The sequence below is a fragment of the Mesorhizobium sp. 43Arga genome, from assembly GCF_053714255.1.
Window position 1 is genome coordinate 1 of sequence record NZ_JBSKBO010000014.1, and the last position, 55888, is coordinate 55888.

A 55888-nucleotide genomic window follows, 5' to 3' on the forward strand; every position below is an offset into this window, starting at 1 on the left:
CCAAATCTGATAGCTTGCATGACGGACGGTCTCCTCCGCTGGGGTTCAACAACACGACCAGCTTGGCACATTCGATGCCGCAAGGGGCCGTCCACCCATCATTCTAGGGCGGAGCAAGAAGCGAAGCGACGCGACGCAGACCCTAGAATCCATGCCGGGGCTCGGAAGCGCTGCGACGGTGCGGAATCCTGCTCCGCTGCGCTCTTCAACCAAGGTCACGGAATGGATCCTAGGGTCTCCGCGACGGAGCTTCGCTCCTGCTCCGCCCGTGGATGACGAAGTTGGGAGCGCGTCGGCCAATCTCAAAATGTTGGGGGATGGTCCACTGAAACGATTTTGGCGGAACAATATTGGCCGGCAACAAGACCGCCCAGGCGCGTGCACACCTAGCCGTCGTCACCGCCGCTGCGCCGGCGGCAGCGCCAGTTCCAGTCGCGCTCGGGGCCGACGTCGACATGGACCGATTCGGTGTGGCAATAGGTGCCGACGCCACCGCGGCCGGGCATGGTCCTGATGTAGTTCGCCAGCTCCCATTTGGAGACGCCGGGCACCTGGATGTCGGCGGCAGCGCAGTACATGTGCAGCGAATTCTTGGCGCCGTTGGCGCGGCGGTTGCGGGCAGGGTCGCGGTAGCCTGACGTGACCATCATCTTGCGACCGTAATGGCCTTCGATCGTCTTCAGCACGCGCACCAGCGACGGCTTCAGGCAGGCGACATCGACGCTTTCGTTCTGCTTCAGCAGGCCGTTGGGCGCGAGCCGGGCCATGCCGGCGGCGGACGCAACCTGATAGGAGCCGCCGATTGGACCCTCGTCCTCATTGAGGTCGACGTCGCTTTCGTCGTCGAGGCCGGATTTGCGCTTGATCTCGAACAGCGCCGTCTGGCGCACGCCAGGCAAGGCATCACTGCCGGTGATATGACCGGCGTCATCACCGGTCGAGGCCAGCTGTATCGGCTTTGCCGTGGCGTCGGCCGAGGCCAAAGTGATGATCGGCTTTGCCGCCGCCGCAGGCTTGGCCTGCACGGCCGGCTGTTCACCCGATCGCGTGTTGATCAGCGGAGCCGGTGTGGCCGAAGCGGGCGTGGCGCCGAACATCGAGGCCAGGAAGCCCCGTTTCTTCGGCGCCTCGGCTTGTGGCGGCTCACCCGCGGTCACATAGACCGGATTGTTCATCACCGGCGCCGCGGCCGGCTTTGGCGTTGTCACCGCGGCATCGGCGGCGGCGATTTTCTGGGCGACCGCGTCGGTCTGCTGCGCCGTCTGTGCCGGCTGCTGCAAGGCCTGCGGTGTTTGTCCCGCGATCGATTCAGCGCCGGCCGGCGTTATCAGCGGAAACGCGGCTTGCGGCTTGGCTATCGGCACGTAGGCGACTTTTTCGGGAAGCGCGGTATCGCCCTCGCTCATCACGGTCGTTTGCGTGGCCGTTGTCTGAGATGTCGAATCGGCGGTGGCGACGGGCTTGCCGGTGGCGGCCGCGTTGACGTCTGCGGCGGAGGCAGCGTAGCCGGGCATTCCGACTGACATTGTCGGGTCGCCGGCCGAGGTGCAGGAGGCCAGGAGCACGGAGCAGAGCGCTGCCAAAATGACGCGGCGTTCTCCCTTTGCGAGGCTCCATCCTGCTGATTTCAAAGTCAAATTCCCCCTCGATGTCCGGTCGGTATGCCCTTGGCAGCACTGGAAGTCGCTGTCCAAGGTGACCTTTGTCTCCGATCCGGAAACGAGACCTGTGTCAAATCCGCAAGCCTGGAAGTATTTTTGCAGTGATTGCCGAATTGCGGCTGCTTGATGGTTGACGACACCATTTCGCTCGCTTTTGACAAGCCGTCAACTCACCAGACATTACAGTCCGTTACACACGCACCTTCACATAGCTGCCGGGAGCATCGCCCAAGGTTTTCATATGCTTGCCGGGTTTGCGGGCAGGCACGCGGGTGTTGTCCTTGGCCTCGATCCAGCTTTGCCAGTGCGGCCACCAGGATCCCTGATGGTCGGTTGCCTTGGCCACCCACTCGCCGAAATCTCCGTTCGGCGCGCCGCCGGTCCAGTACTGGTATTTGTTGGATGCGGGCGGATTGACGACGCCGGCGATATGACCCGATCCCGCCATCACGTACTCGACCTTGCCGCCGAAATATTTCGAGCCGAGGAAGACGGACAGCGCCGGCGCGATGTGATCTTCCCGCGAGGCGAGGTTGTAGATCGGAATGGTGACATCGCCGAGCGAGACCGTATGCCCCGCCAGCTCCATCGTGCCACGCGAGAGGTTGTTCTCGAGATAGCAATTGCGCAGATAGAAGGAATGGTTGGCCGCCGCCATGCGGGTCGAGTCGGCATTCCAGTAGAGCAGGTCGAAGGGCAGGGGATCCTTGCCGCGCATGTAGTTGTTGACGACATAGGGCCAGATCAGGTCGCCGGAGCGCAGCATGTTGAAGGCGGTCGCCATCTTGGTGCCGTCGAGATAGCCCTTTTCGTTCATCGACTTTTCCACCGCCGCGACCTGTTCCTCGTCGACGAAGACTTTCAGGTCGCCGGCATAGGTAAAGTCGACTTGCGTGGTGAAAAAGGTCGCCGACTTGATGCGGTCGTCGCCTTCCCTGGCCATCAGTGCCAGGGCCGCCGCCAGCAGCGTGCCGCCGACGCAGTAGCCGATCGCGTTGACGTCGCGCTCGCCGGTGGCCTGCTCGATGGTGTCGAGGCCGTATTGCAGGCCTTCCCTGATATAGGCTTCCCAGTTCTTGGCGCCGTGGCGCTCGTCCGGATTGATCCAAGAGATGACGAAAACGGTGTGCCCTTGCTCGATCGCCCAGCGGATGAAGGATTTCTGCGGATTGAGGTCGAGTATGTAGAACTTGTTGATCCAGGGCGGGCAGATCAGCAGCGGGCGTTTCAGCACCGTCGCGGTCGCCGGATCATACTGGATGATCTCGGCGACATCGCTGCGGCCGACCACCTTGCCGGGTGTGGTGGCGATGTTCCTGCCGATCTCGAAGGGCGAATAGTCGGCCTGGCGCAGTTTCAGGTCGCCCTTGCCGGCGGCGATGTCCTCGGCCAGCATCTTCATGCCGCGCACCAGGTTCTCGCCATTGGAAGCGACGGTCTCGCGGAACAGTTCCGGGTTCGTCAGAATGAAATTCGACGGCGAGATGGCATTGGAGACCTGCTTGACGTAGAAGCTCGCCTTGTGGCGGGTGTGCTCGTCCAGACCTTCGGCGTGCTCGACCAGTTCGGACGCCCAGCGCGAGGTGACGAGATAGGCCTGCTTGAGGAAATCGAAGAAGGCGTTTCGGCCCCATTCCGGGTCCTGGAAACGCTTGTCGCCACGCTCCGGCTTGACGGCGTCGTCGGTGCCTTCGGCGTTGGGGCTGACGCGCTGGATGGCGTTCGCCCATACGGTCATATAGCCGGCGAACAGCCGCGTCTGCGCTTCGAGCGCGCGCTGCGGGTCGGCGAGCCAGTATTCGCTGAGTTTGGAAAACGTCTTGACCATGTCGACGACCGGCTCGGCGACGTGGTCACGCACTTCGCCGCGCTCGCGCGGTTCGGCCCAGGCGGACGCCGCCTTGCCGGCCTGCTCGATCATGCGCGCCATGTTCAACGCGAAGCGCTCCGGATCCTTCACCAGATATTGCTCGACGGTCGAAGGCTCGTCATCTTCCGTTTTGCCCGAATCGGGTGTTTTGGACATGGTTCGCGGGGTTCCTCCCGAAGCGTTTTCTTGACATATTAACATGGGACATCCGACAGGGTCCAATCTCGCTCTACCTCGGCTGCCAAGGAAACAATATGACGAATAATATTGGCGAGACTGTTTTTTTTGGTGCCGCACGGTTTTGCCGCATCGGCGCGGCGATCGTCCTTGTGGGGATCGCCGGGTGTTCGAGCACGAATACCAGCGCTCCGGTCCCGATGGCCGAGAATGCCGGTCCAAAGGATACCGGCACCTTTCCGAACCTCAACATCCCGCCCAAAGTGGCGAACAAGCAGCTCACGCCAGCCGAGACGAACGCCAAGCTCGCCGAACTCAAGGCTGACGGCAGCGCGCAGGGCGCAAAAAGCGGCGGCGGCGCCACGGTCGCCAATCAGGCGGCACTGGCGGACCTAGCCACGAAACATGGCCCGCAGGCGCTGAAGCAGATCGAAGGCAAATGCGATCCCGCCCTCGACCCTACCTGCAAATGAGTATATAGCGCGCGCCCAATACCCCTTTTGCTGTCTGGAACTGCCATGGAAGAGTTTCACAAGGTCCGCCGGCTTCCGCCTTACGTGTTCGAGCAGGTCAACCGGCTCAAGGCCAGCGCCCGTTCGCGCGGCGCCGACATCATCGACCTCGGCATGGGCAATCCGGACCTGCCGACGCCCAAGGCCATCGTCGACAAATTGTGCGAAGTGGTGCGCGATCCGCGCACGCATCGCTATTCCTCCTCACGCGGCATTCCCGGGCTGCGCCGCGCCCAGGCCGCCTATTATCAGCGCCGCTTCGGCGTGAAGCTCAACCCCGACACGCAAGTGGTGGCCACGCTCGGCTCGAAGGAAGGTTTCGCCAACATGGCGCAGGCGATCACCGCGCCTGGCGACGTCATCCTGTGCCCGAACCCGACCTATCCGATCCATGCCTTCGGCTTCATCATGTCCGGCGGCGTCATCCGCTCGCTGCAGGTCGAGCCGGACGACGGTTTCATCCCGGCGCTTGAGCGCGGTGTCCGTCACTCGATCCCGAAGCCGCTGGCGCTGATCCTCAACTACCCGTCGAACCCGACGGCGCTGGTCGCCTCGCTCGACTTCTACAAGGACGTGGTGGCGTTCGCGAAGAAGAACGACATCATCATCCTGTCCGACCTTGCCTATTCGGAGATCTATTTCGACGGCAACCCACCGCCTTCGGTGCTGCAGGTGCCCGGCGCCATCGATGTCTGCGTCGAGTTCACCTCGATGTCGAAGACCTTCTCCATGCCCGGCTGGCGCATGGGTTTTGCCGTCGGCAATGAGCGGCTGATCTCGGCGCTGACCCGGGTGAAGTCCTATCTCGACTACGGCGCCTTCACGCCGATCCAGGTGGCGGCGGCCCATGCGCTCAATGGCGACGGCGCCGATATCGCCGAGGTGCGCGAGGTCTACCACAAGCGCCGCGACGTGATGGTCGATTCTTTCGGGCGCGCCGGCTGGCACATCCCGGCCCCGGCCGCCTCGATGTTCGCCTGGGCGCCGATCCCCGAACCGTTCAAGCATCTCGGCTCGCTCGAATTCTCCAAGCTGCTCATCGAGCACGCCGATGTGGCGGTGGCTCCCGGTGTCGGCTTCGGCGAACATGGCGACGATTTCGTGCGCCTGGCGCTGGTGGAGAACGAGCACCGGATCCGCCAGGCGGCGCGCAACATCAAGCGCTTCCTGTCGACCAGCGCCAAGCAGCCCAACAATGTGGTGCCGCTGTCCGCCCACCGGTAAGCAAAAATTCGATCTGATTTTGAGGGACGTCGCCTTCCATGGCTGAAGCTCTGCGTGTTGGAATTGCCGGACTTGGCACGGTCGGTGCATCAGTGGCGCGGGTGCTGCGCGACAAGGCGGCGGAACTGACCCGGCAATGCGGGCGCGACATCGTCGTGTCGGCGGTTTCGGCGCGCGACCCGAAACGCGACCGTGGCGTCGACGTCAGCGCCGCACAATGGTTCGACGATCCGGTCAAGATGGCGCAGACGGCCGAGATCGACGTGTTCATCGAACTCATCGGCGGCGACGAAGGACCGGCGCGCCTGTCGGTCAAGGCGGCGCTCGAAGCCGGCCGCCACGTCGTCACCGCCAACAAGGCGCTGCTCGCCAAGCACGGCGTGGCGCTGGCCGAGATCGCCGAGAAGAAGGGCGTGCTGCTCAACTACGAGGCGGCGGTGGCGGGCGGCATTCCCGTCATCAAGACGATGCGCGAGGCGATGGCCGGCAATTCGGTCACCCGCGTGTTTGGCATTCTCAACGGCACCTGCAACTACATTTTGACCCGTATGGAGGCCGAGGGCATCTCGTTCGATGCCTGCCTGAAGGACGCGCAGCGGCTGGGCTACGCCGAGGCCGATCCGACCTTCGACATCGAGGGGCATGACACCGCGCACAAGCTGTCGATCCTGACCAGCCTTGCCTTCGGCACGAAGATCGCCGCCAACGACATCTATATGGAAGGCATTTCCAACATCACCCAGGCCGACATCCGCGCCGCCGGCGATCTCGGCTACCGGATAAAGCTGCTCGGCGTTGCCCAGCGCACCGAAAGCGGCATCGAACAGCGCGTGCACCCGACCATGGTGCCGACCGCCTCCGTCATCGCGCAAGTGCATGGCGTCACCAATGCGGTGGCGATCGAGACCGACATCCTTGGTGAATTGCTGCTCTCCGGCCCTGGCGCCGGCGGCAACGCCACCGCCTCTGCCGTCATCGGCGACGTTGCCGACATCGCCAAGAGCCGGCCCGGCTTCCAGCATGGCCCGGTCTTCGGCCGGCCGGCGAAGGAGCTCAGGCCCTACAAGAAGGCGCAGATGCGCAGCCATGCAGGTGGCTACTTCATCCGGCTGACCGTGCACGATCGCATCGGCGTCTTCGCCGCGATCGCCAAACGCATGGCCGACAACGATATTTCGCTGGAATCGATCGTCCAGCATGCGGTCAACGGCGAGGCGGCGGCGCAGAAGACGGTAATCCTCGTCACCCACGAGACCACCGAGGCCGCCGTGCGCAAGGCCGTCGACGGCATCACCAAGGACGGTCACCTGACCGACAAGCCGCAGGTCATCCGCATCGAGCGGGCAGGGTAGCTTCGTCCCGGGTAACCGCCGGTCTTGCGGTCGGCCCGATGGCGATCAGCCACAACCGGCCGGAACGAATTCGTTGCGGCGCCGTTCTCTTGTTCAGCGAGCAAGGGAACCACTTCATGGCCGATACCAACAAGTCCGACACCCCAGCCATCGACGACATCCAGAAAACGCTGGAAAAGCAGATCGCCGAACTGCGCAAGGAGATCACCAGGATCAACAAGAGCATTTCGGCGCGGGGCGCGGAAATGCTCGATGACGCCAGCGAGCAGGCTTCGGATTTCTATGAGACGGCCGCGGCGCGTGCATCGCGCACGGCACAACAGCTGCGCAGCCAGGCCCAGGCGGTTTCGGAAGTCGCGCGCGAAAACCCGGGCACGACGACCGCCCTGGTCGGCGTGATCGGCCTGCTCGGCTTCCTGGCCGGGATTGCCGTCGGCCAGTCGATGAACAACGATACGTCGCGCCGCTGGTATTGAGCGCGCCGGTAACGAGCCGGCAATGCCGGCTCGTCTTCCCGTTTCAGGAATTCATTTGAAGGAGGGCGTCATGGCTTCATCCATGTTGATCGGCATCCTGATCACATTCCTCGTCATCATTCTCGTTCTCTATCTCGTGCAGCGCCTGCCGCTCGACGCCAGGATGCGGCAGATCGTGCAGGTCATCGTTATCATCATCGGCATCATTTCGCTGCTCAGATATCTCGCGGTTTTCTAGATCGCGACGGCAAAACTCAGTGCTTCTTCAAAGCAGCCCGGTCGTTTCCGACCGGGCTGCAATTTTGTTGAGAATATGGTTCAATCGATTGATATTGCTCACCTTTCGATAAAACATCCGGCAGGTCTTGCCGTTGTCATGCTCGTTTGACAAAACAGGCTCGCCTCCGGCGGGAGGCGGTACGCCAACGAGGATTTGCCAAACATGAATGTGGCCCAGAACATCGTCGCCGGCCTTGACCGGATACTCACCATGGAACTGGTGCGCGTCACCGAAAGGGCCGCGGTCGCGGCCGCCAGGCTGCGCGGCCGCGGCGACGAGAAGGCCGCCGACCAGGTCGCTGTCGACGCCATGCGCCAGGAGCTCAACCGCCTTGCCATCAAGGGCACGGTGGTGATCGGCGAGGGCGAACGCGACGAGGCGCCCATGCTCTATATCGGCGAGGAGGTCGGCACCGGCAAAGGACCGGCGGTCGACATCGCGCTCGATCCGCTCGAAGGCACGACGATCTGCGCCAAGAACCTGCCCAACGCGCTTGCGGTCATCGCCATCGCCGAGAAGGGCAGCCTGCTGTTCGCGCCCGACGTCTATATGGACAAGATCGCCATCGGTCCAGGCTATGCCGAAGGCGTCATCGATATCGACGCTTCGCCGGCTGAGAACATCGCGAGCCTCGCCCGGGCCAAGGGCGTCGCGGTGTCCGACATCACCACCTGCATCCTCGACCGGCCGCGCCACGCCAAGCTGATTGATGCCGTGCGCGCCACGGGAGCCGCGATCCGTCTGATCGGCGATGGCGACGTCGCCGGCGTCATCCACACCACCGACCCGGAGGAAACCGGCATCGATCTCTATCTTGGCACCGGCGGCGCCCCGGAAGGCGTGCTGGCCGCGGCTGCATTGCGCTGCACCGGCGGCCAGATGCAGGGCCGGCTGATCCTCGATACGCCTGAAAAGGTCGCGCGCGCCGCCAAGATGGGCATTTCCGACCCGAAGCGGATTTATCATGCGGAAGACATGGCGCGCGGCGACGTGCTGTTCGCGGCCACCGGCGTCACCGACGGCAACATGCTGGCCGGCGTCAAATTCGGCCGCACCTATATCACCACTCACACGATCGTGCTGCGCTCCTCGTCGCGGACCGTGCGCGAGATCAAGGCGCGGCACCAGGATCTGGATAAGTTCTAGGCCTCCTTGCGAAGCCGCAGCGCAGTTGCTAGCCCTTGGCTGCATCTGAACCTGGTGGCGCAAGGATTGACGATGAATGCGTTCGACTGGCACGCGGATCTGATTTCGCGTGCCACGCCCATCACGAAATCCTATCGCAACACCCAGAATGTGCGCCGCTATTTCACGCGCGAATGCGGCGACACGTTCAGGTTCGATCGGCCTTTCATGGCCTGGCTCAAGGACGGCCGGGAAAAGACGATGGGAGACGCGGCCGACGAATGGGTCCGGCGCCAGGCTGAAAAGCGGAAAGCGTAGTTTCTCTTGAATTCTCCTGCGACGCCACCCGCCGCGAACCGCCCGGTTTTGCCTGTCTTTGGCCCTGAAGCGCGTCTCGTCCACGCGCAGCACCTTAAGCTGTCGTTTGCGCATGTCGTTACCCCAAAACCGCTGCACAATTTTGGTCGATATGCACTATCCTGCTGCCAACCATGAATTGGCAGGGCGCATGATGGGCGAAAGGCGCCTTTTCCTCGATGTCAGGCAGTCGGCGACCGGTCTCTCCTGGGAGCACCGGCTGACCGAACGGCAGGACATGGTCGCGCTTGCCATCGCGCAAGGTCATGGCGTGCCCGACATCGTCGCGCGCGTTCTGGCCGGACGCGGCGTTACCGCCGATGAGACCGAGCGCTTCCTCGACCCGACGATCCGCGACCTGTTGCCCAATCCGGCCTCGCTGACCGAAATGGACAAGGCCGCCACCCGCATCGCCGCGGCGGTGATGGCGCGGGAAAAGGTGGCAATCTTCGGCGACTATGATGTCGACGGCGCTGCCTCGTCAGCCTTGCTGAAGCGGTTTCTGGCGCATTTCTCCATACCGTCGGAAATCTATATTCCGGACCGTATCTTCGAGGGTTACGGCCCCAATCCCGACGCCATGCGCGAACTGGTCTCGCGTGGGGCTAAACTGATCGTCACCGTCGATTGCGGCACCAACAGTGCCATTTCCGTCGATGCGGCCAATGAAGCCGGCGCCGATGTCGTGGTGCTCGACCACCATCAGGTCGGCGGCGCGTTGCCGGCGGCGATTGCCGTGGTCAATCCAAACCGTGACGACGATCTTTCCGGGCAGGGGCATCTGTGCGCCGCGGGTGTCGTCTTCCTCGCCCTGGTGCAGACCGCAAAAATCCTGCGTGGCCTGAGCGATGTCGCGCCGCCCGACCTGCTTTCCCTTCTCGATCTTGTTGCGTTGGCAACCGTTTGCGATGTGGTGCCGCTCACCGGCGTCAACCGCGCCTTTGTCGTCAAGGGCCTGCAAATGGCGCGCCAGCAGAAGAATGAAGGCTTGGCCGCATTGGCGCGGGTCTCCCGCGTCGGCGAGCCTATCAGCACCTTTCATCTCGCCTATCTGATCGGGCCGCGCATCAATGCCGGGGGGCGCATCGGCGATGCGGCACTTGGCAGCCGGCTGCTCGCCACGGACGATCCGGTCGAGGCCCGGACCATCGCCGAGACGCTCGACCGGCTGAACCAGGAGCGGCAGCTTATGGAGCAGGAGATGCTGGCCGCGGCGCGTGCCGAGGCCGATGCCGAGCTTGGTGGCGGCACTGGCCCGGCGATTGTCGTCACCGCCAGCAACAACTGGCATCCCGGCATCGTCGGCCTGCTCGCCTCAAGGTTGAAGGATCATGCGCGCCGGCCGGCTTTCGCCATCGCCTTCAACGCTGTGGGCATTGGCACCGGTTCGGGCCGCTCGGTGTCGGGCTTCGACCTCGGGCGGCTGGTGCGCGAAGCCGCCGATGCCGGGCTGATCGTCAAGGGTGGCGGTCATGGCATGGCGGCCGGCATCACGGTGGAGCGCGCCAGGCTGGGTGAGCTGAGGGCGTTCTTCGAGGAGCGGGCGGCCGCCGACGTGTTTCGGCTGCAGGATGAGGAGAGCCTGGCGATCGACGGAGCGCTAGCGGCCGAAGGCGCGACGCTCAGCCTGCTCGACGCGCTGGAAAAGGCCGGCCCCTTTGGCGCCGGCCACGTCGCGCCGGTCTTCGTGCTGCCGCGCCATCGGCTGGCCGACGCCAGGCCGGTTGGCACCAACCATATACGCTGCGAATTGCAGTCGGATAGCGGCGGCCGCATCCAGGCGATCGCCTTTCGTGCCGTCGATACGGTGCTTGGCGAATTCCTGTTCAAGAACCGGGGCAAGAGCGTGCATGTCGCCGGCTCGCTGTCGGGCAATTACTGGAATGGCAACCGCACGGTGCAATTCCGCATCGTCGATGCGGCGCGGGCGTAGCTGCGTCAGTATCTATGCGGCTTGGTTTGCCGGCGCATAACGCAGCAGCGTCACGCCTTGGGGCAGGCTTTCCGTGCCAAGCGGCTCCAACGCCAGCGCCAGGCCGGACTGGAAGTATGCCTTGCCGCCTCCCAGCACGACCGGGTGCATATAGAGCCGATATTCGTCGATGAGACTGGCTCGCGCCAGGCAGGCGGCAAGATCGGCACCACCGAGGATGACGAGGCCATCCGTCTCCGTCTTGAGGGATTTCACCATGGCTTCGGCATTGCCATTCACCAACCGGGCGTTAGGCCCGACCTGGCGAAGCGTGGTCGAGAACACGATCTTCGGCGTCTCTCGCCAGGCGCGGGCAAAGTCCCGCTCGACCTCGGTGGCGCCGGTCTCGCGGTCAGGGCTGTCCCAGAAGCGCATCGTCTCGTACATCCGCCGCCCGGCAAGGATAGCTGAAGCCTGCCGCATAATGTCATTGAAATGCTGATGCAGCTCCGTCTCGGGGACCGGCAAGCCAATGTCCCCGTCCGGCCCGGCGATATAACCATCCAAAGAGGTGAGCATGGAATAGACGATTTTGGCCATCAGTATGCCTCCGTGTAAGGAGCACAGGCCAGCATAACCAATTGCATTTTACAATCAGATTTTCACAGCTGGGCAAATGACATTACCGCCACGCATCAAGGGTGCGGCATCGCCCCGTCGATGGGACGCAACGCACGGTGTTTTTCAGAGGGTGGCTGGCCTCAGGCGAGAACGGTCTGCAGCCGGGTCAGTTCGCCGATCTGCGCCATCGTCGCCTGATAGCCGAGCTGGATTGCCTCGTCGGCACGATGGAATTCGGTGAGGCCGATATGGCTGAGTTTGGGCTGCAGCGACATGTCGGGCGGATCGCCGGCCAACCTGGCGCGCGAGATGCGGTCCTGGATGATGTTGAAGGCCTCGACCATGACGCCGGTGATGCCGAGCCGCGTCTGATGCGACTGGTGCTCCGCGCCGATCTGGCCGGGCCGCGGCGCATCCTTTTCGATGACCAGCTCGCCGGCGCTGTGCTTGATGACGGCGGCGCGGCCGAACAGATCGTAGTGAAGGTTGACCGCCACGACGAGCGGCTGCTCGTAGGCGCGGCAGACCGACACCGGCACCGGATTGACCAATGCGCCATCGACCAGCACGCGGCCGTTGCAATTCACCGGCTCGAACACGCCAGGCAATGCGTAGGATGCGCGCATGGCGGTAATCAGTGAGCCGCTCGACAGCCAGATTTCGTGGCCGGTGCGGATTTCGGACGTGACTGCGACGAACGGCTTGGCTAGGTCCTCGAAGCGGACGCCCGCCACATGCTCACGCAGGCGGGCATCGAGTTTCATGCCGCCGAACAGGCCGCTGCCGCGCAGATTGAGATCGAGCAGGCCGAAAATGCGCCGCTTGGTGAGGCTGCGGGCGAACTCTTCGAGCTCATCCAGTTTGCCGGCGAGATAACAGCCGCCGACCAGTGCGCCGATGGAGGTGCCCGCGATCATCGACACCTCGATGCCGGCTTCATCGAGTGCGCGCAACACGCCGATATGAGCCCAGCCTCTTGCGCAACCGCCGCCCAAAGCGAGCGAAATGCCTGTCTTCTTGGAAGATTTCGTTTCGGATGCGCCGCCGGAAGAGGTCAGGCCGTTGGCCTCCCTGACATCCGGTCTGTTCCGCAATGACGCCCACTCGAGCATCATGATCTCCCTTGTCCCAAGACTAATATACGGACAGGCCGTATCGAAATGATGAATCTGTGTGGTCGGCGTGAGGCAGAAGGTTCAAGACGATGGTTTCCGATAGGTGATTTCCGCATCGAACAGCGGCTTGCTGCCGTCGTCAACAAGCGTCCCCTTGCCGTCGACAAGCCCCACCGTCCGATAAAAGCATGAACGCCGGCCAGTGTGACAGGTTGCGTCGTGGCCCAACACTTTGACGCGCAGCCACAATGCATCCTGATCGCAGTCGGTGCGCATCTCGACGACGTGCTGGAAATTGCCTGAGGTTTCGCCCTTCTTCCAAAGCGCGTTGCGCGAGCGCGACCAGTAATGGGCGATGCCTGTTTCCAGCGTCAGCGCAAGTGCCTGGGCATTCATATGCGCGACCATCAGGAGCATGCCGTCTTCAGCGTCGGTGACGACGACGGTGACAAGGCCAGCAGGGTCGAAGCCTGGTGAGAACACCGCGCCTTCCTCCAAGGCTTTCTTGTCTGACGGAGCTTTGGGAAATTCCAGTGCCGACATCGCCGGTGTATCTTCCTGTTTGACCATGATCTTACCCGAAAACCGGTCCGCGTTTTTCGGAATCATGGCCTAGCGATATCGGCCTAGACGTTATGCCCCACCGCCGCGAACCATGGTGACGAACCGAACCTGCTCCTCGGGCGTGTCCTTGAAAACGCCGGTGAAGGTGGAGGTGAGGGTGGCGGAGCCCTGCTTGCGGATGCCGCGCATGGCCATGCACATGTGCTCGGCCTCGATCATGACGGCGACGCCGCGCGGGTTGAGCACGTCCTGGATGACGCCGGCGATTTGCGCGGTCAGCGCTTCCTGCGTCTGCAGGCGATGGGCGAAGATATCGACGACACGCGCGATCTTCGACAGGCCGACGACCTTGCCATCCGGCAGATAGCCGACATGTGCCTTGCCGATGATCGGCACCATGTGGTGCTCGCAATGCGAATGGAAGTGAATATCCTTGACGATGACGAGATCGTCGTAGCCGGCGACCTCCTCGAAGGTGCGGCCGAGTTCCTCGGCCGGGCACATGTCGTAGCCGCCGAACATTTCGCGGAAGGCCTTGGCTACGCGCTTGGGCGTGTCGATCAGCCCCTCGCGGTCCGGGTTGTCGCCGGTCCAGCGCAGCAATGTGCGCACGGCCGCCTCGACCTCGGCTTCGCTCGGTCGGTCGGTGACCGGCTTTTCCATATAGGCGGACTGGGGCATGAATTTCTTGATGACGGCATCCATAAAAGGCGTCTCCCGTAGTTCCTCTCAGGGAGGAACGAGTTGAACGGACCACGACCTTTCGGTGTCGGAAACTCGCCCTGTTTCCAGCCCCGTAAGCGGCGTGAACTTCCCGGCCGGGACAGCGGCGCTCATCGCCTTGTCGTTACCGGACTGCCAGCATTATATAAGGTCGTAGCGAGCGAAAGGAAGACGCAGCAGCGGCAATCGCTGTTCGCTTGGCGGCGACGGATTGGAAAATAATGATCAACGATGTCTACAACGCGAAAATTCTCGGTTTTGCCGGAAACATCGCCCGCATCGGCCGGCTCGATCATCCGGACGCGACCGCCAAGGCGCATTCCAAGCTGTGCGGTTCGACCGTTACCGTCGATCTCAAGATGGAGGACGGCGTGGTCACCGACTTCGCCCATGACGTGAAGGCCTGCGCGCTCGGCCAGGCGTCGTCCTCGATCATGGCACAGCATGTCGTCGGCGCGAGCGCCGAGGAGTTGCGTACGGTGCGCGACACCATGCTGAAGATGCTGAAGGAGAACGGCGCGCCGCCGGAAGGCCGCTTCTCCGACCTGAAGTACCTCGAACCGGTGCGCGACTACAAGGCACGGCATGCCTCGACCATGCTGACCTTCGACGCCGTGGTCGACGCCATAGGCCAGATCGAGAAGAAGCGGGCCGAACAAGCAGCCTGACCTTGCCATTTCCGCTTTTCACGATGCGCGGACTTAGCGGCAACCCGCGACACAGTTCTCTCAAGGGAATGATGTTCGTTTGCAGCCTTGCCGGCGCACTCGTGTGAGCAGCGGCTCAAGCCGGGCCGACGTGGCAGTCACGTGGAATATTCACGACTATCTCATGAAGGCTATCCAGGCCTGTTGGGCAGTGCCTGCAGATGCCACAAGCGTTGCGCGCGTGCGGATCAGCTTGAACAAGGACGGTTCGCTTGCCGGTCCACCAAAGATCCTCGACCCCTTGAAACCACTACGAGACAAGGTTGTCGAAGCCGCCGTGCGGGCAATCACGCGCTGCGCGCCATTTTCCGGGCTGATGCCTTACGCGGCCCATTATCATCTGTGGCGCGAGGTCGTCCTCACATTCCGACCGGCACAGGACACAACGGACAGGCCTCCGGCGGTCAGGGTAAACGACATCGACAAGCTCCTCGAAAAATACAAAAAGGCAAGGTAGTGGGAGGCTCGGCCCGGGAACCGGCTTAGACCTTTGCTTCCAGTGTCCGTCTGCTTTCGGCAAATTCACTTCTGACCCAGTCGGCGAACGCGGTGGCCGGCTCGGAAAGCTCCTTCAAGCTCCTTGCCACCAGCCAGTAGGCGCCAGACGCGACGTCAATGTCGAACGGCTTGATCAGCGCGCCGGTTTCGAGCTCGTTGCCGATCTGCAAGATATCGCCCAGCGCCACGCCATGTCCGAGCAGGGCGGCCTGCTTTGAAAGCGATATATCCGCCAGCATCGGCCCCCGCGCGGGCACGGCATCGGCGGGCACGCCGGCGGCTTCGAACCAGCGCGTCCAGCCCTGGCGATTTTCCTCATGCAAAAGTGTGTAGCGGGCAAGGTCGATCGGCTGCTCGAGGGGAGGGCCCGAGGCGAGCAGCGCCGGCGACAGAACCGGTGAATCGACTGTGGAGGCAAGCCGCTCTGCCTGGCTGCGGGGCCAGGAGGTCGCGTTGGCGCTGAAGCGCAAGGCGAGCTCGGGTTGATCGCTGCGGAATTCGATCGGCCTGGCATCGACTTCGAGGGACACGTCGATATCGGGCCGCAACTGGCGAAACCGGTTGAGCCGGGGCACCAGCCACACGGAGGCAAGCGACGGCTCGACGCTGACACGAACCACTGACTGCGCCGGGGCTGCCACCAATTCGCCGAGCAGCCGATCGATGACGTCGAAACTTCTGACAAGCTGATCAAGCAGCCGCCGGCCGCTGTCGGTCAGTTCGACGCGGCGATGGTGACGTTCGAATAAGGGCTGGCGCAGGAAGGTTTCAAGCTCGCGGATCTGGCGGCTGATCGCCGCCTGGGAAACGAAAAGCTCCTCGGCGGCCTTGCTGAAGCTCAGGTGCCGGCCCGCCGCCTCGAAACTTCTCAATGCCGTCAACGGCAGGCGCCCGCGCTTCATTCGCATAACCCAGGATTATCCGAAGTGGAAATTATACTCGTTTGAAGGCCAAGGCCAGCGGCTGTCTAATCGCGTCAAAGGAGACCGACCATGATCCAGGTCCTGAGCATCTTTGGCGATGTCATGCGGATCGTAACATTCCAATGGCGTGACGACAGACACCATGCAAAACGCAGCGGAGAGCCGGTCCGCCCCGGCCGCTGGGCGCCTCCGGTTGACAGGCAACCGTTTCGTCGCTCCCGCCCATGACAGCACAGAGGATGGCGACGGGGATTGCGTTCTCCAGCCGGAGCTCACATCTATCGCGTGGGAAACGCGATACGGAGACAGCGGTGCGCGACCATCATGGGCATGCGCATAGCGCCAGACCACCAGGGCGTGGCCGCAACTGGCCCGGCCCATGGCGCAAGACTCCTGGCCGTCTCATCGGGACGTCGTTCGTACGTCTCTACCAGCTGACTTTATCCGGTTTCGTCGGCAATTCCTGCCGGCATCTGCCGACCTGTTCCGAATACGCGCATGAGGCGATTGCCCGCCATGGCCTATGGGCCGGCGGCTGGATAGGATTTTTCCGCGTGCTGCGCTGCGGACCCTTCGGCACGCATGGCATCGATCTGGTGCCGGAAGTGCTGGCGGACCGTTATGTCTGGTTCATGCCCTGGCGGTACTGGCGGATCGGCAGAAAGCGCGCTGGAACACAGGCATGACGGCGCCGGCCACGCAACGGCCGGCGCCGCACGTTTACGATCCGGTAGGGTTAACGCAAGCCTGCACAAAGACTGCGCATTTGAGACAAAATCGAGACAAGAGACCTCGCTAAGCCCGCTCGCGAACACCCCTCTGGAGCGAGCATCAATGCGTAACATCGACCGTCTTCCCTTTATCCTGGCTGGAGTCCTCTTCCTGCTCGCCTGGCTGCTGGGCTTCCCGATGCGCGCGCAATCTGCGCCGCTTGGGGACGTGCAGTGCACGCTGATCGCCGATGCGGCGAGCGGCAAGGTGCTTTATCAGGACGGCACCTGCGACCAGCGGTTCAGCCCGGCTTCGACGTTCAAGGTGCCGCTTTCGCTGATCGGCTATGACGCCGGCATCCTGAGCGACGAGCACACGCCGAGCTGGGACTACAAACCCGAATTCGATGCGGTGAAGCGGGATCAGAAGACTGTCGATCCGGTGATCTGGGAACGCGATTCGATTATCTGGTATTCGCGCGAGATTACGCGCCGGCTTGGAGCTGAGAATTTCGCCGGCTATGTATCAAAACTCGACTATGGCAACAAAGACGTTTCCGGCAATCTCGGCAAGAATGACGGCCTGAGCCATTCCTGGGTGAACTCCTCGCTCAGGATCACGCCGGTCGAGCAGGTCGATTTCCTGCGCAAGCTGCTGGCCCGCAAATTGCCGGTCTCGGCCAAGGCCTACGACATGACAACAGCCATCATCCCGACATTCCAGGCCGGAGGCTGGACGGTGCAAGGCAAGACCGGCAGCACAAGGCTCGCCAACGATGCCGACAAGATCAGGGATAAGCGTTCGCTTGGCTGGTTCGTCGGCTGGGCGAATAAGGATGGCCAGCAGATCGTCTTTGCCCGCCTGGTCGTCGATGCCACCCGCACCGATATGCCAAAAGGCCTCAAGACGCGGGCGGCGTTTCTGAAAGACGTGCCGCTGCTGGTGAAATGAGTTTGGTTTCTACGCAATTCCGGACGGAAAACCGCCGTACACTTTTCCTGGAATTGCTTAGGCGCTTCGACGCGCGCGGATGATATGGCCGCCGGAAGTGTTCGTCATTCCCTTCGGGGCATCGGAAAAACGGGCGGCGATATCGCCGCTCTCGATATCTTCGATCTCATCGAAGCCGAGCTCACCCAGGGATTTCGCCAGCTCGGTCGGAACAAAGAAGCTGATCCATGGCTCTCCGACAGACGCGACGCGCGCCGCATGGAAGGCCAGCGCGGCCTGTCCCGCCGCGTCGCGGTTCTCAACCGGTTCGCTGTAGTCGAACACGACCTCCGAGCCCGGAAAGCCAGCGATCCAGGTCAACGTGTTGAAGATCGCTTCCTTCGTCAGGTAGGGCACGACCCCCAGCCAGATGAAGAAGGCCGGCGCGATCGACTGCAGGCCGGCCGCGGCCAGTTCCGCGGACAGGCTTTGCCGCTCGAAATCGACCGGCACGAATCTTGTCGCGGCGGGCTCGGCAAGACCGCTATCGGCAATGCATTTGCGTTTCCAGGCTTGCGTGGCCGGGTGATCGACTTCGAACACGCTGAGGTCGCGATACGGATTGCGCAGCAAAAAGGTATCGAGGCCGGCGCCAAGTACGACGAGTTGGCGGACACCGCGACGTACCGCCGCCGCCAGCCAGTCCTCGGCGAAGCGGGCGCGCGCCGCCACGAACAGGCGCATGCGCTGGCGGCGCTCGTCTTCCTGCTCAAGCTCCTGCGCCGCGGGAGCGGCTTCACCCAGAATCGCAATCGCGTAGGGATCGCGAAACAACCCTGCCTGCGGTGAGAATTGATGCAGAGCCCTCATGCGGGCGACGCCAAGGGCGGTTCGGCTGGGTGTTGTGTTTTCCATATCGACAATTCCAGACGATTGCGGTGATGTGCGCAAGCCTGGGCGCCGGGTCTGCGACATCTCTGCCGACATTTCCTGACGGCCGGGCCAGTCAGAACTCTTTACCTGACGCGGCACTGCCTCTAAAACCCGCCCGCTGCCGTTTGCCCGTGATTGGCGCATCCGGCTTTATCTTATGCATGTCGTAACCCCAATATCGCCATACACTTTTGGGCGACAGGCATTTCAACCACCCGCGCTCGTTTGCGGGACTGGATAGGAGAACCATATGCTGAATTCCGTTTCCCTGACATTTCCCGACGGCTCCGTCCGCGAATACGACGCGGCGATGACCGGTGCCGGCCTTGCCGAATCGATCTCGAAGTCGCTGGCCAAGAAGGCCGTCGCCTATGCCATTGACGGTACGGTGCGCGACCTCTCCGACCCGCTCGGCAAGTCCGGCAAGGTCGAGATCATCACCCGCGACGATGCGCGCGCGCTTGAGCTTATCCGTCACGACACCGCGCACGTGCTGGCGGAGGCCGTGCAGGAATTGTGGCCGGGGACGCAGGTGACCATCGGACCGGTGATCGAGAACGGATTCTACTACGACTTCGCCCGCAACGAGCCGTTCACGCCGGACGACTTCCCGGTGATCGAGAAGAAGATGCGCGAGATCATCGCGCGCAACAAGCCGTTCACCAAGGAAGTCTGGTCGCGCGACAAGGCGAAAAAGGTGTTCGCCGACAAGGGCGAGCGTTACAAGCTCGAACTGATCGACGCCATTCCCGAGGATCAGGATCTCAAGATCTACGCGCAAGGCGACTGGTTCGATCTCTGCCGCGGTCCGCACATGGCCTCGACCGGCCAGATCGGCAATGCCTTCAAGCTGATGAAGGTGGCCGGTGCCTATTGGCGCGGCGACTCGAACAATCCGATGCTGACGCGCATCTACGGCACGGCCTGGGCCGACCAGGCGCAGCTTGAAGCCTACCAGACGATGCTGGAGGAGGCCGAGAAGCGCGACCACCGCAAGCTTGGCCGCGAGATGGACCTCTTCCATTTCCAGGAAGAGGGGCCGGGCGTCGTCTTCTGGCACGCCAAGGGCTGGAAGATGTTCCAGAACCTGGTCAACTACATGCGACGCCGCCTCGACGAGCAGGGCTACCAGGAGGTCAACGCGCCGCAGGTGCTCGACAAGAGCCTGTGGGAAACGTCAGGCCACTGGGGCTGGTATCGCGACGCCATGTTCAAGGTCACGGTCGCCGGCGACGACACCGATGACGACCGCGTCTTCGCGCTGAAGCCGATGAACTGCCCGGGCCATGTGCAGATTTTCAAGCATGGGTTGAAGTCCTATCGCGATCTGCCCGTAAAACTTGCAGAATTCGGCAATGTGCATCGCTATGAACCGTCGGGCGCGCTGCACGGGCTGATGCGCGTGCGCGGCTTCACGCAGGATGATGCGCATATCTTCTGTACCGAGGAACAATTGGCGTCGGAATGCCTGCGCATCAACGATCTGATCCTGTCGACCTATGCCGATTTCGGCTTCGATGAAATCAGCGTCAAGCTGTCGACGCGGCCCGACAAGCGTGTCGGCACAGACGAGGCGTGGGATCATGCCGAGGCGATCATGGGCAGCGTGCTGGAGACGATCAGGACGCGGTCCGGCAACCGAATCAAGACCTCGATCAATCCGGGCGAGGGCGCCTTCTACGGTCCGAAGTTCGAATATGTGTTGAAGGACGCCATCGGCCGCGAATGGCAGTGCGGCACCACGCAGGTCGATTTCAACCTGCCGGAACGCTTTGGCGCCTTCTACATCGGCTCCGATTCGGAGAAGAAGCAGCCGGTCATGGTGCACCGCGCCATCTGCGGTTCGATGGAGCGTTTCCTCGGCATCCTGATCGAGAATTATTCCGGCCATTTCCCGCTGTGGTTCGCGCCACTGCAGGTGGTGGTGGCAACGATCACCTCCGAGGCGGACGGCTACGCGACCGAGGTCGTGGCAAAACTGAAAGCCGCCGGTCTTTTGGCTGAAGCCGACCTGCGCAACGAGAAGATCAACTACAAGGTCCGCGAACACTCGCTGGCCAAGGTGCCGGTGATCCTCGTCTGCGGCAAACGCGAGGCGGAGGAACAGACGGTCAATATCCGCCGGCTCGGCTCGCGCGACCAGGAATCGCTTGGCCTTGCCGAGGCGATCGCGCAACTGACCGAAGAAGCGGTTACGCCGGACCGCAGGCGCAAACGCGCTGCCTGATCCGCATGGTTCCCAGGAATGGCGGTGGAGCGATCCACCGCCATTTTCATATCCCTGTCACGCCAACCTTGTAACGAGCCCTCATGCTCAAGCTGAAGACGCGCGAAAAACCGTTTCCCGAGCTTTCCTATGCCAATCCGCGACAGCCGGCGCTGACGCGCTGGGTCATCCATTCCATTGAAGGCCTGTCGGGGCGCGATCGCTATGCCGCGCTCTATGATTTCTGGCGCCGCCAGGTGGTGCCGACAGGCGAGCGCGTGTTCAGCCGCATGCTCGACCTTATCGATGTGCGGATACGGACCGCCGACCAGTGGCCGCCCACGCCATTGCCGGACACACCGCTGGTGATCGTGGCCAACCATCCGTTCGGCATCGGCGACGGCATTGCCGTGCTGTCGCTGGTGGAGCAGCTCGGGCGGCCGTTCCGGGTGATGATCCACAAGGATCTGCTCAAGATCCGCGAGATGGAGCCCTATTCGCTGCCGATCGACTTTTCCGAGACCAAGGACGCACTGAAGAACAATATGGCCGTGCGCCACGAGGCTGTGCGGCTGCTGAAGGAGGGCGTCACCATCGTGGTGTTTCCCGCCGGCGGCGTCGCCACCGCGCCGAAAGGTTTTGGCCGGGCGCGTGACCTGCCATGGAAGATGTTCCCGGCGCGTCTGGTGCAGGATGCGAAGGCGTCCGTCATTCCGATGCATTTTTCCGGACAAAACGGTCGCCTGTTCCATCTGGTTAGCGGGCCGATGAACATGGCCGAGCGCGATGGCCGCGTGGCCAAATTCGTCGGTAAGGCTTCGCTGACGCTGCGCCTCTCGATGCTCATCCACGAATTCGCGCGGCTTTCCGGCAAGGCGATCGACGTGCGCGTCGGCGATGTGCTGAGCTGGAGCGAGCTGGAGCCGCTGCGCGACCGCAAGGCATTGCTCGAGCGGCTTTACCGCGGCGTGTTCGACCTGGCGCCGCAAGTGCCGCGCCGACGGATTCCTTTCCTGCCGGCACGTACCAAGCTGGCTGCCTGAAAGTTGGAGATTCGCAGCAGGGGCTAATCCGCCCCTTCTTCGGGGTCCATGGCCGCGGCTTCGATCGCCAGAACCTCGATTTCCTGGTTCTGCCCGGCCACGACCGTGAAATCCTTCTGGTAGATGCGGTCGCGGTTCTTGGCGATGATGGTGTAGTCGCCCTCGGCAAGCACCATCGAGGCGAAGGCGCCGACGGTCTCCTTGATCGGATCGCCGGATTCGTTGAGCAGCGACCAGGACGTGTCGGCGATGGCTTCGCCACCGGCTTCGCGCACCAGCTTCATCGTGATCTCGGCGGCGTGATGCTCGACGGTGGCTTCGGTCAGCTTGCCGGCCTCGACGCGGATGTCGGAGCGAATGACTGCATTGACCGCGCCATAGGTCGACACGATGTGGTAGATGCCGGCATTGAGCCGCACGACGCTGTTGGGCTCGACATCGGGAATGATCAGCGCGCGGTCGCCATTGGCAGCGGCGGTACCCTCATAGATCGAGAAGCGCAGTTTTTTCGGGGGAATGCGCACGCCGCCTGACAGAACCGCGTCGAGCTTCAGGCCGCCGGCATCGAGCACGAGGCTTTCACGCTTGGCTTCCTTGCCGACAGTGATGCGCTTGGTGGCGCCGGCGCGGCCATAGGAGGCATGCACCAGATAGCTGCCGGGCTCGAGCTGGAACACGGCGCTGCCGCCATGCGCGGAGGCGACCATCGGCAATTTGCCGTTGACGGGTTCAGGCTTGAAGACACGCCAGACGAGGCCGCGGGTGATGTCGGTGCCCTTGTCGGTCAGCTGGGCCGACAAAGTGATAGCGCCACCGCCGCCAAGCGCTAGCGGGGTTTCGCTCTTGGGCTTCGCATAGCTCGAAATTCCGGGGAGTTTCAGGTCGCCCACGCCGTCCTTTTCCTGCGCAGCAGCCAGGGAGACCGGCAGCAGGAACAGCGCGGCACAGAGCCAGACCAGGAAAAGACGCAGTCGCCCCTCAAACATGCCTTGCGTTGAAGCCCAAGGCGGTGGCAATTTCAAGGCTTAAGAGTCCAATGCATAGACTCTTCAGCCCGGCGCTTGCGCGCCTTTGCCCGAGCCGCCCGAATTCCCGATGGTGCGCTTCAGCTCAAAACAGAGTGTTCAGGAGACCAGCGCCCATGGCGTCGCCGATCATCGACTTCCTGCTGACGCGAAATTCAGCGCCGATTCCCGACCTCAAGGAGCCGGCGCCAAGCGACGCCGATATCGCAACGATGATCGCCGCCGCCACGCGCGTACCTGACCATGGCCGGCTCGAACCCTGGCGCTTCGTCCTCTATCGCGGCGATGTCCGCATCGAGATCGGCAAAAAGCTGGCAGCGCTTGCCGAACAGCGGGAGGGGCCACTGCCCGAGGGCCGCCGCAACCAGGAACTGGCGCGCTTTTCCCGTGCGCCGCTGGTGATCGGCGTGGTGTCGGTGCCGAAAGAGAACCCCAAGATCCCGCAATGGGAGATGTTCCTGTCCGGCGGCATGGCGGCGATGAACCTGATGATCGCAGCCAATGCGCTGGGCTATGGCACAAACATGATCAGCAACTGGTATTCCGACGTTCCGGAGGGCAGGGCGCTCCTTGGGCTGGCGCCGCAGGAGCGCGTCGTCGGTTTCGTCCATATCGGCTCTTATGCCGGCCCGGCGCCGGAGCGGCCACGGCCCGATCCGGCAAGGCTCTATGCCGACTACTCGGGACCCTGGGCGGACTGAATGTTCTACGAACCGTCGAAGGGGCACGGGCTGCCGCATGATCCGTCGAAGGCGATCGTGGCGCCGCGGCCGATCGGCTGGATATCGGCGCTGAATGGGGCAGGCGAGATCAACCTGGCGCCATACTCCTTCTTCAACACCGTTTCGACGCGGCCCTTCATCGTCTGGTTCTCCTCGGAGGGCGAGAAGGACAGCGCCTCCTTTGCCCAGGAGACCGGCGAGTTCGTTGCCAATCTGGTCAGCCGCGATCTTGCGGAGAAGATGAATTATACGTCCGTCAACGCGCCGCGCGGTGTCAACGAATTCGTCTATGCCGATCTCGCCATGGCGCCTTCGCGTCTCGTCAGACCGCCGCGCGTGGCGGCCGCGCCTGCCGCGCTGGAATGCCGGGTGACGGAGGTGTTTCGCCCGAAGGCGCTGGACGGAACGCCGACGAGCGCCGTCGTTGTCGCCGGTGAGGTGGTCGGCGTGCACATTGACGACGCTTTCCTGAAGGACGAGCTGTTCGACATCACCAAGGCCGGCAATGTGGCTCGTCTCGGCTACATGGACTACGCCAGCGTGAACGAAGTCTTTTCGATGCGCCGGCCACGCTGGGGCAAGGAGTAGGTTCAGACCTGGCAGATCACCGCGCCTTGTCGGCTTTCCTCCGGGCTGTCATGACGGCCCTGATATAGCCGGGCTCTCCGATCCGAATGCTGCCGTCGGGAAGGCCGAGTATGCGGTCGAGAGCGATTTCGTAGAGCCTGACGCGTTTTTCCAGGACTTCGATCGCGACCTCCATGTCGGCGTCGCTGTCGCCGTCGATCGCCTTGGCGACGACATCATGCGTGGCCAGACCGAACTGCATGACGATGTCGGCGACACCCTCGGGATCGAAGGTCCTGAAGGTGCCATCTTCGACACCTTGCCGGATGATCCTGACCAGCAGGGGCGAAAACGACGCGTTGGCCGCCAGGTTGATGCGGTGGAAAAGCACCAGATTCTCCGGCCGAAACATCGTTTCGAAAAGAGCCCAGGCCTCCGCCGCGGTCTCGATCTTGGCCTGTCGCGACTGGCTGAGCAGGCCGTTCAGGCGGCCAAGCGGATCGAGGCCGGGATCGTCGACTACACCCTGGACGCCTGCCAGCGCCTGTCTCGCGAATCGGTCGGCCAAGGCTTCGAGAAGAGCCTCCTTGGAGGCGAAGTAGTGATAGAAGGCGCCTTTCGAGATGCCGGCGGAGGCTATCACGTCATTGAGGCTCGCTCTGTCGTAGCCCTGCGTCAGGAACAGCGTCTGGGCATGGTCCAGAATGTCTTCTCGTCTGATCTCTGGATGCTTGATGACACGGGGCATGGCGAAACTTCTGCACGCGACGGCCGTTCCCGTCCAGCACGGATATCAGATAGTCCGCTTGAAATACAGACCACTGGTCGGTATGATAGACTATTGGTCTGTTTTGGCCGATGCGGCGAGGGCCATAACGTGGAAGGCCAATCGTGATCGCGAAATTGCTTCTTCAGACGTTCATCTGGTTCGGTGCCATGGGTGCCTTGCTCTTCCTGTCGGCGGGCACCTTTGCCTGGCCAGGAGCCTGGGTCTATCTGGTGGTGATGGTGGGGCTCAGCCTCACCATGGGCGTGACGCTGGCGCGGCGCGATCCCGGCCTGATGAATGAGCGGCTGAGCCCTCCCATCCAGAAGAATCAGACCGCCGCCGACAAGGTCCTGCTCTCCATACTTCTCATCGGCATCTTCGGCTGGCTGAGCTTCATGGGATTCGACTTCCGTTTCAGATGGTCGGCGGTCCCCTTCTGGGCGCAGGCGGTCGGCGCGCTGGTCCTGCTGGTCGGAATCTGGATCTGCTACCTGACCATGCTGGAGAACAGTTTCGCCGCACCGGTGGTGAAGATCCAGGACGAGCGCGGACAGCGCGTGATCACCACGGGACCTTACAGCTACGTTCGCCACCCGATGTATGCCGGCGCCATCCTCTTCTTCGCCGGCACGGCGCTCCTGCTTGGTTCCTGGTGGGGGCTGGCATCGGTGCTCGTGTTCATCGTTCTCCTGGCCATCCGCACCTTCATCGAGGAAAAAACCCTGCGTACCGGCCTGCGCGGCTATGACGATTACGCAACCCGGGTGCGCTATCGCCTGATCCCGATGGTCTGGTAGCCGCCGCGCCAGACCGGTGCATCAGGAGAGCGGCTTCGGCGATGCGATAGGGTTGGCACATCGACCTTGGGGATAGTGCGGGGGCACCACTGGCATGAAGAAACGCGACTCGCTGGGAACCCGGCTGCGCTACGGCTTCGACAAGAGCATGGCCGCCGGCCCGATCGCGCTGATCGGCTGGCTTGCAGTCGTTTCCCTGCTGATCATCATCGCCGCCGCGGCTTTCCTTGCCGTGACCCGCATCGCACCGGAGGGCGGCGAGCCGCTGAGCTTTTTCGAAGCGTTCTGGGAATCGCTGATGCGCACGCTCGATTCCGGCACGATGGGCGGCGACACCGGTTGGGCCTTCCGCCTCGTCATGCTGGTCGTCACGCTCGCCGGCATCTTCGTCGTGTCGGCGCTTATCGGCGTGCTCAGCGCCGGCGTCGACGGCAAGCTCGATGAATTGCGCAAGGGCCGTTCTCGGGTGCTGGAGAGCGACCACACAATCATCCTCAACTGGTCGCCGTCGATCTTCGATGTGATTTCCGAACTCGTCATCGCCAATGCCAGCCGCCGCCGTCCGCGCATCGTCGTCATGGCCAATATGGACAAGGTCGCGATGGAGGACGAGATCGCGGCCAAGGTCGGCAAACTGGGCAACACGCGCATCATCTGCCGCAGCGGCGACCCGACCGATCTCTATGATCTCGCCATCGTCAATCCGCAGACCTCGCGGTCGGTCATCGTGCTGTCGCCGGACGGCGACGATCCGGATTCGCAGGTCATCAAGACGGTGCTGGCGCTGGTCAACGACCCGAGCCGGCGCGCCGATCCCTACAACATCGCCGCCGAGATCCGCGACGGCAAGAATGCCGAGGTCGCCCGCGTCGTCGGCGGGGCCGAGGTGCAGCTCGTGCTGGCCGACCAATTGATCTCGCGCATCGTCGTGCATTCGAGCCGGCAGTCGGGTCTCAGCGGCGTCTATTCGGAACTGCTCGATTTCGACGGCTGCGAGATCTACACGACAGCGCAGCCAGGACTCGCCGGCAAGACCTTCGGCGAGGCGGTGATGGCCTATGAGCACTGCGCGCTGATCGGGCTTTGTGACCAGGAGGGGCGCGTCAATCTCAACCCTCCGTCGGAACTGGTGATCGGCAAGGACATGCGCGCCATCATCATCGCCGAGGACGATGCCGCGATCAGGCTCGGAAGCGTTGGGATCAAGATCGATACGGCAGCGATTCGTGGCCCGCGGTCCGTTGAGGCGAAGCCGGAGCGCACGCTGATACTCGGCTGGAACCGGCGCGGTCCGATCATCACTTATGAACTGTCGCGCTACGTCGCTGCTGGTTCGATCCTGACCATCGCCGCCGATACGCCTGGCCTTGAGCAGGAGGTTGCCGGACTGCCGGTTGCCGGCGACAATCTGTCGGTCTCCTGCCGCATCACCGACACCTCGAGCAGCACGGCGCTGGCGAGCCTGGATGTGCCTTCCTACGACCACGTGCTCGTCCTCGGCTACAGCGAAACAATGGCGGCGCAGCCGGCCGACACGCGCACGCTGGTGACGCTGCTGCATCTGCGCAAGATCGCCGATGATGCCGGCCTGCACATCTCCATCGTCAGCGAGATGATCGACGTGCGCAACCGCGAGCTTGCGGCGGTGACCAAGGCCGATGATTTCGTCGTCAGCAACCGGCTGGTCAGCCTGATGCTGGCGCAGGCGTCCGAGAACCAGTATCTCGCCGCGATCTTCGATGATTTGCTCGACGAGCAAGGCTCCGAAATCTACATGCGTCCGGTCGCCGACTATGTCGCCATCGACCAACCCTTGAGCTTCTGGACGATCGCGGAATCGGCGCGGCTGCGCGGCGAGATCGCCATAGGGTACCGGCGCCTCCGCGCCGGAGATGCCGACCAGCGGGCGCTGGGCGGCGTCACCGTCAATCCTTTGAGATCGGAAGCGCTGGCCTATCTGCCGGAGGACCGGATCATCGTCCTGGCGCCGGACTGACGAGCAAAGGCTCGCCAGACTAAACGGAGATCCCGGCTGCCCTGGCGCGTGCCAGCAGCCGTTCGGCCAGCCGCAGATGCGGGCGGTCGAACATCTTGCCGTCAATGCCGACGACGCCGGGATTCCCGGCGGCCTCGAACGCCGCGACGATCGCCGCCGATTGTTTCACCGCCTCGGCCGAGGGCGTGAAGGCGGTGTTGATGACGGGCACCTGGTCGGGGTGGATCGCCATCTTGCCGGTGAAGCCGTCGCGCTCGGCCTCCGCGCATTCCGCCGCGAAGGCCGCCATGTCGCGAAAGTTCGGGAAGACGGTGTCGATCGCCGCAACCTCGGCGGCACCCGCCGCCAGGATGGTCGTCAGGCGGGCGTGGCGGAACACGTCGGTATAGCGGCCGTGCTCGTCGCGGGCCGCGCGCGCGCCGATGGCCGCCGAGAGGTCTTCCGCGCCCCAGGTGAGGCCGGCGAGCCGCGCGCTTGCGCCGGCATAGGTCGCGGCGGCGAGCACACCCGCCGGGGTTTCGGAGATGATCGGCAGGATCCTGATCGAGCCGTCGGCCAAGCCATTCTCGGCCTCGTGCACCCTGAGTTTTGCCGAGAGCTGTTGCACATCCTGGCCGCTGTTGGACTTCGGCAGCATGATGCCGTCAGGCTTTGCCGGAACGAGCGCGGCAAGATCGTCATCCGTCAACACGGTCGAGAGGTCGTTGACCCTGATGTAGATGGCCGCGCTGGTTTGCCCCCTGTGTTCGGTGATAACGCGTGCCGCAATGTCTCGCGCGGCTGCCTTGTTCTGCGGCGCCACGGAATCCTCGAGGTCGATAATCACCACGTCGGCGCCGGCCCCAAAACCCTTTTCCAGCTTGCGCTCGGAATCGCCGGGAACGAACAGCAGCGAGCGCATCAGGCGGCCTTTTTCAGCATCATCGCTTGCCTGACGCATTTGGCGACCAGGTCGCCATTCTGGTTGTAGGCGCGGTGTTCGAATTCGACGATGCCGCGATCGGGCTTTGATTTGGACTCGCGCACCGAGATGACCGTGGTCTCGACGCGGATGGTGTCGCCATGGAAGACCGGATGCGGAAAGGTGGTTTCCTTCATGCCGAGATTGGCGACCGTCGTGCCGACCGTGATGTCGTTGACCGAAATGCCGATCATCAGGCCAAGCGTGAACAGCGAATTGACCAGCGGCTTGCCCCATTCGCTCCTGGCGGCGAAATCGAAATCGATATGCAGCGGCTGCGGGTTCAGCGTCATCACCGAAAAAAGCATGTTGTCGCTCTCGGTCACGGTCTTGCGAAGCGTGTGCTGGAAGACATGGCCGATGACAAACTCATCGAGATATAGGCCTGCCATTTTTCAGTCTCCTGCGCTGATTGACGGTTGATAGGCGCTGCATCCAGCGCTCGCAAGCCAGTTAATGAACATGGTGAACCGTTCGTAAACCATTTCTGCCTACCGTCTTCAGCGGGGCCGGAAACCTTCCGGCAAGGGGCGTAAGCAGACGGGCATGGTTGTTGTTTCGCATTTCCTGAAATGGATCTACACGGCAAGAGTGTCCGAGCGCGCCGCCGCGGCCAATGCGCTGGCCCGGGCCTATGTCAATTCCGAATTGCCGTTCGAGGACCGCTGTGCGGCGGAAGCGGCGCTGACGCTGCTGCTCGACGATGCTTCGTCGAAAGTGCGGCTGGCGATGGCCGAAGCGCTCTCGATGAGCCATCACGCGCCGCTGCAGATCATCAGCGCACTGGCGTCCGACCAGCCGGAAGTCGCCGGCGTGGTGCTGGCGCGTTCGCCGCTGCTTACCGATGCCGATCTGATCAACCGCGTGGCGGCCAGCCAGAAGGCAACGCAGAAGCTGATCGCCGACCGTCCTGTCGTCTCGATGGCGCTGTCGGCGGCCATCGCCGAGATCGGCGAGGCGGAAGCCTGCGCCGTCCTGCTCGCCAACAGCGGCGCCAGCATCGCTTCGCTGAGCTTCCGCCGCATGGCTGAACGCCATGGGCATCTGCCGCAGGTGCGCGAGGCGCTGATATCGGACATCAGGCTGCCGGCCGACTGCCGGCACATGCTGCTGATAAAGCTCGGCGAGACGTTGAAGACATCGCCGCTGGTCATGGCGTTGATGGGCGCCGCGCGGGCCGATCGCGTCCTGCGGGACGCCTGCGTCAAGGCCTCGGTGACGCTGATCGAGGGCACGCGCCAGGAAGAACATGCCGCGCTGATCGAGCATCTCAGGCTGCGCGGCGATCTCACCGCGAGCTTCCTCATCCGCACCATAGCGCATGGCAAGGTCGATTTCTTCGGCTCCACACTGGTGGCACTCGGCCAGCAATCCGAACCGCGGGTGAGGGCGCTGCTGGCCGGCGGCAACGATGTGGCCTTGCAGGCGCTGTTCCGCAGCGCCGGCCTGGCTGTCGCTACGCATGCGATCATCTTGCGTGCGCTGAAGATCTGGCGCGAGGTCGCCAATGGCAAGCGCGTCGCCGGCGTACAGGAAGTCAGCTGGCTGATGCTCAAGGAATTGGGCGGGCAATCCGCGGAAGGCGATCTCGCGGCCCTGGTCAAGTCGATCCATCTCGACGCGCTGCGCGAGAACGCGCGGGGTCATGCGCTGGCGATAGCGGCGGCCTAACCTCGGTCTTTTGCAAAAAAGTCCGGAAAATCCTCCATCGCGGCGGCAATGATGCGCAGGGATGCCGCGATCTGCAGCATGTCGCCGGGGGCGTTTCGCTGGGCGATGCCCGCCGCATACTGCCGGGCGACAGCGATGGTGGCTGTCTGCGGATCGCCGGGGGCGCGGAACAGCAGTTCGCGCGCCAGCCCTCTCAGAAAATTGGCGATCGAAACCGTGGTTTCCGACGGGATGGCATGGTCTTGGCTTGAACCGCGCAGCCGCAGGATCTCCAGGCCGACCGTCACGGCGGCAACGCCGCCGCCCAACACCGCCTCGCCCTTCCTGCCGGAATTCTGCACCAGCGGCATCAGTTGGTTGATGCGGTCATAGGCGAGGCTCTCGAAGGCCGAACGCCTCGGCACGCGCTCGTGCAGGCAAAGCCTTGCCAAATCCTCGCGCATGGCCCGCACGATCCGGTTTGCCGCGAGCCACGGATCGGCAGGCAGCACGACAATGAAGACGCCAATCGCCAGCAGGATGCCAACCAGCACCGACGCCGAGCCGGCGAAGAACGGGCCAGGATCGTAGGTCATCGCCTGATGCGGGCTGAGGAAAGCGAGGAAGTTGATGGCGAAGGCCGTGGCGATGCCGACATAGCGCGGATTGGCCATGCCCAGTGCCGTCGGCACCAGGATCGGCACGACAAACAGCACGAACCAGCCGAAGCCCGGCAAAGCAGGCAATGCGATCTGGCCGATGAGAAAGGCAAAGGGCAAGGCCAGCAGCGTTCCCTTGAAGAAGCCCCAGGACACCTGCACCGGATCGGGTCGAGCGGCGAAAAGGCTGGATACGACGGCAACGAGAATGACCGTGCCTGCCGCTTCGGACCATTTCGTCGTCAGCCAGAAGGCCGCGACCAGCAAGGGGGCAAGGGCGGCACGAACGGCATTGCGCGATGCGCCGGGGTAGTCGCGGTGCACCACCAGCGCAGGCTGCCGGCTGCCGCGGCCGGTACGTGTGACGGGGGTGCGCAAGGCGTCGAGACCGCGCAGCACCTGCTTGAGCGCCTCGGCGAAATCGGCGGCTATGGTGAGGCGGGTGATTGTGCCGACCCTGTCGTCGCCCTGGTCGACCGAGGCATCGGGCATCTGCCGGGCCTCGACCGCGATCGCGTCGAGCTGTTCCACCCAGGGTGCCGTATCGTCCAGTGCGCCGGGCTTTGCCGCCAAATCGCTGACAAGGGCCTGCAATTCCGACCGCACCGGGATGAGGGCGGCGTTCTTTGGAGCGGCGTGAGAATGCAGCGTGCGAGCCGCCGACAGGGCGGAGAGCAATTGTCCGATGGTGCGCCGGACCGGATGGGCTCTCGGCGCGAAACTCGGCGCTTCCAGCCTGGCATAGGCGCGCATTTCGCCGAGTGTCTGGGTGTCCGCGACGAGTTTGCGATGCAGTGCCGAAAGTGTCGCTGTATCACCTCCCGAGAAGGCTCCCGCGGCGTAGGTGGCAAGGTCGAGAATGCAGCGTTTCAGCCGCGAGATGATGGCATCGCTGGCCAGTTTCGGCAGGATCAGCCGGCTGGTCACGCCGGCGCAGACGATGCCAAGCACGATTTCCGCGCAACGGGCGACAGCGAGGTCGACGACCAGATGCGGCTGTCCAAAGGCAGGCAGGCCGATGATCATCGCCGTGTAGCCGGCAAGTGCCGCACCATAGGCTTCGGGATTGCGCAGCAATGAGGAAACGAAGGTGCAGATGCCGATCCAGGCGGCGAGCACCGTCACCAGAACCCATGGGTTGGTGCCGAAGACCGTGGTGATGCCGATCGCCGCCAGCCCGCCCGCCAGCGTACCGAGCAAACGGTAGAAACCCTTGGCCAGTACCATGCCCGCGACCGGCTGGGCGACGATGAACACCGTCATCATCGCCCATTGCGGGTGGTCGAGCTTGAGGGCATAGGCGGAGAGCAGCGCGATCAGGCCGGCCGAAACGGTGCGCAGGGCGAAAATCCAGTCCGAGCGCGTCGGCTGTGTCAACCCGGCCAGGCTCGTCTCGAAATAGGCTTTCAGCCGCGCCCAGGTCACATGCCGGTCTCCATATCGGAAGCGCAAGCTAAACTGGCCAGCGGCTAGATATCCAGCACTTCCGTTTCGGCGAATTCGGCACGTTCCTGGATGAAGCGGAAGCGGGCTTCCGGCTTGGTGCCCATCAGCGCGTCGACCGCGTCCTTGGTCGCCGCCTCGGCGTCGATCACATCGACCCGCAGAAGCGTGCGCTTCCTCGGATCCATTGTGGTTTCCTTGAGCTGCGAGGCCATCATCTCGCCCAGGCCCTTGAAGCGGCCGAGCTCGACCTTGCCGCGCCCGGTGAATTCGGTGCGCAGGAGCTCGTCCTTGTGCGCGTCGTCGCGAGCGTAGGCGACCTTGCCGCCTTGCCGGATCGAGTAAAGCGGCGGCACCGCCAGATAGAGATGGCCGCCGCGCACCAGCGCCGGCATTTCCTGGTAGAAGAAGGTGATCAGCAACGAGGCGATATGGGCGCCGTCGACGTCGGCGTCGGTCATGATGATCACGCGGTCGTAGCGCAAATCCTCGTCGCGGTATTTTGAGCGCGTACCGCAACCGAGCGCCTGGATCAGGTCCGATATCTGCTGGTTGGCGGCCAGCTTATCATTGCCGGCACTGGCCACATTGAGGATTTTTCCGCGCAACGGCAACACCGCCTGGCTGGCGCGGTCGCGTGCCTGCTTGGCCGAGCCGCCGGCCGAGTCACCTTCGACGATGAACAGTTCGGCGCCGGCCGCCGCATTCTGCGTGCAGTCGGCGAGCTTGCCCGGCAGGCGCAATTTGCGCACCGCGCTCTTGCGCGACACTTCCTTTTCCTGGCGTCGGCGCACCCGCTCGTCGGCGCGCGCGATCACCCATTCCAGCAGCTTTGAGGCCTCCTGCGGATTGTCGGCGAGCCAATGGTCGAACGGATCGCGGATCGCGGTCTCGACAATGCGGATTGCCTCGATCGTCGCCAGCCGGTCCTTGGTCTGGCCGACGAATTCGGGCTCGCGGATGAACACCGACAGCATGCCGGCCGCCGAGATCATGACGTCTTCGGAGGTGACGATTGAGGCGCGCTTGTTGCCGACCAGATCGGCATAGGCTCGCAAGCCGCGGGTCAGCACGTTGCGGAAGCCGGCCTCGTGGGTGCCGCCTTCGCCGGTCGGGATGGTGTTACAGTAGGAATTGATGAAGCCGTCGCCGCCGAACCAGGTCACCGCCCATTCGAGCGAGCCATGGCCGCCTTGCTTTTCGCTTTTTCCCGCGAAGATTTCCCGCGTCACCTGAAAGTCGTCGCCGAGCGATGCCTTGAGATAGTCCTTCAGGCCGCCAGGGAAATGAAACTCCGCCTTGGCCGGCGTCTGGTCCTTTTCCTTGATCAGCGAGGGATCGCAGGTCCAGCGGATTTCGACGCCGCCGAACAGATAGGCTTTCGAGCGCGTCATGCGGTAGAGCCGCGCCGGTTCGAAGGCCGCGCCCTTGCCGAAGATCTGCTCGTCGGGATGGAAGCGGATTTTCGTTCCGCGCCGGTTGTGAACTTCGCCAAGCTGCTCCAGGCCGCTTACCGGTATGCCGCGCGAAAAGCGTTGGCGATAAAGCTGGCGGCCGCGCGCGACCTCGACCTCGAGATGATCCGACAGCGCGTTGACCACGGAAACGCCGACGCCGTGCAGGCCGCCGGAGGTTTCGTAGACCTTGGAGTCGAATTTGCCGCCCGAATGCAGCGTCGTCATGATGACTTCGAGCGCCGGCTTCTTGAATTTCGGATGCGGATCGACCGGGATGCCGCGGCCATTGTCGGTAACGGTCAGAAACCCGTCGGCCGAAAGCTCGACATCGATGAAGGTGGCATGGCCGGCAACCGCCTCGTCCATCGAATTGTCGATGACCTCGGCGAACAGGTGGTGCATCGCCTTGTCGTCGGTGCCGCCAATATACATGCCTGGCCTGCGGCGCACCGGCTCCAGGCCTTCGAGCACCTCGATGTCGGCGGCGCTATAGCCCTCGCTGCCATCCCTGGTCGCGGCCGGGCGCTTGGCTGCAGCCTGCACAAGCGGGTCGGCCGGGCGGGCCGGTGTGCGAACCGGCTGCGGCTGCTTGTCCATATTGCCGAAGAGATCGTTGTTGTCGTCCATGCCTGCCATAGGTCCGGTGCTGCGAATCACCCGTCGATACTGCCATGCTTTCGGGCGCCAAGCGACGGAGGTTCCTGTTACGTTCGGGGATTTGACCCGTCTTATCCTAAAACCATTCGATAACCAAGCGGGCGGAAATAGGTCCAATACCACCGTTCTACATTCCTGATTCTTTAACAAAGCGGCCTAGCGTGAGCCCAACATAATAAGAAACGACGGGCATCAGGGGTTTTCGGCGTGAGGGGCAAGGCCATAACGATGATAGGTATCGCCGCCGTTTTCGGCGCGATCTCGATCTTTGCCGCGGATTTCTGGGTCAAGAGCCAGGCCAAGGCCGATGCCGAGGAGAAGACGGCGTCGATGACCGCTCCGGTAGCGCCCAGGATCGAGTTCAAGACCATCGTCGTGGCGAAAGCGCCTCTGCGCTACGGCCAGGAACTCGACCGCGCCAAGCTGGTCCAAATCCCGTGGCCGCAGGATTCACTGCCGCAAGGCGCCTTTGCCACCATCGACGGATTGCTCGGCGAGGGCGATCGCATCGTGCTGTCGCCGATAGAGGTCAACGAACCGGTGCTGCTGACCAAGCTGTCGGGGCCGAACGGGCGCGCGACGCTCTCCAACATGCTGACGCCCGGAATGCGGGCGGTGACCATCCGCACCGACGAGATCGCCGGTGTCGGCGGTTTCGTCACGCCGGGCGACCGCGTCGATGTCGTGCTGACGCGCGATGCCGGCGAAATCCAGGAAGTCGCCAAGAACGCTCAAGGTGCTGCCGGTTCGACCGTCACCTCAGAGATCGTCGTTGCCGACGCCAAGGTGCTGAGTGTCGGCCAGGGTGCCGACGAGCGCCAGACGACGCCGCAGATCACGAATTCCGTGACCATCGAAGTGACGACAGAAGGCGCGCAGAAAGTGGCGCTTGCCCGCACCGTCGGCACGCTGTCGCTGTCGCTGCGCTCCGCCAGCGAAGGCGGCGACCTCAAGAACGGCGTCACCACCATCTCGTCCTTTGGCGGATCGGTGGCGGCCAAGGCTCAGGCCGCGGCCGGCTCGCTGTTCGATGCTATGACCAAGGAGCCGGAGAAGCCGAAATTCAAGACGGTCATCGTGACGCGCGGCACGAAGGCCGAGGAATATCAGGTTCCTGAGCGGGACCAGAAGTAAAAGCCGGTGGGGACCGGACGGGACAGGGCAATGTTGATGCGTACCCTATATCGAATGATGGATCGATCGCGCTTTGCGCGCGTTCTGGCGATGGCTGCCGCGCTCATTGCGGGCGCAATGCTCGCCTTGCCCGACGTGGCTAAGGCGGACAACGACATCGTCTATGTCTCGGCGACCAAGAACGCGTCGATCAAGGTCGCCAAGGGCAAGCCCAAGACGATCGTGACCAGTGCCGCCTTCTACCAGATCGTCATCGGCGATCCCGAGATCGCCAACGTCAATCCACTGACCGACAAATCCTTCTATGTGCTCGGCAACAATCTCGGCACCACCGGCATTGCGCTGTTCGACGAGAAGAAGCAGCTCGTCGGCACCGTCGACATCGAGGTGACGCTCGACACGGATCAACTGGCCAGCACCATCCGCGCCAGCGTGCCGGACGCCAAGATCAAGGTCGGTTCGGCCAATGGCCGTGTCGTGCTGTCGGGCGAAGCGGATGATGCGGTCGCCGCTGAAAAGGCGAACAAGATCGCAACGCGCTTTTCAGGCACCGAGGAAGTGATCAACTCGGTCAACATCTCGTCGTCGCAGCAGGTTCAGCTCAACGTCCGCTTCGTCGAGATCAACCGCCAGGCGGGGCAGGACCTGGGCGCCAAATACAGTGCCAATTTTGCCTACGGTTTCGGCGGGCGCGATGTTTCGCTCGACCCAGGAACCGTGCCGGCGGCCGGCACGGGCGAAATCATCGGCCGGCTGCTGTCGAACGGCGTGTCGATCGATATCGCCATCAAGGCGCTGGAAGAGCGCGGCCTCGCCCGCCGGCTGGCGGAACCGAACCTTATCGCCCGCTCGGGCGAAACGGCGAGCTTCCTGGCCGGCGGCGAATTCCCGATCCCGGTCTCTGAAGACAACGGCAAGATCTCCGTCAGCTACAAGAAATACGGCGTCAGCCTGGACTTCACGCCGACCGTGCTCAAGGACGGGCTGGTCAGCCTCGACATCGCGCCGGAAGTCTCCTCCATCGATGCGTCGTCTTCCTACAACATCGGCACGATCTCCGTGCCGGGCTTCATCGTGCGCCGCGCCAAGACCTCGGTCGATCTCAAGAACGGCCAGAGCTTCATGATCGCCGGACTGCTGCAGTCGCAAAACGACATCACCACGTCGCGCATTCCCGGCCTCGGAAAGATGCCGGTGCTCGGGGCGCTGTTCTCGTCGAAATCCTACCAGCGGCGCGAGACCGATCTGGTCATCATCGTCACGCCCTATCTGGTCAAGCCGGTCGATCCGTCGAAGAAAATGGTCGAGCCGACCGACGGCACGCGGCCGGCCAGCAATGTCGACTATTTCCTCAACAACACCGAGGAAGTGAAGGCATCGGACACCGGCCGCGCGCTGGCGCTGGCCGATGGCAGCGCCACACGGACCGCTCCCGCCACCACGGTCGGGCACTTCCTCGACTTGCCGAAGGACTGAAGCCATGCGTCTGGTCCTGAGATCGAGTGTCGCCCTGCTTCTTGCCGGTTTGGCGGGCGGCTGCACCAGCGACGATTACGTGCGCACCGAAGGGGCGACGCCGGGCGCCGGCGAAGCCCAGGCCGCCAACACCGTCATGCAGATGGTCGATCCCTGGAAGTACGGCGTCCAGAACACAAGGCTTCTCGTGCCTGCCAAGCGTGGCGATGCCGTGCCGGTTACGCCCGATCAGGCCGCCGCTTCGAAGGCATCGCAGAAGACCACGGGCAACTGACCCCAACGGGCGATCGCGCTCACAGGCTGACAAAAATGGCAAACGGCATCAAGACCAAGAAGATCCTGCTCGTATCGACGGACAGGACCTTCGTGCAGGACACGCGGACCGCATTCGCCGCCTCCGAGATCATCCAGCTCTCGACGGTGGAAAAGAATGTCACCGAACTGCGCGGCGAGATTCAGGAGGCGGACTTCGGCGCCATCATCGTCGACATGGACGCGGCCAGACTGGAGGAGGTCGAGTCGCTGCAGCGCGTCATGCGCCGTTTGGAGGGCAAGGCGCCGGTGGTTGTCGTCACCCAGGAGTTCAACGCCGCCGCGGTGCGCATCCTGGTGCAGCTCAAGGTCGCGGACTTCCTGGTCAAGCCGATCACCACGGCCGATCTGGTGCGCTCGGTGGTGCGGGCCCTGCAAGGGCCGGGGCGTGAGGAAAACACTGAATCGCAGATCTACACCTTCATGCCGGCCGCCGGCGGCGTCGGCACCACGACGCTGGCGCTGCAGACCGCGTTCCAGCTGCATCACTCGGTGACGCGCGGCGCCTCGACCTGCGTGGTCGACCTCAATTTCCAGCAGGGCGCCTGTGCTGAATATCTCGACCTTGAGCCGCGTTTCGACATCACCGAGATCGAAAACCAGCCCGAACGTCTCGACCGGCAATTGCTCGACGTGATGCTGTCCAAGCATGCCAGCGGGCTTTGCGTGCTGGCGGCACCGACGCATCCGGCGGAGATGCGCTCGTTCAAGACCGATGTCGTGGTGCGCATGCTGGACCTCGTCTCGGCCTATTTCGACAATGTCGTCATCGACATGCCGCGCACCTGGTTTCCCTGGACGGAGACCGTGCTGCTTGGCTCCAACAAGCTCTATATCGTCGCCGAAATGACGGTGCCGTGCCTGCGCCACACGCAAAGGCTGATCCAGGCTGTCTACGAGACCGCCGGCAAGGAAGTGAAGCCGAACGTTATCGTCAACCGTTTCGAGCAGAAGATGTTCGACAACGGCATCAAGCAGGCGGACGTCCAGGAGATCCTTGGCGAGCATTTTGTCGGCGGCATCGCCAACAACTACCGGCTGGTACGCGAGGCGGTTGACCGCGGCGTGCCGCTGCACGAGATCGATCCCAATGCCAATGTCGTCAACGATCTGAAGAAGATCATCCTGCCGGAGGAGGCGGTCGCGACCGGAGCCAAGTCGAAGTCGCTGTTCGGTCTCGGCAAGGGCTTCTTGAAGAGGAAGGCCGGATGACCAGCCGTTTTTCCACCCTGCAGAACCGCGACGCGCGTCCGCAGCGCCCGGCGGAGTCAACGCCGGTCGCGCATCATGCGGTCGTCATCCCGACCAGCCGGAAGGCCTTGCCGGCAAAGCCTGATGTCGCGCCGGCAAAGAACGCCAACAAGGTCCTCGATGCACGCGTGCGCATTCACCGCATGCTGCTCGAGGAAATCAACCTGGTGGCGCTGGAGCGTTTGCCCAAGGAGGAGATGCGCCGTCAGGTGCATGATTTCGTTTCGGAAAAAACCCGCCAGGAGCGGATGGCGATCAACACCGCCGAACTCGAAGCGCTGGTCGACGATATCGTCGACGAGATGGTCGGTCTTGGCCCGCTCGAGCCCTTGCTCAAGGATCCCGACATCAACGACATCCTGATCAACGGCCACCAGAACTGCTTCATCGAAAAGAAGGGCAAGCTGCAGCAGGTCCATATCCCGTTCAAGGATGAGGCGCATCTGCTTAGAATTATTAACAAAATCGTCGCCGCGGTTGGCCGTCGCGTCGACGAATCGCAGCCGATGGTCGATGCCCGTATGCTGGACGGCTCGCGCTTCAATGCGGCCATCCGCCCGGTTGGCGTCGACGGGCCACTGGTGTCGATCCGCAAATTCTCCAAGAACAAGCTCGGCTTGCACAAGCTGGTCGAATTCGGCGCCATCACCCAGAACATGGCCGAGGTGCTGGCGGCGGCCGTCCACGCCCGCAAGACGACGATCATTTCGGGCGGCACCGGCACCGGCAAGACGACGATGCTCAACGCGCTGTCGGCCTTTATTCCCGAAGACGAGCGGCTGATCACCATCGAGGACGCGGCCGAACTGCAGCTGCAGCAGCCGCATGTGGCGCGCATGGAGACGCGTCCCGCCAACATCGAGGGTCATGGCGAACTCAAGCAGCGCGATCTCGTCAAGAATGCGCTGCGCATGCGTCCCGACCGCGTCATCCTCGGCGAGTGCCGCGGCGAGGAGGCTTTCGACATGCTGCAGGCGATGAACACCGGCCATGAAGGGTCGATGGCGACCATCCACGCCAACACGCCGCGCGATGCCATTTCGCGCCTCGAACAGATGCTGGGCATGACCGGCATGCCGATGACGGTGCAGTCGATCCGCAGCCAGATCGCCAGCGCCATCGACATCATCGTGCAACTGACCCGGCTTTCCGACGGCAAGCGCAAGGTGACGAGCGTCGCCGAGGTGACCGGCATGGAAGGCGACGTCATCCAGATGCAGGAGATCTTCCGCTTCGTGCGCACCGGCATGGACACCGATGGCGGCATTCTCGGCTATTTCGAGGCGACTGGCATCCGGCCGCGCTTCCTGGAGGATCTGCGCGCCATGGGCATCGAGTTTCCCGGACGCTACTTCGAACCCGGCCGGCCGCAGGAGTAGCCAGGTGTTCGACGGGCTGAGCGCAATCTATGTCGTCTATGCCGGGGCCGCCCTCACCGGCATCATGATCGCCGAGGCCTGCTATCTCCTCTATGCCGGCCGCAGCGACAAGCGCACCGCCATCAACCGGCGCATGAAGCTGCAGGAAAGCAAGATCAGCCAGGAGCAGGTGCTGATCCAACTGCGCAAGGAGCGCGGCCTCGACGCGGGCACCTCGCTGTTTTCGCCGGACCGGTTCCGCGCGCTGCGCACGCAGTCGGGCATGGTCATGCCGCTGTCGAAATTCCTGATGATCACCTCCGGCGTGGCGATGGCCATGACGCTTGTCGCCATCTGGCATGGCTTGCCGCTGCTGATGGGGCTTCTCCTGTTCGTCTTGCTGCTACCGCTGGTGCCGGTGATGGTGATGCGCTCCAAGCGCAAGCGCCGGCTCAAGCGCTTTGGCATGCAGCTGCCCGAGGCACTGGAGTTGATCACCCGCGGCCTCAAGGCCGGTCATCCCGTGCCGGTGGCCATCGCCATGGTGTCGCGCGAAATGCCCGATCCGATCGGCACCGAGTTCGGCGTCATCGCCGATGAGGTGACCTATGGTTCCGACCTGGTCTCGGCATTGAATTCGCTGTTCGACAGGGTCGGCCATGAGGATCTGCCGCTGTTCATCACCGCCGTTTCCATCCAGTCCAGTTCGGGCGGCAATCTGCGCGAGATCCTCGACGGCCTGGCGCTGACGATCCGCGAGCGCGGCAAGCTGCGCCGCAAGGTGCGCGCCATCTCGACCGAAGGCCGCATGTCGGCCTACATCCTGACGGCGATACCGGCGCTGCTGTTTGCCGCGATCATGGCGCTGATGCCGGGCTTCTACCGCGATGTCTGGGACGAGCCGAAGACCTGGTACCTGATCGGTGGGTCGGTGACCTGGCTGATGCTGGGCAATCTGATGATGTTCAAGATGTCGAATTTCAGGTTCTGACATGCAGGGCTTCATCGAATTCCTCGCCTCGCTCGCACCGACTTCCCTGATGCCGGTGGCGATCCTGCTTCTGGCCCTGGGCAGCGTCGCGGTTGCCTGGCCGATGGTGGCGGCGAAGGGCGACCGCAACGACGTGAAGCGCCGGCTCAAGGTCGACCATGGCGCCCTGACGGCGAAGCCTGAGCCGCTGCAGAAGAAGAACGCCAATGTCGTGCGCGAAAAGGCGGTGAAGCGGGCGCAGGAATTCTACGCCAAGAGCGATCCGGAAAATGTCGCCCGGCTGCGCATGAAGCTGATCCAGGCCGGTTATATGGAGCCGCGCGCCGTCGGCACGTTCTTCATCATACGCTTTTCCGCTCTGGTCGGCTGCGCGATCGGCGCCTTTGTCCTCAACCAGTGGCTGGCCAGCGCCGAAGCGACGATGACCAGCCGCTGGGCGTTCGTCATCCTGTCGGGCGTGGCCGGCTATTTCCTGCCCGGCCTGGTGCTGACCCAGCAGGTGCGGGAAAAGATGCGCGAGTACCGCAACGGCTTTCCCGACTTCATGGATCTGATGATCGTCTGCGCGGATGCCGGCATGAGCATGGAAGCCGGCATCGAGCGCGTCTCGAAGGAACTCGCCAAGACCTATCCCGCGCTCAGCCAGAATTTGCAGTTGGTGTCGCTGGAACTGAGGGCCGGGCGCAGCCTCGACGATGCGCTGAAGGCGCTCGCCGACCGCCTCAGCCTGGACGAGGTTCGTTCTTTCGCCACTTTGCTGCAGCAGTCGAAGGAACTCGGCACCAGCCTGTCAGGCGCGCTACGCGTCTTCTCCGACGAAATGCGCCACAAGCGCATGTCGCTGGCCGAGGAAAAGGCACATGCCTTGCCGGCCAAGATGTCGATACCGGTGACGGTATGCATCCTGCCGGTGGTGCTGATGATCGCGATCATCCCGATCATCGTCAAAATGACGGGTAGCCACTAGGATGTGCCCGACTGGCTGCCTGGAATAGTGCCTGCTCCCACGCCACGGGTTAAGGTTCACTGCCTCCGTAATTCATGTTTTGGTTCGGGAGCTTCATTGAACAGCCGAGGACGCCGCCGAGATTCTAACACCGAATACAGCGCGACTATCAAGACATTGGGTATCCACGAAGTGAACGCCAGAACCGGAGACATGCTGGAATAGCTGCCGTATCCCAACGCGAAACCGATCGGTATCTGCAGGCGAAGGACTACGGCTCCGAAGGTCAACGCGTAGCTGAACCGCATAAGCAGCCGATGCCACTCAAACGCTCTCCATACGGCCGAAATCCAAGCGGCCACCGTCGTGCCGATCCACAATACCGCGAGAATCCCGAAGCCGAGACCGGCGACCCAGCCGCCCGAAGCAAATGGTGACGTGGTCAGTGCTCCCGCTCCACTTACAACACACGCCAGGACGTAAACGCGGCCGGACCACCGATGCAGCGTCGGATGGGACGCACGTAGCTGCGGGTAGAATTGGAGTGGTCCCAGTATCAGGGCGGCAGGGGCTATAAGCATGTGCGTCAACGCTTGCAGCGGCACGTGCAGTATCACTGCCTTGATGTCCGGATCGATGCCGAACCATGCGTTTTCCAATGTGGCGTAGTATCGCAAGGCGTGCACGGCCACGACTGTGCCGAGCACCGCCATAACGCCTCGCCCAATTCGGGGGAAGTACCTCTTCTGCATCTGTATCGCACCTTGCCGCTGCTATCGGTGAAGCCGTTTGGTCTTACCGCGGGTATTTCCCCGGAGGGGAAGGCGCACTATGATTGAACCGTTCTGGCGGACAAGGATCGCGGGACCACCGGCGCGAGAACAGGGATGAACGGATGAGTGCTGGGCCGAATAGCATTCTCAACGTGACAAAAGGCGCTCTATTTGGGCTGGACGCTGCATCATTCGGGATGATCGCGGCCGGCGTAGCGGTGATCGATCTGTCCAATGTGTTCACCCTCGTACACAATTCGCTCCATCACGGCCCCGGCGTCGCATTGTGGATCCCGAGCGTAGCCGAGGCGTCGAGCGGCCTGTCGGCTTTGGCGGCAGTGTGGATCATTGCGTCGGCTCTGCGGCTCGCAAGTCCAGGGCGGATGCACTGGGGCGGCGTGGCATTGGTTCACGCCTTGGCCAGTCTCTGCTTCTCGGCGCAACATGTGCTGGGCATGGTGGCGCTCAGAGAGGCCATCTACGGCGTGATGGGTGCCCACTACCAGTTTGCGCTCGGCGATTGGCTCTATGAATATCGGAAGGATGTGCTGACTTACGTGATCATCGCGGCTTGCCTGGCCGCCTTCCGTTCGCGCGCAGTGAGCGCCAAGCGCGAAGCCGCCCCGCGGTTCGAGACTGAACCTGTTTTCGATATCGACATGGGGGCGCGTAAGATACGCGTCCCTCTGCGAGCGGTATTGGCTCTGCACGCCGCCGGCAACTATGTGGAAGTGCTGCTGGAAGACGGCCGCCGACCGCTTGTTCGTGGAACGCTTTCCTCCTATGCGGAACGACTGGTCCCATCCGGATTCGAACGCACGCATCGATCCTGGTTGGTCAACAGGGCGCGCGTAACAGGCCTTCGTCCCGCCGGTTCAGGTGACATGCACCTGGATCTCCCCGGCGGCTGCGAGGCGCCCCTCTCACGCCGCTTCCCGGAGGCGCTGCGCCGGCTAAAACAGAAGTAACAGGCGCCACTGTCGAATATCGCAAAGGAACTACGATTCAAATAGCGCCGGCATTTGCAATATCAGCAAATGAGAGTCGACAAATCCGGAGCAGTGACGGACAACCATCATCCTGCCTGAACGCGGCCCCGCGACGTGAGAATCCCATGCGAATATTGTTGTGTGCCGCCGCTCTCGCCGCAGCCAGCCTGTGGCCTGCCCTGGCCGCGGCCGATGATTGCGGCGATGCTGCCGCGCTGTTGCGGCAGGCTTATCCCAAGGTTCAAAAGAGCGCCGACGGCCGCTCGTTCACGCTCGAACCGCATACCAGCATCCCGCTCGCAGTCCCTCAGGACGGTATGCCTGGCCTGGTCTGCAGGGTTTGGCCCGCCCATGACGATCTTCTGCTGGTCGCGGTGCCGCTGATCGACAGCGCCCAATCCGTCAACGGCCAGCATGTTGGCGACATCGAGCTTCTGGTCGTCGGCAGGAAGACCCTGCAGGTGCGCCAGCGCCTGCTCCAGCCCAGGCTGATGAATGACGATGCGGTCGCCATCCGTGGCATCGAATTCGATACGGCCCGATATGGGTTGGCGCCCGGTGTCACCGCCTTCGGCCTGCGCGTCGACATGGCCAACCATTCACAGCCCAATCCCTTCGACGAAACCGACCTGCGGCTTTACGCCATAACAGGCAACGCGCTGCGCGCGGTGCTCGACGGGCTTGCCGTAGCCGGCCATGGCGGCGAAGGCGACACCAGTTGCGCGGGATCCTTTCATTCCAGCCAGGTCAGCCTGACGATGAGCCCGAGGATCCATCGCGGCTACCATGACATCATCGCGGTCGAGCGGAAGGATACCGACGAGCCGCTCCCCGACAAGGATGGCGAGTGCCAGTCGCACCCCGGCAAGCCGGTGAGCCGGACCTACCGGCTGCGCTATGACGGCAGCCGCTACCCGGTTCCGGCCGAGCTCAAGGCAATCGACCCGCCCTGAGACCGCCCCGCGTCCGCTTGAGGCGTTGGGTCCGGTGGTTAATGGCTGGTATCGCGGGAACCAAATCTTAGCTGCATTTCGGCACCGAAGCTTAATCGCTTTGCTCTAATGTCTTTACCTGAAGAACGACCCGGCAAATCGGGCGACGGGGCAGGGCATGCGTCAGACACAATTTGCGGCGGTGGCCACGATGGCGGCCGTCCTGATGATCACTGGGTGCACGACGAACACCAACGTCGACACGACCAAGACGACCGCGATCCAGCCGAAGGCGAAGGATGTCGACACATCCGACCTGGCACAGGGCAAGGCGCAGTTTCGCGACGCCAATTATGGTCTCGCCGAACAGCATTTCCGCAAGGCCGTCGAGCTGAAGGCCGACAATGCGGAGGCCTGGATGGGGCTGGCCGCCTCGTATGACGAGCTCGGCCGCTTCGACTTTGCCGACCGCGCCTATGGCCAGCTCCTGAAGGTCGCCGGCCGCAAACCGCAGATCGTCAACAATATGGGCTATTCGCAACTGCTGCGTGGCAACAAGAAGAAGGCCAGGGCACTGCTGCTCGAGGCGAAGGCCGGCATGGCCGACCCGACGGTCGTCAACGCCAATCTCGCCTTGCTGAACAAGGGCTGATGCGCGTTTGATCCTCGCGCCGGCCAAGGGTCCGATTTCCGGACAGGCACTGTCGACGCTTTGTAAACCCTAAACGCAGCTTGGGTCGAAAGATCGGCTGAAAACCATGTTCGAGGGCTGCCGCTGACCTAGAATGCGGCCTAATCGCCGACGCTGGAGAGGCCTCCGCCCGATATGCTGGATTTCAGTTCGCTCCTGCTCGCGGCCGCGCTGTCGGGCACATGCCTGGCCGTCACCATGTTTGCCATCTGGCTCACCGCGCCGCAGGCGCGTTTCGTGCTGACGGTGGCATGCGGCATTCTCGTGCTTGTCGCGCATGTGGTCCTGTTCTGGCGCTACACCAAGGAGCCCGATCCGCTGCTTTGCCAGATCGCGCTGGCGCTGCTCAGCCTGGGCTTCCTGATCATCTGCCTTTCGGCCATGCAGTATCTCGGCGTCCCGGGTCACAGGCGAGCGATCGTGCCGACACTTGCCGCCATGGCAGTCTGCGCGGCCTTCACCTCTCTCGGTCTTGACGGCGTCGGCTTCATCGTCACCTACGCAACGGTGACGGTGCTGCTGTCGACGATCGGAGCCATGTTCTGGGTCAATGGCAGCCACGATCGCCGGATCCTGCTGGTGGTTTCGTTTCTGAGCGGCACCTGCGCGGTGTCGTTTGCCCTTTGCGGTGTGGTTCTGATGGCCAAGGGGCAATGGACGCTCGGGGCGGCGCCTGACAACTGGGCCGAACGTCTGAATTCCGTCGTGGCGGTGGCCTGCATGACCGGTCTGGGCGCCCTGACGCTCTCGCTGCACCATCTGCAGGCGCAGATCGAGCTGAAGGCCGAGACGATGACCGATCCATTGACCGGGCTGATGAACCGTCGCGGGTTGATGTCGCTCCATGGCGAGCGGCCCTTCGGTCCCTTCATGGCGGTCGTCATGTTCGACCTCGATCACTTCAAGAGGACGAACGACATTTACGGTCACCCGGTCGGGGACCAGGTGCTGTGCCGCTTCGCCGCCGTCATCCGGAAATATGCCAGGACCGGCGTCGACGCCTTTCGCCTGGGCGGCGAGGAGTTCGCCATCGTCATGTCGCGGATGACGGAAGAGCGGGCCCATGATCTCGCCAGCAAGATCGGCGTCGCCTTCGGCACCGAAATCGTTGCTACCCCGCTCGGTCCGTTGCGCAGCACGGTCAGCGGCGGCATCGGCTTTGGCGGCGCAGACGGCAGCCGCCTCGACGAGGTGCTGGCCGAGGCGGACGCCGCGCTCTACGCGGCCAAGCGCGCTGGCCGAAACCGCGTCATCAGCCGGAAGAGAATGGGCAAGGCCGAACCGGTCAAGCCGGCCTTGCGCTCAGCCTAGTTATTCAGCCGCGCCCAGATAATCTGACAGCGGCGGGCAGGAGCAGACCAGATTGCGGTCGCCGGCGACATTGTCGATGCGCGACACCGGCGGCCAGTACTTGGCTGCCGTATCGGCGTCGCCGGCGGGATAGGCCGCTTCCAGGCGCGAGTAGGGATGGGTCCACTGGCCGGCCAGTGTCTCGGCGGCGGTGTGCGGCGCGTTGACCAGCGGGTTGTCGGCCAACGGCCAGTCGCCCCTGGCGACTTTGGCGGCTTCGCCGGCAATGGCGATCATCGCCTCGCAGAAGCGGTCGAGTTCGCGCTTGGGCTCGGATTCCGTCGGCTCGACCATCAGCGTGCCGGCGACCGGAAACGACATGGTCGGCGCGTGGAAGCCGTAGTCGATCAGGCGCTTGGCGATATCGTCGACGCTGATGCCGGCGCGCTCCTTGAGCACGCGGGTGTCGAGGATGCATTCATGCGCGATGCGATCATGCCGGCCCTTGTAGAGCAGCGGGAAGTGCGGCGCGAGCCGTGTCGCCACGTAGTTGGCCGAGACGATGGCGGTCTCCGTCGCCTGTTTCAGTCCGGCGGCGCCCATCATGCGGATATACATCCAGGTGATGGGCAGGATGGAAGCGCTGCCGAAGGGTGCCGCAGACACGGCATGCGCCAAGCCTTCGGTGACATGGCCCGGCAGATAAGGCTTCAGATGCGCCTTGACGCCGATCGGGCCGACACCTGGGCCGCCGCCGCCATGCGGGATGCAGAAGGTCTTGTGCAGGTTCATATGGCAGACATCGGCGCCGATATCGGCGGGCCGGGCGAGCGCGACCAGCGCGTTGAGGTTGGCGCCGTCGAAATAGACCTGGCCGCCATGCTCGTGGATGAGGGCGCAGAGATGGCGGGCGCCTTCTTCGTAGACGCCATGCGTCGAGGGATAGGTGAACATCAGCGCGGCGAGATTCTTGGAATGCTCGTTGGCCTTGGCCCGCATATCGTCCATGTCGATATTGCCGTCCTCCAGGCAGCGCACGACGACGACGCTCATGCCGGCCATCGCCGCGCTTGCCGGATTGGTGCCGTGCGCGGAGGAGGGGATCAGGCAGACGGTGCGATGGCCCTCACCGCGCGAGCGATGATAGGTGCGGATGGCGAGCAGGCCGGCATATTCGCCCTGGCTGCCGGCATTGGGCTGCAGGCTGACCGCGTCGAAGCCGGTGATTTCGGATAGCCAGCCTTCCAGTTCGCCGATCATGGCGCGGTAGCCGGCCGAATGGCTGGCCGGCGCGAAGGGATGCAGATTGGCGATGCTTGGCCAACTCACCGGCATCATCTCGGCCGCCGCGTTGAGCTTCATGGTGCAGGAGCCGAGCGGGATCATGGAGCGGTCGAGCGCCAGGTCCTTGTCGGCCAACCGGCGCAGCAGGCGCATCATGTCGGTTTCCGACTTGTTCTCGTTGAAGACCGGCTGGGTCAGAAACTCTTTTCCACGCGGCTTGCCGGGAACGGTGCTGTCGGCCGAGGGAACAGCCTTGGCGCCGAACAGGGAAGCGATTGCATCGAGATCCGCATCGGTCGAGGTCTCGTCGAAGGCGATGCCGACATGGTCGGCGTCGAGGACGCGCAGCAGCCGACCGGTCTTTTCGGCAGCCTCGGCGATTTGCGCGGCCTTGCCTTTCGCCTCCACCGTCACCGTGTCGAAGCGGCTGGCGCCTATCACCGAAACGCCCGCCGCGTTGAGGCCGCTCGCCAGACGGTTGGCCAGAGCGTGGATGCGCCCGGCAATCGCCTGCAGCCCGGCGGGGCCGTGCCAGATGGCATAGGCCGTCGCCATGTTGGCGAGCAGCGCCTGCGCTGTACAGATGTTGGAGGTCGCCTTGTCGCGGCGGATGTGCTGTTCGCGTGTCTGCAAGGCTAAGCGATAGCCGGGCCGGCCCTTGCTGTCGGTCGACTGGCCGACGAGGCGGCCGGGCATCAGGCGCGTCAGCTTATCGGAGACGGCGCAGTAAGCGGCGTGCGGGCCGCCAAAGCCCATCGGCACGCCGAAGCGCTGCATCGGGCCGACGGCAATGTCGGCTCCGAGTTTCGCCGGCGCATCGGTCAGCGTCAGGCCAAGCGGATCGGCGATGAAGACGACCAGCGCGCCGGAGGCGCGGGCCTTGTCGATCGCGGCCTTGTGGTCGCCATAGACGCCAAAGGTGTCGGGCCAGGAGACGAGCAGGGCAGCGGTGTTGTCGTCGATGGTCTCGCCGTCGATCTCGATGCCGAGCGGTTCGGCGCGGGTGCGCACCACATCCAGCGTCTGCGGATGCGGCGTGCCGGCGAACGCCACCTTGCTGCGCTTGTCGCGGTGGTGGCGCAGCGCAATGCCGACCGCTTCGGCGACCGCGGTGGCCTCATCGAGCAGCGAGGCGGATGCTACCGGCAGGCCGGTCAATTCGGCGACCAAGGTCTGGAAATTGAACAGCATTTCCAGACGTCCCTGGCTGATCTCGGCCTGATAGGGCGTGTAGGCCGTGTACCAGGCCGGATTCTCGAACAGATTGCGCTGGATGACCGGCGGCACGTGGACGCCGTGATAGCCGGCGCCGATGAAGCTTTTCAGCACCGTGTTCTTCGCCATGATGGCCGACAATTCGGCCAGCGCTTCGGCTTCGCTGGCCGGCGCGGGCAAGGTCAGCGGCAGGTCGAGGCGAATCGACTGTGGTACAGCCTGGCTGATCAGCGTCTCGACGGAGGGGACGCCGATAACGGCAAGCATGGCCCTGACATCGTTGACGCCAGGACCGATATGGCGAGCCGAGAAGGGGGTGAGTGCTGCGGTCATCATCTCTGTGTCCTGATTTCAGGCGATATGGGCTTTGTAGGCGGCCTCATCCATGAGGCTGGCGAGTTGGCTTTCGTCGGCTAGCTTCATCTTCCACAGCCAGCCGGCGCTGGTTGCCGCCGAGTTGACCAGCGACGGGTCGGAAGACAGCGTGCCGTTGGCCTCGGTGATCTCTCCGTCGACCGGCGCGTAAACGTCGGAGGCCGCCTTGACGGATTCGACCACGACGGCGGTGTCGCCCTTGGTCAGCTTCTTTCCCGTTTCCGGCAGCTCGACGAAGACGAGGTCGCCGAGCTGCTCCTGCGCGTAGTCGGTGATGCCGACAGTGGCGATACCGCCTTCGACGCGGAGCCATTCGTGATCTGATGTGAAATAGGTCTTTGCCATTGAGTTCATCCTTTGCGGTAGCGATGAGGGGTGAAGGGCAGGGGAGTGATATCGACGGGGATCTTCGTGCCGCGTACCTCGGCGAACACCCGTGTGGCGGGCTTTGCCAGCGATGCGGCGACATAGCCCATGGCGACCGGATGGCCGGCCGAGGGGCCGAAGCCGCCCGATGTGACATGGCCGGCAGGATTGCCTTCGGCGTCGAACAGGGCGGCACCGGCGCGCACCGGCTGGCGACCCTCCGGTTTCAAGCCGACGCGCTTTTGCGCCGGGCCGCGTTCGACGGCGGCGCGCAAGGCGTCGCCGCCGATAAAGGCGCCGGACGCTCTGATGTCCTTGGGGATTGCCCACATCAGCGCGGCCGCGGCCGGGTCGGTCTCGGGCGTGATGTCCTGGCCATGCAGGCAGAGACCGGCCTCAAGCCGCAGGCTGTCGCGCGCGGCAAGGCCGATCCACAGAACGCGCTCATCCTCGAGCAGCTTCGTGACCAAATCCCGCGCGTCCGCCTCCGGCAAACCGATCTCGAAACCGTCTTCGCCGGTGTAGCCCGATCGGCTCATGAACCAGTCTTTCCGCGGCTCGACCCCATGCATGAACAGCAGCGAGCCGGTCTCGATGCCGGCGCGGGACAGCACGGCCCAGGCCTCGGGTCCCTGGATGGCCAGGAAGACGCGGTCGAGCGGCTCGACCTTCACATCAAAATTCGCGGCCAGTTCACGCAGATGCTTTTCGTCGGTGACGGCGTTTCCGGCATTGGCAACCACCATGAACCTGGTGTCGCCGAGCCGGGTGACGATCAGGTCGTCCAGGATGCCGCCGGCCTCATTGAGGAAAAAGGACAGTTTCGACTGCGAGATTTCGAGCGCGCCGGCATCCAGCGGACAAGCGCGGTCGAGCAGCGCAACCGCTTGCGGTCCGCTGACCTCGAACAGTTTCATATGCGAGATATCGAAGAGACCGGCATGCTCGCGGGTGTGCAGATGCTCCTTCATGACGCCGGCCGGATAGGTCAGCGGCATCGACCAGCCGGCAAAGGCGCCGAAGCGCGCACCGGCGGCTGTGTGGATATCTTCGAGGGGAAGGTGTTTTGAGTCGTCGCCCGTCATGTCGTCTCCAGAGTCGCACGCAATCGGCCGCGAATGGCGACCAGTCCGTGCCCCTCTGTCTGAAGCCTGAGAGACTCGCGCAACCGGAACTCTGTCAGCGGCGCTTACACCTTCGGCGCGGGGGCAAGCCCCGACTTTCCAGAGTGTCTTTCCCGTCTACGGTTCTTTTGCCTGAGAGATTTCGGGCGATTTCCCCTTCGGCGGCAGCTCTCGCTGCTCTCTCCCGCAAACAGGTAGGACTCAGAATCCCGAGTCCTCGACGCGCCATCCATAGCCCGTCGGCGACACCTTGTCACCTCCCAGCGACATCTAAAGGTGCTTCGCGCTGAAACGGATTCAGGCGATGCGCTTTAGCTCTTTGTTTTGATGCATGTCGTTCTCCCAAAACCGCTACGCACTTTTGGGCGACATGCATTGGCCGACAAGTCTTCGCTAACCACGCCGTTTGCCGGTTTCTCAAGACACTCCTGATATAGCAGGCCGATGTAACGCTTTAGGGGCGGACGGGGACGACAATGGGCGAATTGATCATGAGCGCGCCGGTGGCGGGGCTGACCTCGAAGAATCGCATTGCCCCGGAGGACGTGCTGATGTTGCGCCGCGACGTGTTCGCCGATGGCGTGGTGGCGCGAGGCGAGGCCGAGGCGCTGTTCGCGCTCGACCAGACGGCCCAGGACAAATGCGCGGAGTGGACACCGTTCTTCGTCGAGGCGGTGACCGACTACATCGTCCACCAGGAAAAGCCATCCGGCTATATCTCGCAGGACAATGCCGACTGGCTTGTCCGCGCCATTTCGCGCGACGGCATGGTCGACAGCCGCACCGAACTCGAACTGCTGGTCCACGTGCTGGAAAAGGCGAGATCCTCGCCCGGCAAGCTTTGCGTCTATGCGCTGGAGCAGGTTGCGCACGCCGTCATCGACGGCAAGGGGCCGCTGATGCTGAGGGGCGCGCTGGTGCCCGGACTGATCGCCAAGGCGGAAGTCGAATTGCTGCGGCGCATCCTCTACGCCCATGGCGGCGACGGCAACATCGCCATCACCCGCGGCGAGGCCGAGGTGCTGTTCAGGATCAATGAGCAGACCGCCCAGGCCAAGAACGACCCGTCCTGGAACGACCTGTTCGTCAAGGCCATCGCCAATTTCGTCATGTGTTCCGCCGGCTACGAAGCCCCGACACGCGACGTGGCGCTGCGCCAAGAGAGTTTCCTCGAACATACCGAGCCGGAAATCGGCGGCTTCTTCAGCCGCATGGTGTCCGAGGGCCTCGCCGGCATCATTGAGGCCTACCGGTCCCCAGATGACATCGAGGCCGAATGGGAGGCCAAGAACAGAGCGGCCGAGGCCCTCGCCCGCCGCGCCGAGACGATCGACGCCAGCGAAGCCAAATGGCTGATCGAGCACATCGGGACGAACCGCCCTTTATACGAGAACGAGCGCGCGCTGCTGACCCTGATCAAGCATGCTTCGCCCGAGATCCATCCGGCGCTGAGGCCGCTGCTCGACAAAGTGGCTTGAGGCTCTACGGATTAAGTCACGGATCGCAGTGCATTAATATCCGGGTCATCAAATCCCGCCGTACCAGTCGTAGCCATTGTCTTCCCAGTAGCCGCCGCGGCCGCCACCGACATTGGCGAAGCCGTCGACCAGTTCGATCTTGTAGAGGTATTTCGGCATCTTGTAGCCGAGCTGACGCTCGACGCGGACGCGCAGCGGGGCGCCGTTCTCGACCGGGAGCGGTTTGCCGTTCAGGCCGTAGGCCAGGATCGTCTGCGGGTGGCGGGCGTCGATCAGGTCGATCGTGCCATAATATTTGATGTCGCCCGACAGGCTGCGGTCGATCGTGTCGAGGCAATGAAACATGACGTAACGCGCCTGCGGCTTGACAACCGCCTCGTCGAGCACCAGGGACAGCGGCGTGCCGGTCCATTTGGCGATGCAGCTCCAGCCCTCGACGCAGTCGTGGCGGGTGATCTGGGTGCGGCTCGGCATGTTCTGAAGCTGCTCGCGGCTGAGCGACAGCGGCTTTTCGACAAGACCCGACACCTCCAATCGCCAGTCGGCGAAATTGTTGGCGAGCAGGCCCTTGTAGGGGTCGTCGTCAGGGGCGGTGACGCCATTCGGCCGCTGCGGCTGGCGGATATCGGCCTCGGTGAATTCCGGCGCCAGCGCCTCACGGCCGGCAAGCAGGCGTTGCGCGCGATATGTCAGGCCATTGGCGTTTTCGAGGAAACTGCGAAGGCCGCTGCCGATGCTCAACTGGCTGTCGAAGGCGTCGCAGCCCGACAGCATGATGCCGGAGGCGCCAAGGCTGGCGGCGGTCAGGAATTTCCTTCGACTGATCTGAAAATTGGGGCTGATCTCAAACTTCGCCATGTCAGGCACTCCTCTCGGTCGTCTTGTCGTCATGCGCGGGAGGGTCGGTGCGGTACCAGCCGGTGATGATCGAGCGCAATTCGTTGATCGGGCCGGCGGCCAGGATCATCAGAATGTGGATGATGAAGAAGCCGACCAGCAGCAGCATGACGGTGAAATGGATGGTGCGCGCCGTCTGCCGGCCGCCGAGCACCTCGTTGAGGAAGGGCAGCACCGAATCCATGCTGGGCGACATGGCAAGGCCGGTGATGATCATCAGCGGCAACAGCACGAACAGCACGCCGCCATAAGCCATCTTCTGCAAGGTGTTGTATTCGCGCGTGTGGTGGAATTTCAGTTTGGCGTGGTCGACGATGTCACGCGGCAGCCGCTTGAGGTCGTCCAGGCGCGGAGCGAGATCGCGCCTGATATGGCCGTTGACCAGGCTGGCGACCAGCCAGACGAGCAAGGTCGTCGTCAGGATCCAGGCGAAGAAGAAATGCACGACGCGGGCGGTGCCGAGGTCATAATAGGACGGGATGGTCGCCCAGGACGGGAAGCCGCGCGCCGTCTCGTTGCCTGGCGGACCCGACCAGCCGAGCACGCCCGTCGTGTCGAAGCGGTGCCCGAGGATTTCGGTGTAGCCGCGCGGCCCGGCGTCGGTGTTCACGGCGCCGATTTCGAAGATGGTGTTGTTGTAGCCGAAGCCGGATTGCTTCCCGATGTAGAGTTGCGGCCGGGCGTTGAAGATCTGCAAGCCGGAAAGCAGCATGAAGAACAGCGAAATGGCCCAGATCCAGTGAGTCAGCCGCGTCCAGCGCGACTGCCGGTAGATCAACGTGCTGTCGCTCGACACGGGAGCGTCCGGTCCGGTGGCGGATTGGCTTCTGGCAACGGATTCCATCTTGTCTCGTCTCCCGGCCTTACGGCGTGGCCTGCGCGTTCATTGTCCTCCTGATACGTCGCAATCCAAACCAATGTTTCATCCGATCACGGATTTATTACGGAGAGCCCAGGCTGACGGCGAGATTGACGGCGGCGGCGACAATGACGGTGTTGAAAAAGAACGACAGGATCGAATGGACGAGCACGACACAACGCATATGTGTGGTCGAGATGTTGGTGTCGGCGGTCTGTGCCGTCATGCCGATGACGGCTGAGAAATATAGAAAGTCCCAGCCTTCCGGCCGCTTGTCACCCGGGAACAGCAGTCCGCCGACCGGGATCTTTTTCTCGGTTTCAGCGTCCACCGCATCGCCGTCCATCCAGTAGACATGCGCATAGTGAAGCGCGGCCATGGCATGGATGGTGAACCAGCCAAGCGGGATCGACAGCAGCGCGAAACCGAGTTCGACGGAATTGCCTCTGTTCTTCTGGTTGATAAGCAGGAACAACGAGACAACGGCGACGACAACGACGATCAGCGTCACCGCGAAGATGACCAGCACCGGCTGGTCGGTGGCGCGGGCATTCTTGCTCAGATATTTGCCGGTGAATTTGGGCATCTGGCTGACGACAAGAATGACGTAGGCCGCGAAAAAGGCATTGGCGCCGATCGAGTAGGCGAGCGGGGCGTGCAGCAGCAGCGCCACGAGGAGCGCAAACGCGCCGAAACATGCCGACATTGCGAACAGCATATGGCGCTGCATGGGTTTCTGGATCGGGGTTTCGGTGGCCATGGCGGTCTCCACCCTGGATCGCGCTCGGTTTCTAGCCGGGTGTGGCGGATTTCAGCGCGCGCCGCAAGATGCGGTCGAGTTCACCGAGGAACCGCGAACGGTCCTGGGGTGCGAAGCTGGCATTGTAGCCCTTGCTTTCACCGGTCTCTCGCAAATGCTGCTTGAGGTCGCGCATCGCCACCGCCATGCCGATCGTTTCCGGCGTGAAAGGCCGGCCGGTGGGGCCAAGCACATGTGCGCCAAGCGCCACCGCGCGGGCGGCAAGCGGAATGTCCGCCGTGATCACGATGTCGTTGGATGTGGCGTTCTCGACGATCCAATCGTCGGCGGCGTCGGCGCCCTTGGAGACCACGACATTGCGGATCATCGGATCGCGCGATGGCCGCAAGCCGCCATTGGAGACGTAGGTGACGACGACGCCAAGGCGCTCGGCCACCTTTTCGACCTCGGCCTTGACCGGGCAGGCATCGGCGTCGACGTAGATGGCAGGTGCGGACATTGTCTCTCCGAAACGGGCAGGGGCCGGAACGTGTCCGGCCCCTGCCTGAAATCATACAGCGTTCAGGCCGGCAAGGCGCCGGACTTCTTTGCCGTCCAGGTGGCGATATAGTCCATCAGGCCGGGGTTGAGGCAGTCATACGGCTCCAGTCCGATCGACTTCAGCTGGGCGCGGATGCCGTCCATCCGTTTTGGATCGACACCGGATTCGATGATCGACGAGACGAAGGCGGTGAAGCCTGGCGGTGACCAGCCATCCTCGACGA

The 55888-nt window shown here is 63.3% G+C and carries 54 protein-coding genes and 1 riboswitch (1 of these 55 cut by a window edge); of the genes, 31 read left to right on the forward strand and 23 right to left on the reverse strand.

Translation table 11 applies throughout. From position 1 onward, the window contains the following. Nucleotides 1–386: 386 nt before the first annotated feature. Together ACWGS8_RS31335 and ACWGS8_RS31340 are read right to left on the reverse strand one after the other, a co-directional pair. A complete protein-coding gene (locus ACWGS8_RS31335; RefSeq protein WP_454584569.1) occupies nt 387–1637 on the reverse strand; it encodes a YcbK family protein in 1251 nt (416 codons plus the stop codon). 214 nt (nt 1638–1851) lie between these two features. After that, nucleotides 1852–3687 carry a PHA/PHB synthase family protein gene (locus tag ACWGS8_RS31340; RefSeq protein ID WP_454584570.1) on the reverse strand — a complete coding sequence of 612 codons (1836 nt, stop codon included), beginning with the start codon at nt 3685–3687 and terminating at the stop codon, nt 1852–1854. A gap of 221 nt (nt 3688–3908) precedes the next feature. Between ACWGS8_RS31340 and ACWGS8_RS31345 the strand changes: the two genes are divergently transcribed. The 8 genes from ACWGS8_RS31345 to recJ all read left to right on the forward strand — a co-directional run bounded on the left by ACWGS8_RS31345 (nt 3909) and on the right by recJ (nt 10967). Continuing rightward, nucleotides 3909–4181, forward strand: a complete 273-nt coding sequence (locus ACWGS8_RS31345; RefSeq protein ID WP_454584571.1) for a hypothetical protein — start codon at nt 3909–3911, stop codon at nt 4179–4181. 45 nt (nt 4182–4226) lie between these two features. Then, nucleotides 4227–5444, forward strand: coding sequence for an LL-diaminopimelate aminotransferase (locus ACWGS8_RS31350; protein ID WP_454584572.1), 1218 nt, complete (start codon nt 4227–4229; stop codon nt 5442–5444). Nucleotides 5445–5482: 38 nt separating this feature from the next. Further along, on the forward strand, nt 5483–6796 hold the full coding sequence (locus tag ACWGS8_RS31355) for a homoserine dehydrogenase (RefSeq protein WP_454584573.1): 1314 nt from the start codon (nt 5483–5485) through the stop codon (nt 6794–6796). Nucleotides 6797–6912: 116 nt separating this feature from the next. Further along, the gene (locus ACWGS8_RS31360; RefSeq protein WP_454584574.1) at nt 6913–7272 is read left to right on the forward strand and encodes a hypothetical protein; all 360 of its coding nucleotides are present in this window, start codon (nt 6913–6915) and stop codon (nt 7270–7272) included. 70 nt (nt 7273–7342) lie between these two features. After that, nucleotides 7343–7510, forward strand: a complete 168-nt coding sequence (locus ACWGS8_RS31365; protein ID WP_010909767.1) for a Thivi_2564 family membrane protein — start codon at nt 7343–7345, stop codon at nt 7508–7510. 204 nt (nt 7511–7714) lie between these two features. Next, nucleotides 7715–8698 carry a class II fructose-bisphosphatase gene (gene glpX / locus ACWGS8_RS31370; RefSeq protein WP_010909766.1) on the forward strand — a complete coding sequence of 328 codons (984 nt, stop codon included), beginning with the start codon at nt 7715–7717 and terminating at the stop codon, nt 8696–8698. Nucleotides 8699–8770: 72 nt separating this feature from the next. After that, nucleotides 8771–8995 carry a DUF6434 domain-containing protein gene (locus tag ACWGS8_RS31375; protein WP_454584575.1) on the forward strand — a complete coding sequence of 75 codons (225 nt, stop codon included), beginning with the start codon at nt 8771–8773 and terminating at the stop codon, nt 8993–8995. A gap of 190 nt (nt 8996–9185) precedes the next feature. Next, nucleotides 9186–10967 (forward strand): single-stranded-DNA-specific exonuclease RecJ, encoded by a 1782-nt coding sequence (gene recJ / locus ACWGS8_RS31380; RefSeq protein ID WP_454584576.1) that lies wholly within the window; start codon nt 9186–9188, stop codon nt 10965–10967. 12 nt (nt 10968–10979) lie between these two features. Here the strand turns inward: recJ and ACWGS8_RS31385 are convergent, their stop codons facing one another. The 4 genes from ACWGS8_RS31385 to folE form a co-directional block, all read right to left on the reverse strand. Beyond that, on the reverse strand, nt 10980–11546 hold the full coding sequence (locus ACWGS8_RS31385) for a dihydrofolate reductase family protein (RefSeq protein WP_454584577.1): 567 nt from the start codon (nt 11544–11546) through the stop codon (nt 10980–10982). A 161-nt stretch (nt 11547–11707) separates the two neighbouring features. Further along, nucleotides 11708–12679 (reverse strand): patatin family protein, encoded by a 972-nt coding sequence (locus tag ACWGS8_RS31390; protein ID WP_454584578.1) that lies wholly within the window; start codon nt 12677–12679, stop codon nt 11708–11710. Nucleotides 12680–12763: 84 nt separating this feature from the next. Further along, entirely contained in the window at nt 12764–13225 is a 462-nt protein-coding gene (gene hisI, locus ACWGS8_RS31395) for a phosphoribosyl-AMP cyclohydrolase (protein ID WP_454584644.1), read from the reverse strand. A 90-nt stretch (nt 13226–13315) separates the two neighbouring features. Next, on the reverse strand, nt 13316–13951 hold the full coding sequence (folE, locus tag ACWGS8_RS31400; protein ID WP_454584579.1) for a GTP cyclohydrolase I FolE: 636 nt from the start codon (nt 13949–13951) through the stop codon (nt 13316–13318). Nucleotides 13952–14190: 239 nt separating this feature from the next. Between folE and ACWGS8_RS31405 the strand changes: the two genes are divergently transcribed. Together ACWGS8_RS31405 and ACWGS8_RS31410 are read left to right on the forward strand one after the other, a co-directional pair. Then, on the forward strand, nt 14191–14637 hold the full coding sequence (locus ACWGS8_RS31405; RefSeq protein ID WP_454584580.1) for an iron-sulfur cluster assembly scaffold protein: 447 nt from the start codon (nt 14191–14193) through the stop codon (nt 14635–14637). A gap of 163 nt (nt 14638–14800) precedes the next feature. After that, nucleotides 14801–15133 carry a hypothetical protein gene (locus ACWGS8_RS31410; RefSeq protein ID WP_454584581.1) on the forward strand — a complete coding sequence of 111 codons (333 nt, stop codon included), beginning with the start codon at nt 14801–14803 and terminating at the stop codon, nt 15131–15133. A gap of 25 nt (nt 15134–15158) precedes the next feature. Here the strand turns inward: ACWGS8_RS31410 and ACWGS8_RS31415 are convergent, their stop codons facing one another. Next, nucleotides 15159–16076, reverse strand: a complete 918-nt coding sequence (locus ACWGS8_RS31415) for a LysR substrate-binding domain-containing protein (RefSeq protein WP_454584582.1) — start codon at nt 16074–16076, stop codon at nt 15159–15161. Nucleotides 16077–16408: 332 nt separating this feature from the next. Here ACWGS8_RS31415 and yidD point away from each other — a divergent pair, with 332 nt between their 5' ends. Beyond that, complete coding sequence (gene yidD, locus ACWGS8_RS31420) at nt 16409–16783, forward strand: membrane protein insertion efficiency factor YidD (RefSeq protein WP_454584583.1); 375 nt, start codon at nt 16409–16411, stop codon at nt 16781–16783. 148 nt (nt 16784–16931) lie between these two features. Then, nucleotides 16932–17759: a class D beta-lactamase gene (blaOXA, locus tag ACWGS8_RS31425; protein WP_454584584.1), complete on the forward strand. Its 828-nt coding sequence runs from the start codon at nt 16932–16934 to the stop codon at nt 17757–17759. A 57-nt stretch (nt 17760–17816) separates the two neighbouring features. Here the strand turns inward: blaOXA and ACWGS8_RS31430 are convergent, their stop codons facing one another. Beyond that, nucleotides 17817–18713, reverse strand: coding sequence for an SAM-dependent methyltransferase (locus ACWGS8_RS31430; protein ID WP_454584585.1), 897 nt, complete (start codon nt 18711–18713; stop codon nt 17817–17819). A 208-nt stretch (nt 18714–18921) separates the two neighbouring features. On the opposite strand from ACWGS8_RS31430, the gene thrS reads away from it, so the two are divergent. Further along, nucleotides 18922–20898, forward strand: a complete 1977-nt coding sequence (gene thrS, locus ACWGS8_RS31435) for a threonine--tRNA ligase (RefSeq protein WP_454584586.1) — start codon at nt 18922–18924, stop codon at nt 20896–20898. An 83-nt stretch (nt 20899–20981) separates the two neighbouring features. Beyond that, nucleotides 20982–21920, forward strand: a complete 939-nt coding sequence (locus tag ACWGS8_RS31440) for a lysophospholipid acyltransferase family protein (RefSeq protein WP_454584587.1) — start codon at nt 20982–20984, stop codon at nt 21918–21920. Nucleotides 21921–21943: 23 nt separating this feature from the next. On the opposite strand, the gene ACWGS8_RS31445 is transcribed toward ACWGS8_RS31440, so the two are convergent. Then, the gene (locus tag ACWGS8_RS31445) at nt 21944–22906 is read right to left on the reverse strand and encodes a hypothetical protein (protein ID WP_454584588.1); all 963 of its coding nucleotides are present in this window, start codon (nt 22904–22906) and stop codon (nt 21944–21946) included. 155 nt (nt 22907–23061) lie between these two features. Here ACWGS8_RS31445 and ACWGS8_RS31450 point away from each other — a divergent pair, with 155 nt between their 5' ends. Next, on the forward strand, nt 23062–23646 hold the full coding sequence (locus ACWGS8_RS31450) for a nitroreductase family protein (RefSeq protein WP_454584589.1): 585 nt from the start codon (nt 23062–23064) through the stop codon (nt 23644–23646). Continuing rightward, on the forward strand, nt 23647–24255 hold the full coding sequence (locus tag ACWGS8_RS31455) for a flavin reductase family protein (protein ID WP_454584590.1): 609 nt from the start codon (nt 23647–23649) through the stop codon (nt 24253–24255). It abuts the gene before it with no gap. 16 nt (nt 24256–24271) lie between these two features. Here the strand turns inward: ACWGS8_RS31455 and ACWGS8_RS31460 are convergent, their stop codons facing one another. Further along, complete coding sequence (locus ACWGS8_RS31460) at nt 24272–24982, reverse strand: TetR/AcrR family transcriptional regulator (protein WP_454584591.1); 711 nt, start codon at nt 24980–24982, stop codon at nt 24272–24274. A gap of 143 nt (nt 24983–25125) precedes the next feature. Between ACWGS8_RS31460 and ACWGS8_RS31465 the strand changes: the two genes are divergently transcribed. Both ACWGS8_RS31465 and ACWGS8_RS31470 read left to right on the forward strand, forming a co-directional pair. Further along, nucleotides 25126–25800, forward strand: a complete 675-nt coding sequence (locus ACWGS8_RS31465) for a methyltransferase family protein (RefSeq protein WP_454584592.1) — start codon at nt 25126–25128, stop codon at nt 25798–25800. Nucleotides 25801–25894: 94 nt separating this feature from the next. Continuing rightward, complete coding sequence (locus ACWGS8_RS31470) at nt 25895–27796, forward strand: CASTOR/POLLUX-related putative ion channel (protein ID WP_454584593.1); 1902 nt, start codon at nt 25895–25897, stop codon at nt 27794–27796. Between the two features lie 19 nt (nt 27797–27815). Here ACWGS8_RS31470 and ACWGS8_RS31475 read toward each other — a convergent pair whose 3' ends face one another. Together ACWGS8_RS31475 and ACWGS8_RS31480 are read right to left on the reverse strand one after the other, a co-directional pair. Next, complete coding sequence (locus tag ACWGS8_RS31475) at nt 27816–28697, reverse strand: HpcH/HpaI aldolase/citrate lyase family protein (RefSeq protein WP_454584594.1); 882 nt, start codon at nt 28695–28697, stop codon at nt 27816–27818. Continuing rightward, nucleotides 28697–29149, reverse strand: coding sequence for a MaoC family dehydratase (locus tag ACWGS8_RS31480; protein ID WP_454584595.1), 453 nt, complete (start codon nt 29147–29149; stop codon nt 28697–28699). The genes ACWGS8_RS31475 and ACWGS8_RS31480 overlap by 1 nt, the downstream gene beginning before the upstream one ends. 154 nt (nt 29150–29303) lie before the next feature. Here ACWGS8_RS31480 and ACWGS8_RS31485 point away from each other — a divergent pair, with 154 nt between their 5' ends. Then, nucleotides 29304–30428, forward strand: a complete 1125-nt coding sequence (locus tag ACWGS8_RS31485) for a DUF2336 domain-containing protein (protein ID WP_454584596.1) — start codon at nt 29304–29306, stop codon at nt 30426–30428. Here the strand turns inward: ACWGS8_RS31485 and ACWGS8_RS31490 are convergent. After that, on the reverse strand, nt 30425–32491 hold the full coding sequence (locus tag ACWGS8_RS31490; RefSeq protein WP_454584597.1) for an FUSC family protein: 2067 nt from the start codon (nt 32489–32491) through the stop codon (nt 30425–30427). The genes ACWGS8_RS31485 and ACWGS8_RS31490 overlap by 4 nt on opposite strands. A gap of 44 nt (nt 32492–32535) precedes the next feature. Then, entirely contained in the window at nt 32536–34593 is a 2058-nt protein-coding gene (parE, locus tag ACWGS8_RS31495) for a DNA topoisomerase IV subunit B (RefSeq protein ID WP_454584598.1), read from the reverse strand. A gap of 258 nt (nt 34594–34851) precedes the next feature. Between parE and cpaB the strand changes: the two genes are divergently transcribed. Genes cpaB through ACWGS8_RS31530 form a run of 7 tightly spaced genes read left to right on the forward strand, consistent with a single transcriptional unit; the run spans nt 34852 to nt 42112 of the window. Beyond that, nucleotides 34852–35757 carry a Flp pilus assembly protein CpaB gene (gene cpaB / locus ACWGS8_RS31500; protein ID WP_454584599.1) on the forward strand — a complete coding sequence of 302 codons (906 nt, stop codon included), beginning with the start codon at nt 34852–34854 and terminating at the stop codon, nt 35755–35757. A 30-nt stretch (nt 35758–35787) separates the two neighbouring features. Next, nucleotides 35788–37233, forward strand: a complete 1446-nt coding sequence (locus ACWGS8_RS31505) for a type II and III secretion system protein family protein (RefSeq protein WP_454584600.1) — start codon at nt 35788–35790, stop codon at nt 37231–37233. A gap of 4 nt (nt 37234–37237) precedes the next feature. Further along, complete coding sequence (locus tag ACWGS8_RS31510; RefSeq protein WP_454584601.1) at nt 37238–37507, forward strand: hypothetical protein; 270 nt, start codon at nt 37238–37240, stop codon at nt 37505–37507. Between the two features lie 35 nt (nt 37508–37542). Next, nucleotides 37543–38757, forward strand: a complete 1215-nt coding sequence (locus ACWGS8_RS31515; RefSeq protein ID WP_095772792.1) for an AAA family ATPase — start codon at nt 37543–37545, stop codon at nt 38755–38757. Next, a complete protein-coding gene (locus ACWGS8_RS31520) occupies nt 38754–40175 on the forward strand; it encodes a CpaF family protein (RefSeq protein WP_454584602.1) in 1422 nt (473 codons plus the stop codon). The genes ACWGS8_RS31515 and ACWGS8_RS31520 overlap by 4 nt, the downstream gene beginning before the upstream one ends. A gap of 4 nt (nt 40176–40179) precedes the next feature. Then, the gene (locus tag ACWGS8_RS31525) at nt 40180–41145 is read left to right on the forward strand and encodes a type II secretion system F family protein (protein ID WP_454584603.1); all 966 of its coding nucleotides are present in this window, start codon (nt 40180–40182) and stop codon (nt 41143–41145) included. 1 nt (nt 41146) lies between these two features. Further along, nucleotides 41147–42112, forward strand: a complete 966-nt coding sequence (locus tag ACWGS8_RS31530) for a type II secretion system F family protein (protein ID WP_454584604.1) — start codon at nt 41147–41149, stop codon at nt 42110–42112. A 56-nt stretch (nt 42113–42168) separates the two neighbouring features. Here the strand turns inward: ACWGS8_RS31530 and ACWGS8_RS31535 are convergent, their stop codons facing one another. Continuing rightward, entirely contained in the window at nt 42169–42804 is a 636-nt protein-coding gene (locus ACWGS8_RS31535) for a DUF2306 domain-containing protein (RefSeq protein WP_454584605.1), read from the reverse strand. 182 nt (nt 42805–42986) lie between these two features. Between ACWGS8_RS31535 and ACWGS8_RS31540 the strand changes: the two genes are divergently transcribed. The 4 genes from ACWGS8_RS31540 (at nt 42987) to ACWGS8_RS31555 (ending at nt 46787) form a co-directional block, all read left to right on the forward strand. Next, nucleotides 42987–43832, forward strand: a complete 846-nt coding sequence (locus ACWGS8_RS31540) for a LytTR family DNA-binding domain-containing protein (RefSeq protein ID WP_454584606.1) — start codon at nt 42987–42989, stop codon at nt 43830–43832. A gap of 146 nt (nt 43833–43978) precedes the next feature. After that, nucleotides 43979–44806 carry a PA3715 family protein gene (locus ACWGS8_RS31545; protein WP_454584607.1) on the forward strand — a complete coding sequence of 276 codons (828 nt, stop codon included), beginning with the start codon at nt 43979–43981 and terminating at the stop codon, nt 44804–44806. 157 nt (nt 44807–44963) lie between these two features. After that, complete coding sequence (locus ACWGS8_RS31550) at nt 44964–45437, forward strand: hypothetical protein (protein WP_454584608.1); 474 nt, start codon at nt 44964–44966, stop codon at nt 45435–45437. Nucleotides 45438–45611: 174 nt separating this feature from the next. Further along, nucleotides 45612–46787 (forward strand): GGDEF domain-containing protein, encoded by a 1176-nt coding sequence (locus tag ACWGS8_RS31555; protein WP_454584609.1) that lies wholly within the window; start codon nt 45612–45614, stop codon nt 46785–46787. Here the strand turns inward: ACWGS8_RS31555 and gcvP are convergent, their stop codons facing one another. From gcvP to gcvT, 3 genes are read right to left on the reverse strand one after another with little or no spacing between them, the layout of a single operon-like run. Then, the gene (gene gcvP / locus ACWGS8_RS31560) at nt 46788–49601 is read right to left on the reverse strand and encodes an aminomethyl-transferring glycine dehydrogenase (protein WP_454584610.1); all 2814 of its coding nucleotides are present in this window, start codon (nt 49599–49601) and stop codon (nt 46788–46790) included. Between the two features lie 15 nt (nt 49602–49616). Next, nucleotides 49617–49985, reverse strand: a complete 369-nt coding sequence (gcvH, locus tag ACWGS8_RS31565; protein ID WP_454584611.1) for a glycine cleavage system protein GcvH — start codon at nt 49983–49985, stop codon at nt 49617–49619. A 5-nt stretch (nt 49986–49990) separates the two neighbouring features. Continuing rightward, the gene (gene gcvT, locus ACWGS8_RS31570) at nt 49991–51091 is read right to left on the reverse strand and encodes a glycine cleavage system aminomethyltransferase GcvT (RefSeq protein ID WP_454584612.1); all 1101 of its coding nucleotides are present in this window, start codon (nt 51089–51091) and stop codon (nt 49991–49993) included. 149 nt (nt 51092–51240) lie between these two features. Next, nucleotides 51241–51327, reverse strand: a riboswitch (glycine riboswitch). Between the two features lie 279 nt (nt 51328–51606). Between gcvT and ACWGS8_RS31575 the strand changes: the two genes are divergently transcribed. After that, complete coding sequence (locus tag ACWGS8_RS31575; protein WP_454584613.1) at nt 51607–52608, forward strand: hypothetical protein; 1002 nt, start codon at nt 51607–51609, stop codon at nt 52606–52608. 48 nt (nt 52609–52656) lie between these two features. On the opposite strand, the gene ACWGS8_RS31580 is transcribed toward ACWGS8_RS31575, so the two are convergent. The 5 genes from ACWGS8_RS31580 to gfa all read right to left on the reverse strand — a co-directional run. Further along, complete coding sequence (locus ACWGS8_RS31580; protein WP_454584614.1) at nt 52657–53466, reverse strand: molybdopterin-binding protein; 810 nt, start codon at nt 53464–53466, stop codon at nt 52657–52659. Nucleotide 53467: 1 nt separating this feature from the next. Beyond that, nucleotides 53468–54349 (reverse strand): cytochrome b/b6 domain-containing protein, encoded by an 882-nt coding sequence (locus ACWGS8_RS31585; RefSeq protein WP_454584615.1) that lies wholly within the window; start codon nt 54347–54349, stop codon nt 53468–53470. Between the two features lie 97 nt (nt 54350–54446). Further along, complete coding sequence (locus ACWGS8_RS31590) at nt 54447–55124, reverse strand: DUF1345 domain-containing protein (protein ID WP_454584616.1); 678 nt, start codon at nt 55122–55124, stop codon at nt 54447–54449. 31 nt (nt 55125–55155) lie between these two features. Beyond that, nucleotides 55156–55623: a YaiI/YqxD family protein gene (locus tag ACWGS8_RS31595; protein ID WP_454584617.1), complete on the reverse strand. Its 468-nt coding sequence runs from the start codon at nt 55621–55623 to the stop codon at nt 55156–55158. Nucleotides 55624–55685: 62 nt separating this feature from the next. Then, on the reverse strand, nt 55686–55888 hold the 3' portion of the coding sequence (gfa, locus tag ACWGS8_RS31600; RefSeq protein ID WP_454584618.1) for an S-(hydroxymethyl)glutathione synthase. Its footprint extends 367 nt past the window's final position; the window shows 203 of its 570 coding nt (coding positions 368–570); its start codon lies beyond the right edge, outside the window — the gene reads right to left on this strand; the stop codon is at nt 55686–55688.

What these genes read in the sequence shown, in the direction of transcription:
- ACWGS8_RS31340 (WP_454584570.1), bottom strand. Translation starts at nt 3,687, where the DNA reads ATGTCCAAAACACCCGATTCGGGCAAAACGGAAGATGACGAGCCTTCG.
- ACWGS8_RS31345 (WP_454584571.1), top strand. Translation starts at nt 3,909, where the DNA reads ATGGCCGAGAATGCCGGTCCAAAGGATACCGGCACCTTTCCGAACCTC.
- ACWGS8_RS31350 (WP_454584572.1), top strand. Translation starts at nt 4,227, where the DNA reads ATGGAAGAGTTTCACAAGGTCCGCCGGCTTCCGCCTTACGTGTTCGAG.
- ACWGS8_RS31355 (WP_454584573.1), top strand. Translation starts at nt 5,483, where the DNA reads ATGGCTGAAGCTCTGCGTGTTGGAATTGCCGGACTTGGCACGGTCGGT.
- ACWGS8_RS31360 (WP_454584574.1), top strand. Translation starts at nt 6,913, where the DNA reads ATGGCCGATACCAACAAGTCCGACACCCCAGCCATCGACGACATCCAG.
- ACWGS8_RS31365 (WP_010909767.1), top strand. Translation starts at nt 7,343, where the DNA reads ATGGCTTCATCCATGTTGATCGGCATCCTGATCACATTCCTCGTCATC.
- glpX (WP_010909766.1), top strand. Translation starts at nt 7,715, where the DNA reads ATGAATGTGGCCCAGAACATCGTCGCCGGCCTTGACCGGATACTCACC.
- ACWGS8_RS31375 (WP_454584575.1), top strand. Translation starts at nt 8,771, where the DNA reads ATGAATGCGTTCGACTGGCACGCGGATCTGATTTCGCGTGCCACGCCC.
- recJ (WP_454584576.1), top strand. Translation starts at nt 9,186, where the DNA reads ATGATGGGCGAAAGGCGCCTTTTCCTCGATGTCAGGCAGTCGGCGACC.
- ACWGS8_RS31385 (WP_454584577.1), bottom strand. Translation starts at nt 11,546, where the DNA reads ATGGCCAAAATCGTCTATTCCATGCTCACCTCTTTGGATGGTTATATC.
- ACWGS8_RS31390 (WP_454584578.1), bottom strand. Translation starts at nt 12,679, where the DNA reads ATGCTCGAGTGGGCGTCATTGCGGAACAGACCGGATGTCAGGGAGGCC.
- hisI (WP_454584644.1), bottom strand. Translation starts at nt 13,225, where the DNA reads ATGTCGGCACTGGAATTTCCCAAAGCTCCGTCAGACAAGAAAGCCTTG.
- folE (WP_454584579.1), bottom strand. Translation starts at nt 13,951, where the DNA reads ATGGATGCCGTCATCAAGAAATTCATGCCCCAGTCCGCCTATATGGAA.
- ACWGS8_RS31405 (WP_454584580.1), top strand. Translation starts at nt 14,191, where the DNA reads ATGATCAACGATGTCTACAACGCGAAAATTCTCGGTTTTGCCGGAAAC.
- ACWGS8_RS31410 (WP_454584581.1), top strand. Translation starts at nt 14,801, where the DNA reads ATGAAGGCTATCCAGGCCTGTTGGGCAGTGCCTGCAGATGCCACAAGC.
- ACWGS8_RS31415 (WP_454584582.1), bottom strand. Translation starts at nt 16,076, where the DNA reads ATGAAGCGCGGGCGCCTGCCGTTGACGGCATTGAGAAGTTTCGAGGCG.
- blaOXA (WP_454584584.1), top strand. Translation starts at nt 16,932, where the DNA reads ATGCGTAACATCGACCGTCTTCCCTTTATCCTGGCTGGAGTCCTCTTC.
- ACWGS8_RS31430 (WP_454584585.1), bottom strand. Translation starts at nt 18,713, where the DNA reads ATGTCGCAGACCCGGCGCCCAGGCTTGCGCACATCACCGCAATCGTCT.
- thrS (WP_454584586.1), top strand. Translation starts at nt 18,922, where the DNA reads ATGCTGAATTCCGTTTCCCTGACATTTCCCGACGGCTCCGTCCGCGAA.
- ACWGS8_RS31440 (WP_454584587.1), top strand. Translation starts at nt 20,982, where the DNA reads ATGCTCAAGCTGAAGACGCGCGAAAAACCGTTTCCCGAGCTTTCCTAT.
- ACWGS8_RS31445 (WP_454584588.1), bottom strand. Translation starts at nt 22,906, where the DNA reads ATGTTTGAGGGGCGACTGCGTCTTTTCCTGGTCTGGCTCTGTGCCGCG.
- ACWGS8_RS31450 (WP_454584589.1), top strand. Translation starts at nt 23,062, where the DNA reads ATGGCGTCGCCGATCATCGACTTCCTGCTGACGCGAAATTCAGCGCCG.
- ACWGS8_RS31455 (WP_454584590.1), top strand. Translation starts at nt 23,647, where the DNA reads ATGTTCTACGAACCGTCGAAGGGGCACGGGCTGCCGCATGATCCGTCG.
- ACWGS8_RS31460 (WP_454584591.1), bottom strand. Translation starts at nt 24,982, where the DNA reads ATGCCCCGTGTCATCAAGCATCCAGAGATCAGACGAGAAGACATTCTG.
- ACWGS8_RS31470 (WP_454584593.1), top strand. Translation starts at nt 25,895, where the DNA reads ATGAAGAAACGCGACTCGCTGGGAACCCGGCTGCGCTACGGCTTCGAC.
- ACWGS8_RS31475 (WP_454584594.1), bottom strand. Translation starts at nt 28,697, where the DNA reads ATGCGCTCGCTGCTGTTCGTTCCCGGCGATTCCGAGCGCAAGCTGGAA.
- ACWGS8_RS31480 (WP_454584595.1), bottom strand. Translation starts at nt 29,149, where the DNA reads ATGGCAGGCCTATATCTCGATGAGTTTGTCATCGGCCATGTCTTCCAG.
- ACWGS8_RS31485 (WP_454584596.1), top strand. Translation starts at nt 29,304, where the DNA reads ATGGTTGTTGTTTCGCATTTCCTGAAATGGATCTACACGGCAAGAGTG.
- parE (WP_454584598.1), bottom strand. Translation starts at nt 34,593, where the DNA reads ATGGACGACAACAACGATCTCTTCGGCAATATGGACAAGCAGCCGCAG.
- cpaB (WP_454584599.1), top strand. Translation starts at nt 34,852, where the DNA reads ATGATAGGTATCGCCGCCGTTTTCGGCGCGATCTCGATCTTTGCCGCG.
- ACWGS8_RS31505 (WP_454584600.1), top strand. Translation starts at nt 35,788, where the DNA reads ATGTTGATGCGTACCCTATATCGAATGATGGATCGATCGCGCTTTGCG.
- ACWGS8_RS31510 (WP_454584601.1), top strand. Translation starts at nt 37,238, where the DNA reads ATGCGTCTGGTCCTGAGATCGAGTGTCGCCCTGCTTCTTGCCGGTTTG.
- ACWGS8_RS31515 (WP_095772792.1), top strand. Translation starts at nt 37,543, where the DNA reads ATGGCAAACGGCATCAAGACCAAGAAGATCCTGCTCGTATCGACGGAC.
- ACWGS8_RS31520 (WP_454584602.1), top strand. Translation starts at nt 38,754, where the DNA reads ATGACCAGCCGTTTTTCCACCCTGCAGAACCGCGACGCGCGTCCGCAG.
- ACWGS8_RS31530 (WP_454584604.1), top strand. Translation starts at nt 41,147, where the DNA reads ATGCAGGGCTTCATCGAATTCCTCGCCTCGCTCGCACCGACTTCCCTG.
- ACWGS8_RS31535 (WP_454584605.1), bottom strand. Translation starts at nt 42,804, where the DNA reads ATGGCGGTGCTCGGCACAGTCGTGGCCGTGCACGCCTTGCGATACTAC.
- ACWGS8_RS31540 (WP_454584606.1), top strand. Translation starts at nt 42,987, where the DNA reads ATGAGTGCTGGGCCGAATAGCATTCTCAACGTGACAAAAGGCGCTCTA.
- ACWGS8_RS31545 (WP_454584607.1), top strand. Translation starts at nt 43,979, where the DNA reads ATGCGAATATTGTTGTGTGCCGCCGCTCTCGCCGCAGCCAGCCTGTGG.
- ACWGS8_RS31550 (WP_454584608.1), top strand. Translation starts at nt 44,964, where the DNA reads ATGCGTCAGACACAATTTGCGGCGGTGGCCACGATGGCGGCCGTCCTG.
- ACWGS8_RS31555 (WP_454584609.1), top strand. Translation starts at nt 45,612, where the DNA reads ATGCTGGATTTCAGTTCGCTCCTGCTCGCGGCCGCGCTGTCGGGCACA.
- gcvP (WP_454584610.1), bottom strand. Translation starts at nt 49,601, where the DNA reads ATGATGACCGCAGCACTCACCCCCTTCTCGGCTCGCCATATCGGTCCT.
- gcvH (WP_454584611.1), bottom strand. Translation starts at nt 49,985, where the DNA reads ATGGCAAAGACCTATTTCACATCAGATCACGAATGGCTCCGCGTCGAA.
- gcvT (WP_454584612.1), bottom strand. Translation starts at nt 51,091, where the DNA reads ATGACGGGCGACGACTCAAAACACCTTCCCCTCGAAGATATCCACACA.
- ACWGS8_RS31575 (WP_454584613.1), top strand. Translation starts at nt 51,607, where the DNA reads ATGGGCGAATTGATCATGAGCGCGCCGGTGGCGGGGCTGACCTCGAAG.
- ACWGS8_RS31580 (WP_454584614.1), bottom strand. Translation starts at nt 53,466, where the DNA reads ATGGCGAAGTTTGAGATCAGCCCCAATTTTCAGATCAGTCGAAGGAAA.
- ACWGS8_RS31585 (WP_454584615.1), bottom strand. Translation starts at nt 54,349, where the DNA reads ATGGAATCCGTTGCCAGAAGCCAATCCGCCACCGGACCGGACGCTCCC.
- ACWGS8_RS31590 (WP_454584616.1), bottom strand. Translation starts at nt 55,124, where the DNA reads ATGGCCACCGAAACCCCGATCCAGAAACCCATGCAGCGCCATATGCTG.
- ACWGS8_RS31595 (WP_454584617.1), bottom strand. Translation starts at nt 55,623, where the DNA reads ATGTCCGCACCTGCCATCTACGTCGACGCCGATGCCTGCCCGGTCAAG.